The sequence below is a fragment of the Crystallibacter permensis genome, assembly GCF_025960875.1.
Taxonomy (GTDB): Bacteria; Actinomycetota; Actinomycetes; order Actinomycetales; family Micrococcaceae; genus Crystallibacter; species Crystallibacter permensis.
This window is the reverse complement of sequence record NZ_JAODLR010000016.1, coordinates 57672-110995: the sequence shown is the minus strand read 5'-3', so window position 1 is coordinate 110995 and position 53324 is coordinate 57672. Positions and strand designations below refer to the sequence as shown.

Genomic DNA, 53324 nt, shown 5'->3' with positions numbered 1-53324 from the left:
TTTGTTCTGTGGTAAGTCAAATTTTCCCTGAAACGACGGACATTTCGTGTTTAAAACGCCGAAGACGACCCGAAACTCATCGGTGGATCAAGGCTTAGCCAAGAGGCGCCGGTGCCGTTCGAGGTCGCCGCTGCCCTTCATTTCACGGATCAGGCGCACTTCCACCCTGGGCGCTACCTTGCCGGAATCGCTGAAGCATTCGTCCATGAGGGCGGCAACATCATCGAAGGGGTGCGGGCCCGGGAAGTGAGCGAAGAAAGCCACCACTGCACTGTTGGCACTGCGGCGGGAGAACTGACCGCTGCCCACGTCGTCGTCGCGACGCACTATCCGTTTCTGGACCGCGGCGGGCAGTTTAGCAGAATGACGGCCAGACGTTCCTATGGTATAGCTGCGGTGCTGCCCGGAGGGAGCAATGCGGGAATGGCCATCAACGCAGGTTCCCCGACGCGCTCAACCCGGACGGCCATGCTCAACGGCGAGGAGCTGCTCATCGTTGTCGGAGAGGGCCACGGTGTCGGCCATGTTTCGGAGACGGGACAGCGGTGGGCCCGGCTGCAGCAGTGGACGCAGGAGCGTTATAATGTCACCGACTTTCGCTACCACTGGTCAGCAGAGGAGACGAGCACCCTGGACCATGTCCCGTTCGTTGGGTTTGCTGCTCCCGGCTCGAATCGGCTTCTTCTGGCAACAGGTTTTGATGGGTGGGGAATGACGAACGGCACGGCAGCGGCCATGCTCATGCGGGACCTCATCCTTGAACAGGACAACTCGTGGGCGGCTACATTTGCCCGCCGGGCCGAAACCAGTCTGCCGGGCAAGGAATTCGTTAAGCACAACCTCCATATCGGCAAGATGTGGCTGAAAGACCGGGTCGGCGGACCCCCGAAAGGATCGTCTGAAGAGCTGGAGCCCGGCGACGCCGCCGTACTCAAAGTCGACGGTGAGCAGACGGCAGCCTATCGGGACGAGAACGGCGCACTGCATGCAGTGTCGGCGGTATGCACCCACATGGGGTGCACGGTGGGATGGAACGATGGCGAGAAGAGCTGGGATTGTCCCTGCCATGGCTCCCGTTTCAATCCGGACGGTGACGTACTGCATGGTCCGGCAACCGCCCCCTTGCCGAAACAGGGCCTGGGCTAACGCCCGGAGCGGCAGCAACGACCATGGAAGCAGTTCTGTCTACCGGATCAGGAGAATTTCCCGGGACCTTAACCGGGCCGTTGATCGCCGGCTTGGCCAAAGCGCACGGGACCCCTGTTTGGGTGTACGAGGCCGGCAACATCCGCGCGCAGATTGCCCGGCTTCGCCAGTTCGACCTTATCCGTTTTGCCCAGAAGGCAAATTCAAACGTGAACATTCTGGCTTTGATGCGCGGGGAAGGCGTTGCCGTTGATGCAGTTTCCGCCGGTGAGCTTGAACGGGCACTGGCAGCCGGCTATTCAGCTGGAACTCCTGACGAGCAAATTGTGTTCACCTCAGACATACTGGACCGCCAGACCTTGCATCTGGTCGCCGAACTCGGAATTCCAGTCAATGCGGGTTCCCCACAGATGCTGGAGCAGATCGGGCAGGCCGCACCGGGTCATCCCGTATGGCTGAGGATTAACCCAGGATTCGGGCACGGGCACAGCCGCAAGACCAACACCGGCGGCGAACACAGCAAACATGGGATATGGCACGAGCACCTGTCCGAAAGTGTTGCCCTGGTCAACAGGTACCGACTCGACCTCGTCGGTCTGCATATGCACATCGGTTCCGGCGCCGACTACCACCATCTGGAGGCCGTCTGCCATGCGATGGTCGCCCAGGCCAAAAGCATCGGGCAGGATGTAAAGGCCATCTCTGCCGGCGGCGGCTTGCCATTTCCCTATGCACCCGGTCAGGCTGAAGTGGATACCGACCGGTACTTCCGGCTTTGGGATGCAGCGCGCCAGGACCTTGCCGTTGAACTGGGTCACCCGATCCGTCTTGAAATCGAACCCGGCCGTTTCCTTGTCGCCGGAGCAGGCGTTTTGGTGGCCGAAGTTCGGGCACAGAAACCCGTTGGCAGGAACCACTTTGTGCTGGTCGACGCCGGATTCAACGACCTGGTGAGGCCCGCAATGTATGGCAGCAGCCACCGGATCTCGGTGCTAACACGAGAAGGCGAACTCCGCAGCGACGCCGTCCGGGAATCGGTGCTGGCCGGACCGCTGTGCGAGTCGGGAGACGTCTTCACCCAGACTGCCGGCGGCGAGGTTGTCCCAGTGCCGCTGCCGCATGCTGAAGTCGGCGACCTCGTAGTCATCCACGACACAGGAGCTTACGGAGCAAGCATGTCATCAAATTACAACTCGCGACCGCTGGCGCCGGAAGTCCTGGTAGATGCCGGCCGGGCAACCCTGATCCGCCGACGGCAAACCATCGCAGAACTCATCACGCTGGAGGCCGGGCCTCACGGGTAGAATGTCACCCTCGAACTGCCTTCTGCCATCCGGATCTGCTGTGCCGGCTTCCATCCTTTGCCACACGCCCCATCTAAGCAGCTGCCAGCATCTGCAAAGGCGTGCGGAACCCGCAACTCTCCCGGGGCGTTTGGCGCCCTAGTCCCCTTCCGTGGATGCCAGTGTTCAAAGGCAGGATCAGCTAGTGTTTCTGGTCCGTAGTGCCTCATGTCAATATGCTCGCGAAAAGTAACTGCGTGCCTCAGCTATTTTTGCTCACGAAGCTTGATCTCTGAGGGCGAGCGTTTTCGCTTTGGCGGAGTCGATGAGTTCGTTCTGGAGTCTAACGATGTTCCGGGTCAGTTGGGCCGGATTGGTGTCATGGCGCAGCTGTTCGAGTGCGAGTCGTTTCTTCTGGGTGAGGACCCCTGATTCGACCACGCGGTGGAACGGGGTCTGCGGCGCATCGTAGGTGCGGGTGCTGCGCCCGGCTTTGGTGGTGCGCTAGCCGTTGGCCTTCTTGGTCGGCAGGAACAGGTTCTTGCGTAGGTTCACATAGCCCCAGAGCTCATTGAGCAGGGCCAGTTCGGCCGGCGTGTCGTAGCGGTAGCGAAAGGCGCTCTTGCGCACGATGTCGCCGTTCTTCTGCTCGACGTGGGCGTTGTCGTTGGACTTGTGGGGCCGGGACCTGGTCATGAACAGGGTCCTCTCGGCCGCCCAGTTGATCAGGGCGTGGTTGATGAACTCGCCGCCATTATCGCAGTCCAGTCCGGCCATCGGATAGGGCAGCCGCTCGGCGACGGTACCCACGGCCTGCACGACCCATTTGTGCGCCCGGTTCTTGATGGCGATGTTCTCGGTCCAGCCGGTGAACACATCGGTTGCGGTCAGGGTGTAGATGAACTGGCCTTCGAGGGTGTGGCCGCAGTGGGCGACCAGGTCAATCTCGAAGAAGCCGGGCTTTGTCTCCATCTCGTCCATCGCCCGCCGTACGGCAATCTCCGAGCGCAGCGCCGGACCGGGCCGGGTCGCGGAGACCGCTTGGGGGTAGCGGGCGTCCTTGGCCGGTTTGAGCATCCGGTCAATCGTTGCCGGGCTCATCGCCAGCAGTTGCGTGCGCACGTGATCGTTCAGCCGGTGCGCGACCGGCTCGAGCTCGCCGAAGCGCTCCAGCGATGCGAGCGTCTCGGCCATGACCGGTGCCAGGTACTTCCCGCAAGGTTCGCCGGCCAGCGACCAGACCCGCTGCAAGACCTTGAGCGTGTTGTAGCCGTAGGTCGGCGGACGCGGCCTGCGTTTCGTTGCACGGGCGGGTCCTTTGCGCCGGTCGGCGGCCTTGACCTGCCGGCGGGCGTTGGCCCGGGACCAGCCCGTCGTAGCCGTCAGCTCGTCAAGCATCCGGCCCTTGTCAGTCTTCGAAGCACGCCGATACTCCCGAGCGTACTTCTTGGTGATCTCGTTTTTCGTTGCCATTGATAATCGTTGACCCATCCGCCACGGTCTCAGCGGCCCGACGCTGCACCGCGGATTTTCGCGAGCGTTTCGAAAATGAGGCACGCGCCCCGTTTCGCGAGCACTTTAGATGAGTCTCGTCGTGGTCTTGAATTATACCCCAGCAGGGTATAAGATTGAGTGTCTATGGATAGGAGACGCCATGAGTGAGCAGACTGTTATCGACGAGCGAATCGATCACGGATACACCTCGGACAAGGATGCGTACCTACGCAGGCTGAAGCGTATTGAGGGCCAGGTCAGGGGGATCGCCCGCATGGTGGAAGAGGATAAGTACTGCATCGACGTACTGACCCAGGTCTCCGCCATCAACAAGGCCCTGCATGCCGTGAGTCTGGGCTTGCTCGAAGACCACATTGCCCATTGTGTAGTCGGGGCTGCGAACGAATCCAGGGAGACAGGCAATCCGCAGGCTGTCCAGGAGAAAGTTGCCGAGGCTTCCGCGGCTATCGGAAGGCTGCTGCGCTAGGCGCCGGCAACTGTTGAAGCCATCACGATCCAGAAAGAAGAACCTCATGGAAACACGAGTCGGCATTTCAGGCATGACATGCAACCACTGCATCGCCTCAGTTACTGAAGAACTGATGGAACTCGACGGTGTCGAAATCGTCACCATTGACCTCAACAAGGACGGCATCTCCACCGCTTCCATCACCTCCGGGATGGCCCTGGACCCGGACAAGATCAGCGATGCCGTCACCGAGGCCGGCTACCAGGTCGTATCCAACAACGCCTGAACGGCTGACATAAGCCTGGGACCTCTCCCTGGTGAGCGCGCTGACCCAGAGGGGCGGCCGGCGAGCTTCGATGTGCCTGTTCCTGGCTTCGCCTGCAAGCACCTCTCGGATTCCGGTGCCGCCCCGGGGGCGGCAGTACTCGTGACCTCCCGGACCCCGCTATGGCAGCCCCGTCCTTCTTCGTCGTCGCGAACCCGTTTCCGCAGTGCACGTTCCCACGCAGGAAAGCTCCGCCGTCGGCGGGTCGGGGAAGACGCCGATGCCGCCCTACGGCGGCAAGTCACGGAATTGTAACGTCAACCTATTTTATTGTAGATTGGAGGCCGCGCATACCCATCGCGGGTATGGCCCTGGTCTGTCCGCCTAGCCCTGTCAGCAGACCAGTCCGTTCGAAATACCAGACAGGGGCGGAGGAACCACATCCGGTGCCGTGGGCACCTTGGGGTGAAGTCCGGTCAACTGCCTCCTTTTAACAAGGGGTGCTTGCTGCCCGGACCGAGTTGAACTCTCACTCGAATCCGACAGCTAACTTCGCAGGCGTACGGAGAGGACCCCTTGAGCAATCACACAGGTGAGCGCGGACGCAGGCGCGCCCTCGCTCCTTCAGCAAGCACTGCACGAAACCGCAAACCTCAGGCCGGACGTCGGAGAGCGGAGCCGCAGCCCGCTTCAACCCTTCAGGGACTGACACGAAAAGTGGCTCTCGGAGCAGTGGCAACCGGTCTGGTAGCTGTCGTGGCATTGCCAGCGGCCCAGGCTGAGACGAGCCACAACCTTGAGGCCGAGACAGTTTCGAACGTACCGGCCAGCACGGCCGTGGCAGCGGCGGACGTTGTCCTGGACTTCAGCCGTTCCGAAATCTCCAGCAAGGCAGCACCGGTAAAAGCCGAGCCGAGCAGCGACCGAAAAGCCTCTGTGGCCTCCGCGGATGTAGCAGAACCGGAAGCGGCTAAGCCTCGTGCAAAGGAACAACCGGCCGAGAAACCGGAAACGGAAGCACCGGACGAAACCGGACAACCGGTTACCGGACTGGCCGGGCCGTTGGCACAGATGAACATCAGCTCGCCGTTCGGTTACCGCACCAACCCCCTCACGGGCGCAGCAGGCGAGTTCCACAACGGCACGGACTTCTCCAGCGGCTGCGAAACCCCTGTTTTGGCATCAGCTGCCGGAACCGTCGTCGAGGCTTCCTCCAGCGCCGCCGGCTACGGAAACCGCGTGGTAGTCGACCACGGCGGCGGACTGAAGACAACGTACAACCACTTGGGCAGCATCGCTGTGCAGGCGGGACAGGAAGTCGCCGCGGGCGAACGGGTTGCCGGTGTTGGGACGACGGGTAACTCAACGGGCTGCCATCTGCACTTTGAGGTGCTGGTGAACGGCGAAACAGTCGACCCTGCCGGCTGGCTGTAGGCGGATACACGACCTGCGGGGCTGCACACTTCGGTGTGCAGCCCCGCTTTTGTGTGCCGTCCGCCGAGGAAGAAAACGCCCTTTACCCGCGCACCGCTCCCGCCTTGGCTATGAACCGTACCCGTTCCGTACAAGGTGCAAACGAGTAGGGAGGGACCGAAAACAGGTAAGGGCTACTCATGCGGGAGCCTACGAGGACTTCTAGTCTTTTCCTGTCGGTTACTCAGGGATTGCGAGGTTGCCGTCCCAGGTCCCTGACAGCGAGCCGGTTCAACGGCCGTGACAAACGTCGATGGGAAGCATCATGGGTCACAGCAAGTATCGCCGCGGTGACAGCTTCAACGAAGGCAACGCAGCGCCTGAATACTTGCGCGAACGACCCAAACGCTCGCTGCAATGGATCACCGGGATGCTGCTGCTTGCGTTGCCGGCGGCCTTCCTCCTGTTCGGCGGTCAGTTCCTGGAATCGGGTGACAACGGCAGGACTGCAGGCGGTGTTGTAGGGACTGCCTCCGGCGATGCACCGGAGGCCGGGCTCGGGCCCGTTTCCGGGAACCGGGCGGCGGCGGCAGCGATCGATGTGCCCGACTACGAACCCGCAAAACCGATCCCTGAGGTAGAGGGCCGAACGGTGGTGTCCCTGACCTTCGATGACGGGTTCGCCGGCCAGTACCGCGCTGCCGAAATCGTGTCCGAGGCAGGGCTCGAGAGCACCTTTTATGTCAACTCAGGCAATCTGGACAAGCCCGGGTACCTGACCTTGAAGCAGGCTAAGGAGATAGCCCTCGACGGTCACGAAATCGGAGGGCACACGTTGTCCCATACGGACGTCGGCGAGCTGTCGGCCGACGAGGCTGCCAGGCAGATCTGCGTCGACCGTCAAAACCTGGTGGAGTGGGGGTTTTCCGTGACGAACTTCGCTTTCCCTTTTGCGTCCCGAAATCAGCAGGTGGAGAACAGCGCCGGAGACTGCGGCTATAACAGCGCCCGAAGCCTCGGGGACATCCGGACCCGGTTCAGCTGCGAGGAGTGTCCGGCGGCAGAATCGCTGCGTCCGGCCAAACCTTACCGCCTGCAGGCACCAGAGGAAGTTGAAAGCAACTGGACACTTGCAGATATGCAGGAAGCCGTCACCTCCGCTGAACCTGGCGGGGGTTGGGTGATTCTGACGTTCCACGGACTGTGCCCGTATGAATGTACGGAGATCGGTGTCGAAGAGGACACTTTCACCCAGTTCGCTGACTGGCTGGCAGAGCGTGATGCCGGCGGGAATACCGTAACGAGGACTGTTCAGGAGGTAATCGGCGGCCCGAACCGTGAGCCGGTCATCTGGTCCTCTCCGGAGCCGGCGGCCAGCAGCGTCAACGGCGTCCGGAACCCCGGGCTTGAGCAGCGGGGAAGCAGCGGCACGGCGTTGTGCTGGATGGAGGGCGGGTTTGGTCTGAACGAGGCGGTATTCAGTATGGGAGAAGGCCGAAACGGGTCTTCCGGCATGCGGGTGGTTGTCGAAGGCTACGTCGACGGAGATGCGAAGCTGGTACAACAACAGGATCTGGGGGAGTGTGCGCCACCCGTAGTTCCTGGCGAACGCTATTCCCTTCGCGCGTGGTACCGGGCCGACGCCCGGACCCAGTTCAGCGTTTACTACCGCGATGAGATCGGCTTATGGCACTACTGGACTGCCGGCCCGTACTTACCCGCCAGCGACGACTTCACCCAGGCAGAATGGACGACACCACCCGTACCCGACGATGCTGCCGCGCTGAGTTTCGGACTGGCTTTGCTGGGCAACGGCGAGCTGACCACGGACGATTATGCACTCTACGACTCCGAGGGCGCACCCCCGCTTGAAGGGCCAGCACGATGAAACCGGGCACGGCAGCGGTGCTCCTTATCTCTCTGTCGCTTTCGGCCTGCGCGGTGCCTGGCGGGACCGCACTCCGGCAGAGCGGGCCGGTGTCCACGGAACTGGCGGGCGAGGATGATTACCCGTGGCACACGGACATTGTTGCCACTACTTTCTGGGTGGGTGAGATTCTCGATCCCAACACGTCGGACGGAAGCCAGGAACTTTCCACCTATGACATCCATTGGATGGAGAGCTATGGCGGATGCGACGGCGTGGTTATCGACGGGGTCTGCAACACCGAGCGGCGCACGGCAGAGAACGGGTACGCTCCGCTGAACATGGAGCCAAAGGAAAATTACTTCTACCTTGATTTGCCTTTCGATGATCTCAACAACGACCGGGCGTTCGCGATGCGGGCGAAAGTGGTTCCGTGGGCTGACCGGCACGGCTACGAGGGCAAGGCAGCCGATAAGTCTTTCAGCTACATGAAAAACCGGTGGGTACGGCTAAGGAAAGGCGACCGGGTCTGTTATGGGCAAGTGCAGGACGCGGGCCCTAACGTTTACGATGACGCGGCCTACGTTTTCGGAACGGACGACCCTCGACCGGCCAACACAAGATTCAACGGGGCAGGCCTCGACGTTTCCCCGGCGCTGAACGGCTGCCTGAAATTCAGCCAGCTCAACGGATCCCAGGACAGGGTGGACTGGCAGTTCGTCGAAGCGAAAAACGTACCCGAAGGGCCGTGGAAGAAGATCGTTACCACCAGTCCGGTCCAACACCGCTGACACCTGCGGGAAGATCAGATAGCTAGCAAAGACCGTGCCCGCGGCAGGTGCGCGGCACCCGGCACGAGCACCTTCGTTCAGCGCCCATACCGGGTTCCAAGAATAACTGGCACCAGCGGATCCACCATTACAAGTACAGAACCGCGTATTCGGCCGAGCCCGGTCACTCACGTCAGGTCGAAGGCCCGTTACCCGTCTACGCCTCCGGTGCAGGCAGCGCCGGGCTCCGGTGTCTGCTCTCCCTGAACGTACTTCGCCAGGAACGGCGCAAGCCGGCTGTCCGAGGCAGTATCAACAGTCAGCTGGGTTCCCCATGCGCTGGCGGCAACCGGTGTTTCCTGATCCGGGTTTGGGCTCAGCAGGACATAGCTGCGCTCACCCACCAGATCGGTCAGTAGATTGATCTCGCGCTGCGGAAGATCCGGGCGGTATGTGATCCACACGGCCCCGTGTTCCATGGAGTGGATACCCCGGCCTTCATCGACGGGTTCTGTGTAAACTCCACAGTTTGTCCATACGGGCGAATGGTCCCCGCCGACACCTGGGTTCTGGTCGTATTCGACAGCCGTCTCCACATGCCGGTTGGACAGGTCTTCGTAGGTCTGCACTCCGGCTATGGGCTGTGCCGCAGCTTCGGACAATTCCCGGCTCTTGCGGGCTTCCCCGCCGATGACGACGGCTACCCAGACGACGAGGCCCAGAAGTACGAGCCCTGTTCCTCCGTAGATGAGGAAGTTCCGGCGCCGTTCCTGTGTACGTTGTTGTGCTTTGAGTTTTTGTATCTGCTCTCTGCGTGCGTCCCTGTCCTGCTTTTTGGGGTTTGTCACTGGCGGACTCCTTTATCTGTGCGGTGTTAGAGATGGTGCGGTGTTAGGTGTGGTGTTGAAAATGGTGAGTGGACACTGGTTCAGGTGGAACCGGGACGTACGTTTACTTCCGGTCCATATAAGTGCGCCAGCGTTCCTTGACTTCCTCGGGCAGCTCGTCCCATGCGGGTGCCTCCGGCATCCAGAGTCCTCCCAGCATTGCCTGGCGCTCCTCATAGAGCGCTCGGCCAGCGGCGTCGCGGTTTGCGTTGACGCCGCTGGGTCCCGGGGCGGAGTTGTCCTGGCTTTCGGGAGTTGTCATGGCGCGCTCTCCTTCTTTTTGGTTGGTTCGGTGCTGGCGGTCGAAGCGGAACGTTTTTCGGGCGGGAGGATATTTGCGCGGGGGAGCCTGCGCAGCATCAGGAAGGCCGCCAGGCCGCCGAGGAACAGCAGGCCGGAGACCCAGGTGTTGACCCGGAGGCCCAGGATCGTGTTCGCGTAGTCGGAGCGCATGAGTTCGAACCCGAACCGGCCGGCTGTGTAAAGGGTGACGTACAGGGCAAAGACGGAGCCGGCACCCGGTTTGAACCTGCGGTCGATGGCCAGCAGCACCAGCCCGGCAGCAAGGCACCAGAGCGATTCATAGAGAAAGGTTGGGTGGAAGTAGCCCAATACGACCGGGGTCCCGTCGGCGTTCAGCACGGCGCGGCCCTGGGCCAGATCCATCTCGTGGATCTGGAGTTTCCATGGCAGGTCGGTGGGCCCGCCGTAGAGTTCGTTGTTGAACCAGTTTCCCCAGCGCCCGACGCCTTGGGCCAGGAGCAGCCCCGGTGCGGCGGCGTCCAAGAATGCGGGCAGGGGAACGTTGTGCCGGCGGCACCCGATCCAGGCACCCACGATGCCAAGGGCGACAGCACCCCAGATGCCGAGCCCGCCGTCCCAGATCCTCAGGGCGTTCCACGGGTTTCGGCCGGGACCAAAGTACAGCTGGTTGTCGGTAATGACGTGGTAGAGGCGGCCGCCCACAATGCCGAAGGGGACGGCCCAAAGGATGACGTCCAGGGTCTTTCCCGGATCGCCGCCACGGGAGGTAAGACGCCGGTCGGTGAGCCAGGTGGCCAGGACTATTCCGGCGAGGATGGCCAGGGCGTAAAAGTGGATGGTCAGCGGGCCGACCTGGATGGCGCTGATCGTTGGGGACGGAATAAACAATTCCGCCGGGAGGGACGTTGTCATGGTGCTCCGATGCATCGGCGCTTGCCCGTTCCGTGGAAGCAGGCAAGCGGAAGGATTACTGCAGGTAGGAGAAGACGCCCATCATGCCGCGTTCGGCGTGGTAGGCGTTGTGGCAGTGGGTGAGCCACTGGCCGGGGTTGTCGGCATCGAATTCGAAGACCACCGTCTGCTTGGGTTTGACGATGACGGTGTCTTTGCGGGCACCGTTGTCGGCAAGCTGGAAGGTGTGCCCGTGCAAGTGCATGGGGTGCCACATATCGGTGTCGTTGACGATTTTGACCTGTACGCGTTCGTTCAGCCGCAGGTCGAAGGCCCCGTCGAACGGATTGGCCATGTCAAAACGTCGCCCGTTGATGCCCCAGTCGTATTTCTCCATGGATCCGGTCAGCCGCATCTCGTGGACCCGGTCAGGCGGCTTGGGCGCGAACAGGACTGATGCGTCTGCTTTCAGGCGGCTGCCATCCGTAACGGTTCCGTCCAGCATCTTGGGCATGCGCCCTGCCGGGGGAGGTGTTCCGATTCCGGTGCTGATCAAACCGTAGGCGTTGCCGTCTTTGCCTTCCGGCAGTGCAAGGACGGGCGTGTAGCCGTCGCGCACGGTGATGAGGGCGTCGATGCGTTCGCCCATGCCCAGGACGACTGCGTCAATGTCGTGGTGCTGTACGGGGAAGCCGTCCGTGTGGGTGAGGGTGAGCTTCTGGCCCGGCACGCCGACCCGGTAGGCGGTGTCTCCGGCGGCGTTGATGATCCGCAGCCGGATCCGGCTGCCGGGCTTGCTCTCCAGGATTTCAGCTTCCTGGGCAGGTTTTCCGTTGAACAAGTGGACGGGAATCTTCACATCGCCGGCGTCACCGCCGAGATACTTGCTGGTGGCGCCCATCAGCATGTGCTTCATGCCCATGTCCATGCCGCCCCCGCCTCCGTGGTCCATGCCCTCCATGTTGCCGCCGGACATGTCCATGCCCATGGACAGTTCCTCCACGACCTCCTCCGGGGTGCCGGTGACGCCGTCAAGCCAGTCATCGAGGATGATGACCCACTCCTGGTCGTAGGAGAGGGCCTCGTTCGGGTCCTCGATGATCAGGGCCCCGTAAAGGGCGCGTTCGCGCTGCATGTCGAAGTGGGAGTGGTACCAGTAGGTGCCCGGGTGGGCCAGCCGGAACCGGTAGCCGTAATCGGTGCCGGCGGCGATGGCCTCCTGGGTGAGGCCCTGGACGCCGTCGGCGTCGTTGCGGAGGGCCAGCCCGTGCCAGTGGACACTGGTGCCTTCCGCGAGTTTGTTCGTCACGGGAACATCGAGCAGGTCGCCCGTTTTAGCCCTGATCAACGGGCCGTTCAGGGATTCGTTGTAGCCCCAGGTGGATACCGGCTTTCCGGCGATGTTCGTGTTGAACGGTGCGGCGGTGAGTTGCTGTGTGACTGTCGTTCCGTCGGCGATGCGGCGGGCTTCGAAATCCGCGATCAGCGGATCGGTCGGCAGGATTCGGGCCGCCGCTGCGGCCGGGGCCGCAGGACTGGAACAGGCGGCCAGGGCGGCCGCCGCTGCGCTGGCCACGGAGACGGAGAGTATCGAGCGGCGGGTAATGAGACGGTTCATGGGGGGCTTTCTTTCCAAGAGGGACCACAAAGGTCACCGATGCTGAAGCTGGCAGGAAGGGAAGCGTTCGGCATGCTTGCCCTGGGAGGGCATGTACGGAACGCATGTCCGGCTCTACGTTCGGCTGATGGAAAGCTGTATGAGTGACGGCGGCCGCTGCAGCCGCGTGATAAGTCCAGGGGCACGGGGCAGCACATCGACACGGTAGCCAGACGTTGCCCCGTGCAGGTCCGGTGCCGGGACCCCTCCCGGTGCAGCAGTTGCGGGGGCGAGGACGCAGTCGGCCAGGAACATGTGTCCGCTGTCGCTGCAAGTGCCTTCGGCGGGCATGGCGGTGGTTTCGACCGCTGTTTTGTGGGCAGACGAGAACGGGCTGTCCTTCTCAGGCGCAGGGTGCTGTTGCTGGCCGGCAGCAGCAGCGGCGCCGGTGCCAGCGTGGGTTGCCGTAGTGCCGGAAATATTGTGGCCGGACGAGGAGGCAGGTGCGCCCAGCATGCAGGAGACGACGAACAGCAGCCCTGCCAGCAAGGGGAGGAGCCTGCGCAAGGAGAACGCAGTAGATGGCACCGGTGTGGCGGCGATGATGCTCTCCTCTCGTCGTTGTTGGTATTTTCCGCCGGCAGCAGTCGGGGGCTTTGGCTGCCGCCGGCGGCGTGGCCGGCCCTGGTATTTAGAGGCCGGAGTAGGAGTGCAGGCCGGGGAAGTAGACGTTGACCACGGCGAAGTTGAAGATGACGCAAAGGTAGCCAATAATCGAGAGCCAGGCCGCCCGGGTGCCGTCCCAGCCGCGGGTGGCGCGGGCGTGGAGGTAACCGGCGTAGACGACCCAGATCACGAAGGTCCACACTTCCTTGGTGTCCCAGCCCCAGTAGCGGCCCCAGGCAGCCTCGGCCCAGATTGCGCCCGCCATGAGGGTGAAAGTCCAGAGGATGAATCCGACGGCGTTGAGCCTGTAGGCCAGCTGCTCCAGGCTGACGGGGCTGGGCACCAGCCGCAGCAGCCCGGCCGTGCGGGGTTTGCCGCGTTTTTCCTGGCGGGTTTTTGCCAGTTGCAGGACGGAGAGCGCGAACGTCAGGGTGAAGATCGCCGCGGACAGGACCGCGACGGAGACGTGGATGATGAGCCAGTAACTCTGCAGGGCCGGGATGAGCTGCGCAACGGGGGTGGGGAACGCGATCGCTCCGGCCATGAGCATGACCAGGACCAGGCCGGTGATGAAGGTTCCGAGGAAACGCAGGTCACGGAACAGCAGCGTTGTGAGGAACACAGCCATGACCAGCATCGCGCCGGTTGTGGTGAATTCATACATGTTGCCCCACGGAACGCGGTGGGCTGCCATGCCGCGGGTGACCACGCCGGCGGCATGGACAACAAGGCCCAGGATACCGACGGCGACGCCGATCCGTGCCGCCGGCCGCCGCAGCGCCTTGTAGCCCATGGCGTCGTCCACCACGGCGTTATGGTGGTCGTTCGCCTTGCCGACCGCTCCGGCACCATGCGTCCATTCCACAGTACCCGGGGCGCCGGTCGTGGCAAGCGCCGGCTCTTGCGCAGGTTCCGCCGGCGCTGTCGTGATCTTTTGCGCGCGGACCAGATCGGCGGCGAACGCGATGAATGAAACCGTGTAGGTCAGGGCGGCCAGCAGCATGAACAGCTCGCTGTACTGGCCCAGGGTCTCGTTGACCGTAATCATGGTGTTGCCTGCCTGTTCTGATCGTGCGCTTTGTTCCAGTGTGTGGTCAGGGCCGATCCGATCCGGATGGCTTCCTTGGCCAGGGAATGGTCCTCTCCGCGGGCCAGAAGCCCGTATTCGACCATGGTGCGTCCGTCTTCGTGCTTGCCGGCGCGGATCCAGACCCTGCGCCTTGCGGTCGTGAGCGTGATGATCAGTCCGAGCAGCGCCAGCGTGGTGAAGACCAGTGCCCCCGCCTTGCCGGGGTCGTACACGATGTCCAGGGCGACGTAGCGTTTCAGCCCGTCGAAGGTGATGGATCCCTTGCCGTCCGGGAGTTCGTACGTCTGGTAGGCGCCGAGCACGATGCCGCCGTCGGGCAGGTCCCTGCCGTTAAGCTGTGTCAGTTCGGTGGTATCCAGCTGGTAGACCGAAACCGGGTTGCCGTCGTCGAGCCCGAGATCCCCGGTGTAGGAGTTCAGGTTCAGCTGCGGGTTGTACGGGTCCGGATCAGAGCCGAAGGCCACCCCGTTCTCGTCCACCATGGCCGTGGGCAGGAAGAAACCAACGAAACCCAGCTGGTCGGGCCGGGCGTCCGGTGCCTTGATGACGATCGTCGAGTTGTAGGTTGCGTCAGTGGGAAGTGCAGGGACCGGTCCCTGCAGCGCGATGTTGCCCTCCCCGTCGCGGACCGTTATCTCCGGAGCGTAGCCGTTGCCGATCAGGTAGACGTTCGTGCCGCCGAATCCGATGGGTTCATTGACCCGCAGGGTTTCCTGCCGCGGTGCGTCCGAGGGACTGTCCTGGACTGTCATATCCGCCGTGAAGTCGATGGGATTGCCGTAGCTGGCCGGTTTGCGGTCGAAGGTGACGTCAAAATTGTTCAGAGTCAGCGAGAACGGGACGAGGGCCCCGGGGTTGAAGCTGGTACCGGGGAAAAAGGAATCGTAGCCGGGTTCGGAGTTTGTGAACCCCTCGCCTTCGATGATGAGTTTCTGTCCCCGGTAGCCGAACATGCCGCCGACGGCGATGGACACCAGCACGCCGATCATCGCGGTGTGGAAGACAAGGTTGCCGGCTTCTTTCAGGTATCCGCGTTCGGCTGCCACCGAGGGCAGGTCCGTGCCGGTATCGCGCAGCTGCACCCGGTAGCCGCGCTGGCGGAGGATCCTGGCAGCGTCCTCGATGGCCCGGTCCGGGGTCAGGGCCGTGCCCGCGGCGACGGTCATCGTCCCGTATTCAGGGAGCCTGGACAGGCGCCGGGGCGTCCGTGGCGGCTGGGAGCGCAGGGCCTTCCAATGCTGCATGGCCCGCGGGATGACGCACCCGATCAGGGAGATGAACAGCAACAGGTAAATCGCGGAGAACCAGACCGAGGAGTAAACATCGAACAGCTGGAAGCGGTCCAGCCAAGGTCCTGTCCCGGGGTTGTCCTGAATGTACTGGGTCACCACGGCGGGGTTCGCCGGACGCTGGGGAAACAGCGACCCGGGCACGGCCGCCACTGCTAGCAGCAAGAGCAGCTGCAAGGCGGTTTTCATGCTCGTCAGCTGGCGCCAAGCCCAGCGCAACATGCCGGCTGGCCCGAGTCGTGGCAGGGCGACATCCTCGCGCGGATTCTGCGGCGGGAGATTGGTCGTCGTCATGGCTTCTCAGTGCCAGGTGCCGCCAGAGCGTCCTCGATAATCGCCGTGAGGGTGCTCTTTTCGGCGATGCCCAGGATCCGGGCAGCGACGCGGCCGTCCTTGTCCAAGACCAGGGTTGTCGGTACGGCCTGGGGAGGCACATAGTCGGTCAGCGCAAGCAGGATTTGTCCGTTTTTGTCCTTGAAACTCGGATACTCGATGCCGAAGGATCGTTCGAATGCGGATGCGGTGGCTGCCTCGTCCCGGGTGTTGATCCCGTAGAATTGCACCCCCTGCGGTTCGAACTCGGCGTGCAGGGCGGACAGGTCAGGCGCTTCAACCCGGCAGGGCGCGCAGGCCGCGTACCAGACATTCAGCACGGTGACCTGGCCTGCCCAATCAGCATTGCTCACCGTGGTTCCGTCGAAAAGCTCCCCGCTGAGCTGGACGGCAGGGCCGCGGATTTCTGCCGCATACTCTGCGACAGAACCGTCGCCGGCTATGTAGCTGTTGGTTCCGGCGTTGACCTTTTCCGCTAACGGATCTTGGGCCGTACAGCCGGAAAGCAGCAGTGAGGCGGTGATGGCAGCCGCAGCGGCCTGTCGGCGGCTAAGCAGGGAGAGTTTCATCAGTCGTTCTTTCCACGGTTTGGGTTTCATCAGCAGGACTGGAGCCGGTTAGACGGGGGTGAGGTAGGTGCCGGCGAGGTTCTGGAGCTGGTAAATCCAGAGCATCCAGATGCCGGAGACCATCAGGACGCCGACAAGGATCAGCAGGCCGCCGCCGATGAGGTTGAAGGTCCTGATGTGGCGGCGGATAAAGGCCAGCGTGGTACTTACCCAGTTCAGCCCCATGGCGACCATGACGAAGGGGATGCCCAGGCCCAGGCAGTAAACGAAGCCGAGCAATGCGCCGCGCCAGGCGCCGCCGGTTGTCGTGCTCAATGCCAGTACCGCGCTGAGGGTCGGCCCCATGCAGGGTGTCCAGCCGAGGCCGAAGACGATGCCAAGCATCGGCGCTCCGGCTACACCGGTTTTCGGTTTGAACGGCAGCCGCATGGTCCGCTGCATCAGGGAGAGCTTTCCGATCAGTACCAGGCCCATGAGGATGACGAAGATGCCGAGGACGCGGATGAGGAGGTCCTGCCAGCGCAGGAGCCAGCCGCCGATTGCACCGAATGCAGCGCCATAGAGCGTGAACACGGCGGCGAATCCCAGGATGAACAGGCCGACACCGGTCATCACCCGGCGCCGGTTATCCGGAGCGGCAGGATCGGCCAGACCGGAGACATACCCGAGATAGCCCGGGACCAGAGGCAGGATGCAGGGGGAGATAAAAGAAACGATTCCTGCGGTCATCGCCAGGGGAACAGCTATCAGCAGCGCACCCGACTGCACCATCTCCGCGAAATACACTCCTATGGTCAACGGTTTGCCCCCGTACCCCTGTGTTCCGCAGTCATTCGCCTGTCCCTGTATCTAACTCGTAGCGGTAGGTTCTGGTCAGTGAACCGTCCCTGGAGAGATGTTCCTCGACCACTGACCAGCCCAGCCGCGCATAAAACCCATCAGCGCTGCCGGTTCCGGCGATGACGGCGAGTTCGGCACGGACGGCGCCTTTTGCCCGTGCCTGCGTCAGGAAATGCGTGACCAGTTCCTTGCCGGCTCCGCTGCCTCGGGCCTCCGGAATGACCGCCACGGCGGTGATGACGGCGGTGCGGGTGGGTGCACCGCTTGCCGGGGCGCTGGGCGGCACGGCGCCGGCAGGAACACGCTGCTGAGGCCGTTTCAGTAACCTGCGGAGATACGCCCTGGCCCGGGTGCGCAGGAAATGCGCGGCCAGGCGGGGGCGTAGGGCCAGAGCGCCGGCACCTGCTGTACCCAGCCGCACCCGGTGCCTTCCGAGGACGTCGTCGACGTGCCGGACCTGGTCGGTGGCGCCGACGAGGAAACCCACGGGTTGCCGGTTCCCGTCCGGAGCCACGAGTTCGGCCATCAGCGCAGTTCCGTGCGGAGCGTTCAGATACGTTGCATGCCAGCGGCGGACAAACTTCTCGCCCAGCCGGGGGAACAAGCCATGGGGCAGGAAGGCGCATTGCAAGGAGGCGGTCAGCGCGAGGTCATCACCGGTTGCAGGGCGTATGACCACCCGGGGAAGAATCGGGGCTGTCATGGCCACTTTCTGGGGGAGCGGTACGGGCGGCAGCGAGGTGGCATGCCGGCAGGCCACGGGAACAATTGACACGACCGGATCAGCTTTCAAGCACGCTGAAAGTCGCCCCGCTGTCTGCCGAGCGCTCGACGCCGGCGGCCGTAGCTACCCAGATCTGCAGCTGGCCCTTATCTCCTGGGGCGGCGGCGATCGCTGCAGGCTGGCCGGAAACGGCACCGCCGGACGCCTGCCACGTTTTTCCGGCGTCGCGGCTGACTTGGACTGATCCGTCGGGGGCGACGCCGACGGCCGTCGCCTCGTCGGCGAACGTCGTCAAGAGCATTACCGGCGCATTCGCCGGCAGTTCCCAGGTTTCACCGCCGTCGTCCGAGCGATGGACGCCTTCCTCCGTTGTAGCCAGGACAACCGGGCTCAGCGACGTGCCGGCCAAACTGTACGGGCGGATGCCTGTTTCCGAAGTCGTCCAGGTCTCCAGATCGCCGGTGAGCCTCAGTTCGCCGTCGAATCCGACGATCCCGTTACGTGTCACGGTCAGGGCGTGGAAATCGGATTCACCCTGGCGGGAAAGCGGTTCCCAGGTTTTCCCGCCGTCGGTCGAGTGGATCAGGCCCGCCGGGTTCGGTAGATCCGACCCGGGGCCGGGATGGCCGGAGGCGTAGAAATGGTCGTTTCCGGCGGGTGAGAAGCCCATCAGGTCGATGGTTGGCCCGATCTTTTCGGGTTTCTCCGCCGTAACGTTGAAGAGACCATCGTGCGTGGCCAGCAGAACCTGGCCGGATGCCGGGTCGACGCTCATGCCGTGTACGTGGCCGTAGGGGGAGGCACCGGTATCAGCGGCAGGATCAGGGGTTTCCGCGGGTTGGGCGCAGCCTGCGGCGAGCAACGCTACGGACATGGCAGCAGAGGTAAGGGCTCCCCGCTTCCAGATGCGGATCCGGGAGGACTTAAGGGACATGGGTGAACGGTTCATCAGGGAAAGAGTCTCCAATAAGGGGACGGCAGCCGCGTACGCGGGCCTGGGGGAGGGATAGCACGTTGTCCGGGCACAGGAACGGTTCTGTGCCCGGTTGCGTGAAAGAAGATGTCAGAGACCGGCGAGAAGTTCTTTCATCTTCTCGATTTCTGCACTCTGGTCAGCGACAACCGCCTCGGCGAGGGCGACGGCGTCAGGGTCCTGCCCGTTGGCGATTTCTTCTTCAGCCATTGCCACGGCACCTTCGTGGTGGGCGATCATCTGGGTCAGGAACATCCGGGCTGCCTCATCGCCCTGGGCTGCCTCAAGCTGGGCAAGGTCGTCCGGGCTCATCATGCCTTCCATGGCGTGATCGCCGGACATTTCCATCGGCTCGCCCCAAGCTTGCAGCCAGCCGGTCATTTTCTCGATTTCCGGACCTTGGGCGGCCTTGATGTCTTCGGCTAATTGCATGATCTGCGGATCGAGGTTGTCCTTGGCGAGCATGATGTCGCTCATTTCCACGGCCTGCTCGTGGTGGGGGAGCATCATCTGCGCGAACATGGCGTCCGCGCTGTTATTGTCGGCGGCGACCCCGGAAGAGGCAGCCGAGGGGGATGCAGACATGCTGCCGTGGTCCATGCCCGGCATGGTTCCTTCGGCGGTGTCCGATCCTGTGTCCGAGCCGCAGCCGGCCAGAAAGAGGGCGGCGGCAACGGCGGTTGCTGAAATGGCGCTAAAGCGCTTCATGGTGGATTCCTTCAAAAAATGTTCTCAAATACTGCTGGCTATCAGTGAGCATGCCCTCTACACGCTGCAGGGCATGCGGAAACACGCCTCGCCCATAGGGGAGAAGGCGCAGGGATTCTAGGTGCGGCTGATAGAGAGCTGAACGAGCGAAGGAGGCCGGAGCATGGACGTGGACCAGGGCACAGGGTGGGGCGGTGCCCGCAAACCGTGCCGGCTTTCGGTCCGCAGCCGGTTTGGCTTGAAAAACAGGGCGAAGCTGGCCACCACCATCATCAGCACGCAGGCGGCGGCCATCAAATCATGCTCGCCTCCACAGGGCCCGGTGCAACCGGCTGAGTCTGGGGGCGTGGCGTGGCTGGGTACGGCGGCTTCCGCATCAGACGAATGACTCGCGGTATGGGCGGCAGCTGTCGTGACGGTTACGTCGAGGCTGCCGGATCCGGGGCCGTGGGAGATGTTCAGGATGTGCATCCCGAGGATCCCGGTGATAACCGCTGCTAGGCCCAAAAGCAGTGTCAGTGAGTGGCGGATGGGCAGGGAGAGGCCTGACATGATGCGGTGGTTCATCAGTCCTGCCTTCCAGTCGATCCTGATCGGTCCCATGTCAAGGGTACCGAAGCTGTACAGGCCCTGCCGAATCCGGCAGGGCCTGTGTTCTGCGCCACGGCTACGGCTTATTGCACCGCGGCCGCATCGAGCTTGATCCGGCCGCAGCAGCTGGGCGTTCAGGTCCACGACGATGGTGGACACCGGCATCAGTACGCCTGCTACTGCAGGGGAGATTGCGACGCTGGCAAAGACCCGCACAGCCCGCAGTCAGGGAACGGCGATGACCTTGTAGCCCTTGGCCCAGATGAGGTTCAGGATCATCTTGCCGTAGCTGGCGGAGGCACCGACGTCGGCTTCGACCCCACGGCCGATCGAGGCGAAGCTGCTGGCGGTCGGTTGGCGGTTGTGCTGCGCTTTCGCTTTACGGTGCAGTTCGGCTTTTGGGGTAGCCGGACCTGAGGCGCATCGGTAGTGTGGGCCAGACATGTTCGTCCCTATGGAAGGATCATGATCCGGCTTACGAGACGTCCTGCAGCGATGCTTCACCGGGTGGGGGCCTGGCGAAGCATCATTGCCGGTGTGGCCATCACGCTCCTCGTTGCGAGCGTGATGGCCGTGTGCGTCACCGGGCAGCCGGAAGCAGGTGGCCGGATTTCTGCGGAGCCAGCAGCGGCCGGGCATGCCCACCACGTAAAGCCTCCAGTGGGTCCGGGGATAGGACCAGCGCTGGACACGGCGCCTCATGCGGAAGGCCACCGCCATGACTGCTGTGGAGACTACGCGGCACCGGACACCTATGCAGCCGTCCAGCGCCCCGAAGGGCAAGCCGTTTTGGTCCTGCCCGAGCACGCACTGACTGATCCGCTCGTGGCGGCACCGTCGCCGACGGGCATGGATCCGGGGCCGCCTCCGCCGTCACCATCCCTCGTCGAGATGTCGATCAGCCGGACATAAACCTGGCCCCGTGTCTGCCGGGTGCCGGCCGCCTGGCGGATGCGCTCGTTGAGCGGCCCTGCCCGCATGCCTTCCCCTCGCCGGCGACCGTTCCGGCGTTTTCAACGGGGAGGCAGACAGGATCCAGCAGCAAGACAGGCACAACGCACCGTACCGAAACCATGGTGGCCGCAACCGCCACCGGTGACACCAAGAACGAATCGGAGAAGAACAATGACACACGTACAGACAATGCTGGACACTTACCCCAAGGACCTGGGGAACGTCGACAAGGCGAAACTTATCGAGTGCATCCGGGCCTGTTTCGAATGCGCGCAGACCTGCACGGCCTGCGCGGATGCGTGCCTCAGCGAAGACATGGTCGCCGAGCTGACCAAGTGCATCCGCACCAACCTCGACTGCGCCGACATCTGCGTGACGACGGGCAACATCCTCTCGCGGCACACCGGGTACGACGCAAACGTTACCCGCGCCGTCCTGGAAGCCTGCCGGACCGTCTGCAAGGCCTGCGCCGACGAATGCGAACAACACGCCTCCATGCACGACCACTGCCGCGTCTGCGCAGAGGCCTGTCGCCGCTGCGAACAGGCCTGCGCCGACCTGCTGGGCTCTCTGGGCTAGCCGGTCGCGCAAGTCCCACCGGGTGCCCGGATTTCCCTAGAGGACAGTCCCGGCACCCGGTGGCCGGAACCGAAGCACGAACGTGAACGAAAGACGTAAGACGATGCAAACAAATCACGCCCTCCGCGGCCGCGCCGCGGCTGCAGTTTCCGCCGCCATGCTGGCGGCCATGCTGGGCAGCACGCCAGTAGCAACTGCCGCAACGGAAGTACCGGCAACAGTACTGACACAGGCACGTACGGCTGAATCGGGGGAGCAGCCGGAACCAACCTCTCCCACTGTTTATGAGTTCGGCGAAACCCTGCCAATCTGGAAGGCAAAGAGCTCGAAGTAACCTTCATGGCGGCGATCATTCCGCACCACCGTGCAGCCATTGAAATGGCGGAGCTCGAACTTGAGCGGGGCGAGCGCCCGGACATCCGTACCCACGCCGAGAACATCATCGCCAACCAGCAGCACCAGATCGACCAGTTCACCCGGTGGCTGGATGAATGGTACGGCCTGACACCCGAGGAGGCGAAGGAGGAAGCTCCCCGTGAAGCCCGTCGGGAAATGGCAAAGATGGACCGTGAAACAGAACAAATGAATTAGGTATCTGCTTAGCTGAAGTCCTTCTCGCTTTCCGGGATAACGAGCGTTTTCAGTGGATGAGGACCGGTGTTCAGTGGATGAGGACCGGTGTTCACGGCCTGGTCCAGCAGACGGTAGAAGAGCAATCCACGGCTCTTGGACGTGCGCCGGTTGAACCGGAAGGTGAACTCGTCGAGGCACGGGATTAGAGCCAGTGCCCGGGAATGGGGAGACAGGAGGTGTCAGAGAGCGGCGATAAGATCCTTCATCTTCTCGATCTCCGCTTCCTGGTCTTCCACGACCTGCTTGGCCAGGGCAACTGCCTCCGGATTGGAGCCGTTGGCCACTTCCTCTTCGGCCATCGCGACGGCGCCTTCCTGGTGCTCGATCATCTGGTCCAGAAACATCCGGGCTGCGTCATCGCTCTGGGCGGCTTCGAGCTTCCCGAGATCATCCGGGCTCATCATGCCTTCCATGGCATGGCCGCCGGACGTTTCCGTCGGCTCGCCCCAGGCCTCGAGCCAGCCGGTCACTTTCTCGATTTCGGGCCCCTGGGCGGCCTTGATTTCTTCGGCCAGCTGCGTGATCTGCGCGTCCAAGCCGTCTTTAGCCAGCATGATCTCGCTCATCTGCACGGCCTGCTCGTGGTGCGGAGTCGTCATCTGCGCGAACATCACATCAGCACTGTTGTGGTCACCGGCAACCCCGGAAGAGGCAGCGGAAGGGGACTGGGACATGGTTTCCACGCCCTGCGTGGTCTCCGCGGCAGTGTCCGATCCGGTGTCGGAGGCGCAGCCTGCCAGGAAAAGGGCGGCTGTGACGGCCGTTGCAGAGAGGGCAGTAAAGCGTTTCATGGTGGTTTCCTTCGAAACGTGGTGCCCGCTTTGTAGCCGGTGCTGGTTTCGAATGCGAACGGACCTGGAGCAAGGCCGTCCCGGTTTCGCGGCGGGGTCGCAGAGCCAAGGGTTGCAATGATGACCACGGTCGAAGCCCGCTGGCGGGTCAGCGGGCTTGGACGGTGGCCATCATACCTTGGTCTTCGTGGTCCAGGATGTGGCAGTGGATCACGGTGCGGCCGGCGAAGTCGTCGAAGGCCACCCGGACTTTCACCTTGCTGCGGGCCGGGACGTTGACGACGTCCTGCCATTTAGGCTCGGTCACGTCGCGGTCGCCGTCCTGGACGATCTGCATGGGCCACACGTGCAAATGGATGGGGTGGTCCATGGGGCTGGAGTTGGTCAGGATCCACTCCTCCACGGTCCCGGCTGCTACCGACTCGTCGAGCCGTTCGGGGTCGAACTCCCGTCCGTTGATGGTGAAGGCCATCCTGGCACCCTGTCCGTTGCCCATTCCCCTGCCCATGTTTCCATTCATGCCCATGGCGAAGTCCAAGGTGCGTGCGGCGATGACCGGCTCGTTCCGCAGATCGCGCAGGGGCCGGCCTTCGGGCACGGGCCCGGGGTCTGCGTCCGCGCTTCCCGAGACGGCCAGGGTGAGCAGTTCGACCGGATCGCCACCGGGTACGTTGGCACCCCTCATGGCCCCGCCCATCATGCCGTTCATGTTGCCGCGGTCCACGGGGGCAGCCGTGAGGGCGGAGGCTCCTTGGCGCGTTTCCACGAGCAGCTCAATGCGGTTGCCGGGGGCGAGAACCACTTCGGTGACGTCCTCGGGGATCGGCAGGCGCCCGAGGTCCCGGCTGAGCAGCCGGACCCCTTGGCCCTCCAGTCCCAGGCGCAGGTACCGGGAGGGGCAGGCATTGATGAGCCGCCACCGCTCCCGCTCCCCGGGGGCGGCGCGCAGTTGCGGGCGGAGCTGCCCGTTGACCAGGACGAGCTCTCCCTCACGTCCCATCATCTGCTGCATCTGGTCCACCTCGGCGAGATTCCCGGAAGCGTCCAGGGACAGGTCGGAGACCACCAGCACCCGGTCCCGGGTGACCGGAACCGGGTCGGAGTCCTCCACCACGATGGCACCGTAGAGGCCGGCGGCGACCTGGCCGGCGACGTGCCCGTGGCGGTGGGGATGGTACCAGTAGGTACCCGGCGGGTGGTCCCCGGGCAGGGCGAACTCGTAGTCGAAGGACCCGCCCGGATCAATGCTTACGAAGGGGTTGTCGCTGTTGCCCTGTGGGGAGACGTGCAGTCCGTGCACGTGCAGGTTCGTGGGAGCCTGCAGCCCGTTGCGCATTGTGACCCGGATTGTGTCGCCCGCGCGTGCCCGCAGGGTTGGACCGGGCAGGGAGCCATTGAACGCCTGAACGGAGGCCTCCCGCTCGCCGACGCGGACCCGTGCCGGCGCGGCGGTCAGGTCCAGCTCAAGTACCCCGTCGCGGCTGGCTAGCACCTGCGGTTCTGCCAGGTCCTTACCCCCGGTGTATCCCGGTCCGTTGCCGGTGGTCAGCCACAGCCCGGCACCGCCGGCAGCCGTAGCACCGGCCCCGACCGCACCCAGTGCCAGCAACTGGCGGCGTGTCAGCGGCCTCACCTGCCCTCCTCATCCAGTATCCGTCGCCGTTCCTGGTATTCCTCCGTGCTGATCTCCCCGCGGGCGTAACGCTCCTCAAGGATCTCCCGGGCGCGGGCATGGCCCGCACCCGTGCGCGGTAATCCCTGCCCATCGGCGGGCGCGTTTCCGCCGGCGTTGCGGGTGAAGGCTTTGACCAGCACCACGGCGAGCGTGACCAGGCCCGCGATCAGCAGAAGCCAGAAGATCCACGCAAGCCCCATCCCGTCCATACCAAAGCCGTTCATCATGAAGGGATTCCTTATCTCTTTTCGTACACGGCCAGGCCGTTCCTGACAGCGGGTTCTTCGAGCCGTGCGGTGCCGGTGGTTCTATGCTTTGATTAACCGGCCGGAGTTCTGCCAGGTTTGCTAGCCGGCGTAGCTGCCGTCGAGCTCGACGACGTCGTTCCCGATCTAACAAGGATACGGTTACCGCCAGCGCCCGCGGTTTGGTTTCGTCGAGAATGCTGCTCTGTTGTTCAAAGGACCCACTGGTGGTGCGGTCTCTAAAATAGCCAAGGGGTAGTGCCGTGAGCTTGGGGTATGTCGAATCCTGCTCCCGCTAGGGCGACGGTGTAGTCGACGCAGTCGACGACGTCGCCTTCAGCCCAAAGGCTCGCGAATTCGTCACTCTTCATCGTGTGTTCGCCGATAAGCTGGGCGAGTCGTGCGTCGGTTGGATAGCGCCCGGAGGTGAGTCGGAGATACGGACGTGTGTGCGTGCCAACTCCTCCCAATTGCTGTGTAAGTCTCGTCTAAGCGGGTCTTAGAAGAACGCACGGGGGGACTGACGATCGGTGATGCACATCCAATGGTGCTTCAAACGGGGGTGTGCTCTGAAAGCAACTCGTGACCCGAGCGTTCCAGGGCTCCTGCATTGTTGAGCCTCATCCTCGTGGTGCTGCGGTGGGTTGATTCTTTCGGATTGATCTGTAGAGCAGTTTGCGGAGTTCGTCGAACCACAACACCGCGGATGCCATGCCGATGCAGACTGCCCAGTGCGCCGCGTCCAGGGACGCGGTCCCAAAGGCCTGTTGCAGCAGCGGCAGTTCCACCACGGCCAGCTGAAGGGCAACCGCGAGCACGGCGGCGCCCCACAGCCACTTGTTGACGAAAAGCCGGTGGAACGCGCTGGTTGTGTCCGAACGGGAGTTGAAGGCGTTGAACAGCTGCGCGAGGACCAGCGTGGTGAACCCGGCGGTCCGGGCCACGTCCAGGGAGTCGCTGCCATCGACGAGACCGCCGGGCAGGAAGATGTCGATGGTCAGCAGCGAGGCAATGCCCATGACGAGGCCGACGGCCAATATACCGAGCCACATCCGCCGCCCAAGGACGCGGTCGGTTATCTTCCGCGGCGGGCGGGACATTACGTCGTCTATTTCCGGGTCAAATCCCATGGCCAGCGCGGGCCCGGAGTCGGTGACGAGGTTGATCCACAGGATCTGGGTGGCCAGCAGAGGCAGTGCTACTGCCTCGCCGCCTGCACCTGCCAAACCCAGGGTGCCGGCGAAGACCACGCCGAGGAAAACAGTGAAGACTTCCCCCATATTGGAGGAAAGAAGATAGCGCAGGAATTTTTCGATGTTATCGAAGATGACCCGGCCCTGGCGCACCGCTGAGACAATGGTGGCGAAGTTGTCGTCGCCGAGAATCATTTTCGAAGCTTCCTTGGTCACCTCGGTTCCCGTAATGCCCATGGCAATGCCGATGTCTGCTGACTTCAGGGCCGGGGCGTCATTGACCCCGTCTCCGGTCATGGCAACGACATTGCCCTGTGCCTGCATCGCGTCGATGATCTGAAGCTTGTTGTGAGGGGACACCCGCGCGTAGACGGACGCGGAACCGGCGACGGCCCGCAGACCCGCGTCGTCGAGTTCATCGAGCCGGGCTCCGGTCACTGCTTTCTCCCCCGGTTGGGAAATACCCAGATCACTGGCAATCCGGGCGGCGGTTACGGGGTGGTCACCGGTGATCATCACCACCCGGATGCCTGCGCGTCGGGCCTCCGCCACGGCAACTGCCGCTTCGGCACGGGGTGGGTCAATAATGCCGGCAACGCCGAGATAGACGAGGGCGTTTTCATCAGCCTCGTCGATCACCTCCGCTTCGTGACGGTCCTGCTCTCCATATCGCCGGTAGGCCACCGCCAGGGTGCGGAAGGCCTGGGCCGACAGGGCCTCGACATCGGCCAGAGCTTTGCGGCGCAGCGTACCGTCCAGCGGGATAATGTCCGTGCCCACCTGCATCCGGGTGCAGCGCCCCAGGAGGACATCGGGGGCGCCCTTGGTGACAAGGGTGAGCTCGCCGAACTCCTTGTGGCGCGCCAGCGCTGACATCAGCTTCCGCTCGGAGGTGAACGGGACTTCGCCCTGCCGTTCGTGCTCTCCGACCCGCTCGGTAACTCCGACCAGCTTCCGGGCAGCAACCAGGAACGCAGCTTCGGTAGGGTCGCCCTGGATTTGCCACTCGCCGCCGTGTTCTGTCAGCTGTGCATTATTGGCGAATGAGCCGCCGGCCAGGACCATGCTGGCCTCTTGCAGCACGATCGGATCGCTGGCCTCATGGTTTCCTTGAAGAACCTGGCCTTCGGGTCGATAGCCGGTGCCGGTGAGCTCGATCTGCCCCGATGCGGTGACGATCCGGCCGATCGTCATCTCGTTCCTGGTCAGCGTTCCGGTCTTGTCAGAGGCAATGACAGAGGCGGAGCCAAGGGTTTCCACCGAGTGGAGGTCCTTCACGACCGCGTTGCGTCTGGCCATCCGCTGGACCCCGATGGCCAGTACGACGGACAGGATGGCAGGGAGCCCCTCGGGCACCGCGGCCACAGCCAGCGAGACTCCCAGCAGCAGCACGGTGACCAGATCCGCCAGCGAGGACACTTCGTTGACCAGCACGATGGTTACCATCACCACAATGGCGATGACTATCACCGTGATACCCAGCAGTTTGCTGACCCCCGCGATTTCCTTCTGAAGGGGAGTCGGTTCGGACTCGGTCCGTTCGAGCATGCCCGCGATGGCACCCACTTCGGTTTCCATGGCCGTCCCGGTGACAACCGCGAGCCCGCGCCCCTGCACGACGGCCGTGCCCTTAAAGACCATGTTCAGGCGGTCCCCCAGCGGCACGTCCCCGCCCAAGGTAGCGGGATCCTTGAAGACCGCTTCGCTCTCACCGGTCAGCGAGGCTTCCGATACGCGCAATGCGGTGGCCGTGATCAGCCGGGCATCAGCCCGACGGCGTCACCCTCGCCCAGCACCAGGATGTCACCGAGGACCAGTTCCGCGGCGGGAACCGTCTTGAGCTCACCATCGCGCCACACTGTGGAGGTTGCGGCTGTCATCGATTTCAGGGCGGCCACGGCGTTCTCCGCCTTGTTCTCCTGAACAAGGCCGAGCAGGGCGTTGAGCAAGACCACCGCTGCGATGACCACCGCATCGATGGGCGCACCGGTCGCGCCTTCAACCGCCCAGGCGCCCAGGGAGATGGCGATAGCGACCAGCAGCAGATAGATCAGCGGATCCTGAAACTGGGCCAGGATCTTCCGCCATCTCGGCACCCGCGCGGAAGTGCGGAGCTCGTTGGGTCCGTCCGTCTGCAGCCTGCGTTCTGCTTCAGCTGAATCCAAGCCCGCTGCCGGATCCACCCGGAAGGCAACCAAAGCGTCCGAGGCCGCCCGTAAGTGCCAGGCAGTGGGTTCAACAGGTGCGCGAACGGCATCGAAAAAAACCACGAAGAACTCCTCGAAGAAAGGACGGCCAAGGGACGTCTCTTCGGCTCAGGCTATCAGCCGGCCTGGGCCGTAAGGCCGGACCGCCGGGGGTACACGTGCTGTATGTACGGGTGCAGCGCGGCGGACCCTCCTCGCCGTCAGGGACATTGCCGCCGAGTAATCCGGGTAGGCAAGTTAGGTTCGGTTAACACGTCGGTCTTCGCCTGTCCCTACTCTTCCGTTTTCGTGCTGGTTGAAGCAACTCGACGTGCGCGGGCTGCAAGGGGACTCCCCTGCCTAAATGTGCCTTAGCCGTCGTCTACGGTGATCATGCCGCCCGCGGTTCTGGCTTTGGCCGCGGGTTACCGGCCAGCGGCGCGCAACGATTTAGCTTTTCCGTGCACGGAACCGCATTACCTGGCGCATAAGGCCGGTGCGTACCGATATATCGAGACTTGCCAGCCGCGCTGTGGCTGTCAGTTCTGCAGGCTGCACGAGCCGGTGCGGCGATCGGTCGACGAGGTGAATCAGCTTGGCTGCCGGCGAGGCCGTCAGGTCATAACCGATCAGCATACCGCCAGGTCTTAGTACCCGGGCCGCTTCCGCTATGGCGGCCTGCCAGTTCAGGACGTGATGCAGCATCAAGAAACTAAGCACAAAATCGAACGACGCGCTTTGAAAGGGAAGCGCCGTTGCGTCCGCTTGTTGCACTTTGGGACCCGGTCGCGGAAGGCGACCGCGGGCTTTGGCGAGCATGCCCTCATCGAGGTCTGTGACCGTCAGGCGAATTCCAGGTGTCTGCTGCAACAGCGCCGCAGCCATCGCGCCGCTGCCGGCACCTAGTTCCAGCACATCACCGCTGATGCCGCGGCCTTGAAGTGCCCAGGGCAGGACGACAGATCCCGTGAAGTGCCGCCAGGCGGCGCTACGGCAAAACGCCGTTTCAATTCGGGACATCTTCGGCATAAAGCCTCCGGTCTAGAGAGCTGCAGCATGGTTCTGAGAGGGCGAGCGAGGGCGGCACCACGTCACACATTGCAGGGGTGGTTGAAACAGCCCGCCTATCGAGGATGGGGCCCTGACCATTTGCGACCATGCCTCCATCGGTTCCCAGACAATTTAAGCATCAGGACAACTTATGACCAAGACAAGGGACGAGGGCATCCGGTGCTCTTGGATCACGGCCATGAACCGGTTGGAATAGAGTGGGAAAGGATTCACAAGTGCCTGTCCGGGTCTCCTCGGATTCATCGACCGTCGGCATACCCTGGAGGCTGTAATGGAATCTTCGACCGGAAGATACTTTGTCTTGGCTGGTCAATTCCCGTGCCTTCAAGGAGACATAGATTGTTCATCGAACATCCTCGGCCCGATCTGTTCGGTGCATCACCTCCACGCCCAAGAACCGCGACCGGCAATACGCCGCGAATCAAGAGGTACCGTGCATAGGGCTGGGTTTACGCGGCCGTAAGCCTGGGCTTACCCTCTGGCCTGCGTCATGCCCGTGTCCATCCAGCACGGGAGCTATGCGTCAAATCCCGCTCCGCCGTGATGATCATACGGATGGGACGGTTGCCTGACGCCTCTATGCCATCACCTGTGGCCCTGATACCGGCCTCCTCATCCGCTTCCTGACCTGTTGCAGGACCCGGGCCGCAGCTCTTGGGTGCGCTTACGCTGCGGATCCTTGCCGGGGCCTGACGACCAATACGGGGCAGACTGCGTGATGGATGAGGTGCGTGGACACGGAGCCGAGCAGCAGGCCGCTAAACCCGCCGAGTCCTCGTGAACCGACGACGAGCAGGTCCGCGTCCTTAGAAGCGTCGAGGAGGGCGGCCGCCGGTGATCCCTGGACCAGCAGCCTGCTGATGGGGACGTCCTCGGCCGGTACGCGTTTCAACGCCCGTGTTTGTTCGTTCTTTGCCGCGGCCTCAAACGATGCCGGATCCCAAATCAGGCCCTCCATCCCCGCCGTTACCGCAGGAGGCTGCCACGCGGTCACGGCCCGGACCTTTCCCCTGCGCAGACGCGCCTCGGACACGGCCCAGTCGAGGGCGGCCCGTGAGCCGTCCGATCCGTCCAAGCCGACCACGACCTGAAAACTCTCCCCGTTGTCCACGGACCTGTCCTCCTTTAGCGCCGGCACCTGCCTGACCACAGTGTGGCAGATATGGGCCGGGCCTGCCATGGTTGTTCAACCAAACGAGAGGACTGCAACTAAGCATCAGGGCGCGATCGCGGGGGGCTGCAGGACCGGAAGCGTGCCTGTCGCGGGCTTCTGGCTTTGGCAGAATGGATGCCGGTCAGGCTTCAGCAAGGCGAATGCGGAGCCTGACCGGACCCACCCGATCCCAGGAGGCAGACCGATGCTCGTCCTCGTACTCAACTCCGGCTCCTCATCGCTGAAGTACTCGGTGCGCCGACTCGACTCCGGCAACCCGGGAATGGGCGGACAGGAGATCGCCCGGGGCGCCATAGAGCGGATCGGCGAGGACGAGGTCGCCGATCACACCGTGGCCCTCGAACTGGTCGCCGAAGAGCTCGCCGGTTCGCTGGGCAACCGGCAACCGGCAACTCGGCGCCGTCGGGCACCGGGTGGTCCACGGGGGCGGCCGCTTCACCGGTCCCGTCCTGATCGACATCGAGATTACCCGCGCCCTCGAGCTGCTCAACCCGCTGGCCCCGCTGCATAACCCGCCGGCCGTGCTCTGCATCCGCGCGGCCACCCGGGCCTGGCCGAATGTGCCGCAGGTTGCCGTCTTCGACACTTCCTTCCACCGCACGCTGCCCGAACACACCTGGCGCTACGCCCTGCCGGACGGGCTCTACCGGCGGCATGGCATCCGCCGGTACGGTTTCCACGGCATCAGCGTCGAGTATGTGGGCCGGCGTGCCGCCGGGCTGCTGGGCGTGCCGTGGGCGAACTTCGACGGAGTCATCGCCCACCTGGGTAACGGCGCCTCGGCCACTGCAGTGCGCGGCGGTCGAAGCGTGGACACCTCCATGGGCTTCACACCGCTGGAGGGCCTGATGATGGGCACCCGGTCCGGCGACGTGGATCAGGGCGTACTGGTCTTCCTGCTCCGACAGGCCTATTCCGCCGACGAACTGGACAACCTGCTCAACCGGGATTCCGGGCTCAAGGCAGTCGCCGGACACAACGACATGCGCGCCATCACCGACGCCGCAGCCGCCGGGGACGAGGAAGCGGAGCTGGCGCTGGAAATGGCAGCTCACCGGCTGGCCAGGTACATCGGCGGCTACCACGTGGCCTGCGGCGGGGCAAAGGCGGTGGTGCTGACCGGCGGCATAGGGGAGAACTCGGCGCCGTTCCGCGCCAAGGTGCTGGGCAAGCTCGAGCCACTGGGCATCAGAGCCGACCCGGACGCCAATGAAGCCGCTGGCGGAACGGAGGAGGCCCGGTCGGTTTCCGCCCCGGACTCGGCCATCCCGGTGCTGGTGGTGCCCACAGACGAACAGGCGGCGATCGCCGAGGCGACCGCCGCCGTCGTCCGGGCACGTTAAACTTGGCCAGAGGCGGGCAGGACGGACCGCCTGCCTGCGCTCGTTTCAGAAGACGCGCCGTGCCCGGCCAGAGAGTTGCTTCCGGATCAGTGTTTCCCCTCCGGTCCAGGTCCTGCCCGGGCCGGGCCCTGGTCACGATGGGGTGTTGAAGCGGTCTTTGGCATGGACCGTCCTGCCCGGTTCCCGAAGAACGAGGAGAGTGTGCGGTGGGATCTCCAGGATCTGCCCCGGGGTCAGGCCTGATCGGGCTGCCTCCCGGGAGCTGTCCAGGACGAGTTCCCAGCCAGGCGCGTACTGGGCCGGCGGCAGGGTGAACTTCCTCGCCTCGGCACCGGCGTTGAAGTAGAGCAGGAAGTCGGCGTCGGTCATCATGCTGCCGGTGAGGTCGGAGCAGCGGATGCCGCTGCCGTTCAGATACATTCCCAGCGAAAGGTCGGTACCCCGGGTCCAGTCCGAGGGTGCCATCGGGCTGCCGTCCGGTCTTAGCCACACGACGTCGGGCAAATGCCCGCCGTCCGGTTGGATGACGGGTTCTCCGCTGAAGAACCGGCGCCGGTGGAATGTGGGATGTGCCGCGCGCAGCCGGCTGACGGCGATGGTGAATTCCAGCAGGTCCTCGTCCGCGCTGTCCCAGTTGATCCAGGCCAGTGCGCAGTCCTGGGCGTAAGCATTGTTGTTGCCGTGCTGGGTCCGTCCTACTTCATCGCCGTGCAGGATCATCGGGACCCCTTGGGAGAGCAGCAGCGTAGCCATGAGGCTGCGTTGGCGCCTGGAGCGCAGCCGCAGGACGGCCGGGTCCTGGGTGGGTCCTTCGATGCCGCCGTTCCAGGACCGGTTATGGGTTTCGCCGTCCCTGTTGTCTTCCCCGTTGGCCTCGTTGTGTTTGTCGTTGTAGGACACGAGGTCTGCCAACGTGAAGCCGTCATGGGCGGTGACGAAGTTGACGGAGGCCCGGGGGCGCCGCCCGGAGTGTTCGTAGAGGTCCGAGGAGCCGGTCAGGCGGGAGGCGAATTCGCCGAGAGTTGACGGTTCGCCGCGCCAGAAATCCCGGATGGTGTCCCGGTATTTTCCGTTCCATTCACTCCAGTTCGGTGGGAAGTTTCCCACCTGGTAGCCGCCGGGTCCCAGGTCCCAGGGTTCGGCAATCAGCTTGACCTGGGAGACGACCGGGTCCTGCTGGACGAGGTCGAAAAAGCTGGAGAGCCGGTCGACGTCGTAGAACTCCCGGGCCAGGGCAGCTGCCAGATCGAAGCGGAAGCCGTCCACGTGCATCTCGGTCACCCAGTACCGCAGGGAATCCATGATGAGCTGCAGGGTATGCGGGGTGCGGACATTGAGCGAGTTTCCGGTTCCCGTGTAGTCCGTATAGAACTCCCGCCGGGCCTCGTCGAGCCGGTAGTAGGAGGCGTTGTCGATGCCCCGGAAGGAGAGGGTGGGACCGAGATGGTTGCCTTCGCCGGTGTGGTTGTAGACGACGTCGAGGATGACCTCGATCCCGGCCTGGTGGAGGGTGCGGACCATCGTCTTGAATTCCGTGACCGCGCTGAGCGCGTCGGCCGCCGAGGCGTAGCCGCTATGCGGGGCGAGGAACCCGATGGTGTTGTATCCCCAGTAATTCGACAGCCCCCGGTCGATCAGGAACCGGTCATGGATGAATTGCTGGACCGGCATCAGTTCGATGGCCGTGATCCCGAGCTTTTGCAGATGGGCCACGATTGCCGGATGGGCCACGGCCGCGTAGGTGCCGCGCAGCGGTTCAGGTACCTCGGGGTGAAGCCGGGTCAGGCCCTTCACATGGGCCTCATAGATCACCGTCTCGTGGTAGGGGGTTTTCGGGGCCGTGTCGGCCTGCCAGTCGAATGTGGGGTCAATGACCACGCCGAGCATCATGTGCGGGAGGGAGTCGGAGTCTTCGCGCCATTGGGGATCCGCCTGGCCGTATGAAAAAAGCGCGGGATCCCAGTGCAGGGCACCTTCGATGGCCTTGGCGTAGGGATCGAGCAGGAACTTGCTGGGGTTGAAGCGGTGGCCGGCGGATGGCTCGTAAGGGCCGTCCACGCGGTATCCGTAACGCTGTCCCGGTCCTATCCCCGGCAGGTAGCCGTGCCAGATGTATCCATCGGTTTCGGTCAGCGGCACCCGGGTTTCGGAACCGGACCCGTCCACCAGGCACAGCGTTACAGCGGTACCGAACCGGGTGAACAGGGAGAAATTGGTGCCGCGTCCGTCAAACGTGGCCCCCAGCGGATACGCCGTTCCCGGCCAGACACGCACTTCTACCATCCTCTTGAGCATCCGGCGGGGGATTCATGCCCGTGCGCCGTTGTCAGCCCTCCGATACTGAGGGCGCTGACGGTGGGCGACGGCAGGAAGAGTTCCGCGGCGTGGGAAGGGTGCATAACATGATCCTGGGGTAGGGGCGGGCCGCCGGCGGGCAGGCGCATCGCCGGCGGCCCCGGACGGTCACTTGAGGTAGGAGAAGACGCCCATCATGCCGGCTTCGGCGTGGTAGGCGTTGTGGCAGTGGGTCAGCCACTGGCCGGGGTTGTCGGCATCGAATTCGAAGACCACCGTCTGCTTGGGTTTGACGATGACGGTGTCCTTGCGGGCACCGTTGCCGGCCAGCTGGAAGGTGTGTCCGTGCAGGTGCATGGGGTGCCACATGTCGGTGTCGTTGACGATCTTGACCTGTACGCGCTCGTCCAGGCGGAGGTCGAAGGCCCCGTCGAGAGGCGCGGCCATGTCAAAGCGTCGCCCGTTGATGCCCCAGTCGTATTTCTCCATGGACCCGGTCAGCCGCATCTCGTGGACCCGGTCCGGCGGCTTGGGCGCGAACAGGACGGACTCGTCCGCTTTCAGGCGGCTGCCGTCCGTGACGGTTCCGTCCAGTGCCTTCGGCAGACGGTTGCTTGACGGTGCCGTGCCGATGCCCGTGCTGATCAGCCCGTAGGCGTTGCCGTCCTTGCCCTCCGGCAGCGCCAGGGCGGGCGTGTAGCCGTCACGCACGGTGATGAGGGCGTCGATACGCTCGCCCATGCCGAGCACGACGGCGTCCACGTCCTGCTGCTGCACGGGGAAGCCGTCCGTGTGGGTCAGGGTAATCTTCTGCCCGGGCACGCCGACCCGGTAGGCCGTGTCGCCGGCGGCGTTGATGATCCGCAGCCGGACCCTGTTTCCGGGCCTGCTGTCCAGGATCTCGGGATCCTGGGGTGCTTTTCCGTTGAACAGGTGGACCGGGATCTTCACGTCCCCGGCGTCACCGCCCAGATAGTCGCTGGTGGCGCCCATCAGCATGTGCTTCATGCCCATGTCCATGCCGCCCCCGCCGCCGTGGTCCATGCCCTCCATGTTGCCGCCGGACATGTCCATGCCCATGGACAGTTCCTCCACGACCTCCTCCGGGGTGCCGGTGATGCCATCGAGCCAGTCATCGAGGATGATGACCCACTCCTGGTCGTAGGACAGGGCCTCGTTCGGGTCCTCGATGACCAGGGCCCCGTAAAGGGCACGCTCGCGCTGCATATCGAAGTGGGAGTGGTACCAGTAGGTGCCCGGATGGGCCAGCCGGAACCGGTAGCTGTAATCGGTTCCGGCGGCGATGGCTTCCTGGGTGAGGCCCTGGACGCCGTCGGCGTCGTTGCGCAGGGCCAGGCCGTGCCAGTGCACGCTGCTGCCTTCCGTGAGTTTATTCGCCACCGGTACGTCGAGCAGGTCTCCTGTTTTCGCCCGGATCAGCGGGCCGTTCAGGGATCCGTTGTAGCCCCAGGTGGTCAGGGACTTCCCGGTGATTTGCGTGTCAAACGGTGCGGCCGTGAGTTGTTGGGTGACGGTCGCCCCGCTGGCGGCGCGGCGGGCTTCGAAGTCTGCGATCAGCGGATCGGTCGGCAGGATCCGGGTGGCTGCTCCGGCCGGGGCCGAAGGATTGGAACAGGCGGCAAGGGCGGCCGCAGTAGCGGTGGCTACGGAGGCGGAGAGGACCGAGCGGCGGGTAAGGAGACGGTTCATGAGGGTTTTCTTTCCACGAGGGACCAAGGTTCAAGAGCTGTTGGCTCGAAGCGCCGGGAGGCGGCGGCGTCGAAGCACGTGCCGGACGCACGTCAACGGACACGGGCTACATATTAAGAGGGCACCGGAGCAAGGCAGCGGCCTGTGACGTATACCAGCCCCGGCCGCCGGGCCCGGGGGTTATGTACGGCTGATGGACAGCTGGACCAAAGAAGGCGGCCGTATCAAGGGAAAATTGCCATGAGGCCCCGGCAGGACGGCGGCCGGGTGCGTTACAGCCAGCCGCCCGAGCGTGGACAGCACCAAGAGGATGGCCATGCCCAACAAGGCCAGGGCCAGAAGGCAGATCGCGGCCATGGCTGGCTCGTTGCCGCCTTCGTCGAGGAATATCGCCGGGAAGGCCGTTTCAGTGGCGCCAACTGCCGCGTCCTCAACGTGCGGGACGGCAATTGCCGCGGGACTCTGCGCTGCGGCGGAGGGAAGTGTGTCCGTCCCGCTTAGCGGCTGCGTTGCAGCGGTGACGTGAGCCGTCGTGGCGCCCGGGACGAGGGATCCATGCGCCCCGGGCATAACGTGCATTCCCAGGATCCCCATGATCACTGCGGCCAGCCCCAGAACGGTCAGCAACATGGCGGACGAGGATCTGGCGGTCCGCCCCGTTATCGTGCTGATCATGGACCCGTTCTTTCCGTCCTGTGGGGCTGGATGTTTACCGGTACTATTCTACAAGGCGTAGCAGTGCTCTCCGGACACGTTAACTACTCGGGGACCGACGTTATTCCGGCCGTCTCCCGGCGATCCGCCCTGCCGGTCCCCGCCCATCCAGCAAGGAGCACCTGTGGTCGTCAGCAGTCACGCCGGGCGGTACCGGGAGATTGCCGAGGTCCTGGCCCGGCATGGACTGGGCTTCCTCGCCGGCATCACCGGGCTCGGGCGGTGGGTCCCGTTCCACCACGGGGTGCTGGGCCATGAGTCCCGCGATCTGCCCTACACGAATCCGGAACACCTTCGGCTGGCCCTTGAACAGCTCGGCCCAACGTTCATTAAGCTCGGCCAGCTGCTCTCCACGCGTTCGGATCTGCTGCCGCCGGAGTATCTGCAGGAGCTGGCCAAGCTCCAGGACGGGACACCACCCGTGCCCGGCGAGACGGTGCGGCGGCTGATACAGCAGGAACTCGGCGCCGGCCCGGAGGAACTCTTCGCCGAGTTCGAGAGCGAGCCGCTGGCCAGTGCCTCGATCGGACAGGCACACGCTGCCCTGCTCGCCGACGGAACCCGCGTCGTCGTCAAGGTCCGCCGCCCCGGCGTTGTTGCACGCGTCCAGGAGGATCTGGAGATCCTGCAGAATCTGGCCGCCCAGGCGGCCCGCCGGTGGGAGGCAGCCGCCGACTACAACCTAGCCGGTTTGGCCGAGGAATTTGCCCGGACCCTGCGCGCCGAACTCGACTATCTGCAGGAAGGGCGTAACGCGGAACGGTTCGCCGGGAATTTCGCCGGGAATCCGGGCGTACACATCCCGCGGGTTTTTTGGGATACCACCACCTCCCGGGTGCTGACCTTGGAGCGGATCAGCGGGGTCAAGGTCGATGACCTCGAAGGCCTGGACCGGGCCGAGATCGACCGCCGCGCGCTGGCCAACCGCGCGGTCGGCGTCATCGCGCAGATGATCTTCGAGGACGGCTTCTTCCACGCCGACCCGCATCCGGGAAATCTTTTCATCGAAACGGGCGGCCGCATCGGGCTGATCGACTTCGGCATGGTCGGTGAGGTGGACCAGAAGCTGCGGGGGCAGCTCGCCGTCCTGCTGGTCGCACTGGCCCGAGGCGACCCGGAGCGGGCCGGCTCGGCCTTGCTGGACCTGTCCGTTGCGAAACGGCTCGTGGACCGTGCACGGCTGCGCGCAGATCTCACCGCGGTCATGGCCCTTTATCAGGACCGCCAGCTGGCCGAGATTGACATCGCGCCGCTGATCGGCCGGCTGCTCGCGCTGTTGCGCGAGCACCACCTGCAGCTGCCCCGTGATGTCGCGCTGATCCTGAAGATGGTTCTCATGGCAGAAGGCATGGGGGTCCGGCTGGATCCGGCATTCAACCTCACCGAGACGCTCAGCCCCTACGCGCAGCGGCTGGCACTGCACAGCATCTCACTATCCGCCTATGCCAGGCGGTTTGGACAGGCAGGGCTGGATGCCGCGGAACTGGGCGTCGAGCTGCCCGGAAAGCTTCGCCGGATCCTGGACCTCATGGATACCGACGGCTTCGAACTGCATCTGCGTGCGGCCGAACTCGAGCCTCTCATGGAGCGGGCCGAGCGCATCGGCAACCGCCTGGTGGCAGGGCTGATCGCCGCCGCATTCATCAGGGGTGTAGGCGAACTGGTTGTTGCCGACAAGGAAGAGTTTCGCCGGTGGGCGCGGCCGCTCATGGGAGCAGGACTCGGCGGGGGCGCTACGTTGGGTTCCTACCTGGCCTGGACCGCGCGCCGGAAGAAGCGCTGACCCGCCACCGTCACTGTGACTGCTTCCAGGATCGGAGGGTCAGTGGTGGTAGGACTGTCCCGGTCCCGGTCCGGGACCGGCCCCGGCCGTCGCAGCGTCCGGTGTCCCGCCCAGGTCGAGCATGCCTCTGAGCAGGTCGAGGATGGTTCCGGTGACGGCTCCAAGCGGGGCAGGCCGGGAACCAACCGGTGTTCCCTGGTCCGCAGCCAGGGCCCGTTCCCCAGGATCTGCGCATGCGCGCCGGCGCAAGGGAATGGTGGTGAGTGTGCTGACTTCGGCCAGGTTGGTCGTGCCGGTGAAGACGGGACCTGCCGACCAGGCGAGTACCGGGGTGAGCAGGAAGCCGCTGTCGGGAAGCGCCAGCGGGGGCAGGGCGCCGAGAATCCGCACGCTGCCCGGGTCCAGTCCGGTTTCCTCGGCGGCCTCGCGCAGCGCTGTGGCGGCCGGCCCGTCGTCGCCGGCTTCGGCGCCGCCGCCGGGAAAGACCAGCTGCCCGGGGTAGTGGGCCAGGTCGGGTGCGCGTTCGGTGAGCAGTACCGCCGGGCCGTGCCGGCTGTCGTCGGTGAGCAGTACCAGCGCCGCCGCGGCCCGCAGGGTGACCTGCGTTGACTGCCACCGGTCCGGTCCGAAGCGGGCCGGCCCGGTCAGCCGGGCCAGCCGGCCGGCCCACACCGGCAGCATCGCGGTTCCGGCGCGGCCCGGGTCAGGCCGCGCGGTACCGGTGTCCAGCCATTGCAGCTGTCCGGTCTGCACGTGCAGCAGCGCCACGCCCGGCTCGGCACCGGGCGGCTGCACGAGCCGGGTCAGCTGCCCGAAGCCGGGGTGGCCGAACAGTGCCCGGGCGGGCCGGCGGGCGGCCGGCTCGGCCGGGCCGGAGAAATCGGCGGGGTTGTTGGCCACCGCCACGAAGGCTTGGCCCGCTCCGACAAGGTTCGCCACCGGGCCGCCGAAGGCGGTCATGGTCTCGCTCATCGCCGGTACCAGCAGGAGGTTGGCGCCGGCCTCGGTCAGGGCATGCACGGCATGCGGGTTGAGCAGGTCCCGGCAGATCGCCAGTACCAGGTGCCATCCGTCGTCGCTGACATGGACGCGTACCTGCGGCCAGCCCTGCGGCTGGATGTCTTCGTTGACCGGACGGTCGGCAGGGGAATGCTTGTCCTGGGTCAGCGGGGACGGGCAGCCGCGCAGATAGGCGACGGCGGTGTTGCGCCGCCGCGGCGGCCCATCGTGTTCGTCGTCGTGATGGTAACTGCCGGCGACCAGCATCCGCGGCCCGTCGGGGCGGCAGGTCAAGCCCTGCAGCCGGGCGGCCAGCGGCTCGGTGACGCACAGTTCGGGAAGCACGACGATGCTCGCGCCGGCGGCAACGGCGGCGCCGATCAACCGGTCAATTTCCCGGTGCTGGCGTTGTTCGTCCGCGGGGCGGACCGGGAAGGTACGGCCCCGGGTGTCGGCAGGGAACCGGAACTCGGCTAACGTCTGGTTCGGATGGCAGGTTGCCACGATGGTGTCCGGACCGATGAGGCCGCTGAGTGCGCCGGCCAGACCGTAGTCGAAGACGACCTGGAACTGCATGACCCACTCGCCGGCCAGCCGGACGTGGCGGGTCTCGTCCAGGCGGTTGGCCAGCCGCCACGGCGGGGACGTCGGCGGAAGCGTGGTGACCTGCCGTAGATCGGGACTGTCCAGCGGGATAGGATCGCCCACCCCCGGCTGGTAGGGGCTGCGGCGGCGAAAGGACTCGATGAAGCTGCGGAAATAGTGTTCGTCGAGCAGTTCGGCCAGGGCGCGCGCCACCACTACAGCCGGCAGGTCCGGATCCGGGGCCAGTGCTGCCGCAAGGGCACCGCGGGCCTGCGGGCCGAACACGGCCACCGGCGCCTGGGCGGGCAGCAGCGGCATCACGCCGGCTGCGATCCGTGCTGCCCGGGCTCGGCAGGCGGGATCCTGTATCCGTTCCTGCAGCACCGGGTGCTCGTCACGGCACAGCTGCAGCAGGTGCGTCAGTGTGACCAGCGGCTCCGGCTCTGCCGCAATGGCCGCCCGGACCGACTCCACGCGTTGGGGCAGCGGCAGCGGCCGGGCCACGCAGGGGGCGCACTCCGTCATCGACGCACTGCCTGGCTGATCATCCGGGACAGCACCGTGGGGTTCGGCGGTGCCACTGCCCACGTTGTCTGCGCCGGGACCGTTTGCTGAGGGCAGCGCGGCGCCGCTTGTGGTCATCGACCCGGCGTCACAGCATGGATCCGGCACGATGCTCAGGGTTCTGCTGATAACTCGGCAGGCGCAGATTCATGGCAGTTGAGGTTCCAATCTCCCGTCACAGTACGTGCCCGGGCAGAGGCGGTACGAGGAGGCGTCGCTTACACCTTCCAGGCCGCTTGTTCCGTTGCAGTGCCTGCGGTCGGGTTGCTTCGGGCTCTCCAGGTGAAGCCGGCTAACGCGTGATGACAACTTTCAAAGCGTTGGTTTCAGATGCCCGGGAGAAGGTGTCGTAGGCGTCCAGGATGTTGTCCAGGGCGAACCGGTGGGTCGCAAATTTCTCCGCGGGGAGCTTCTGCTGGGCCACCAGCTTCAGAAGCATGGGCGTGGTGTTGGCGTTGACGAGCCCCGTGCTGATGTTGATGTTCTGGATCCACAGTTCCTCGAGGTGCAGTTCGACGGGCTTTCCGTGTACGCCGACGTTGGCGACGTTGCCTCCGGGGCGGACGATCCGGGTGGCCATCTCGAACGTCTGGGGGATGCCCACGGCCTCAATGGCAACATCCACGCCCTGGCCATCTGTCAAAGCCAGGACCTGTTCTTTCCAGCCGGAGCCGGAGATGACCGTTTCGGTGGCGCCGAAGGTTCTGGCCTGCTCCAGCCGGTTCTTATCGAGGTCGATGGCGATGATGGCCGCTGCCCCGTAAAGTCCTGCCGTGGCGATTGCTGCCAGTCCTACCGGGCCGGCGCCGATCACCGCGACCGTGTCGCCGGGCTTGACCCGGCCGTACTGGACGCCGATTTCAAAACCTGTGGGCAGGATGTCCGAGAGCATGACGGCCTGCTCGTCGCTGACCCCTTCGGGGAGCCGGTGCAATGAGTTGTCCGCATACGGGACGCGGACATATTCGGCCTGGGTGCCGTCGATGAGGTGGCCGAAAATCCAGCCGATGCCGGACTGTCCTTCATCCCCCAGGCAGTGCGAGTACAGCCCTGTGCGGCAGTTGGCGCAGTGCCCGCACGATTTGATGCAGGAGATGATGACCCGGTCGCCGACCGTGAGATTGCCGACGGATGCGCCGACGTCCGTGATGGTGCCGACTCCTTCATGGCCGAGGATCCGTCCGGGCTGGACGGCGGGGACATCGCCTTTGAGGATGTGCAGGTCGGTACCGCAGATGGTCGTCGTGTCGATCCGCACGATGGCGTCGGTGGGGTTGACGATTCTTGGGTCAGGTACGTCCTGCCAGGATTTCTGTCCCGGGCCGCCGTAAACAAGTGCCTTCACTGTGCCTCCTCGAAGTTGCCACGTGTCAAGCGTTCCGGAAACTAAGCATTTCGCTGACAGGTGGAGCCTACCAAGGCGCAGGGCACCCGGGCCAGTGGATGTTGTGCCGCCTACGGGTCCGGGAGTCATTGGGGCGCTTGGACGCTGCGTTTCCCCGGCGCTGTCAGGAAGACCATGGACAGCACAACCAGGCCCATGCCGGCCATGCTCCAGAAGGTCTGGGGTTCTCCCAGGATGAGTATCGACAGCAGGATGCCGAATACCGGCACCAGGAAGGTCCACGCCGAAAGAGTGTCCAGGCGGCAGTGCTGGACCTCGGTAAACCAGGCGAGGAATGCCGCGGCGGTCCCCACGAGGGACACATACAGGAGAATGGCGACGAACCGTGCACTCCAATTAATGGCCGGGGCGCCCTCGGTCAGCCAGGCTGCCAGCGCCAGTACCAGACCACCGATCACGAAATGCCATCCGATCACAGGCAGGACGTTGGACTTCAGCTGCCGTGAAATAAGTGTTCCGGCGGTGATTGCCAGAGCCGAGGTCAGCGATAGCCATGCCCCGGTGCCCGCGCCACCGGGTGCGGCCACAGCCAGCAGTCCCGCAAAGCCAACACCGACCGCGGCCAGAGTCCTTGGCGAGATCCTTTCTTTGTAGATCCACCAGGCCGGAAGCACGATGAGCAACGGCTGGGCATTGGCCAGGACCGAAGCGGCCCCCGTTGAGAGCCCGACCAGGCCGCCGAACATGGCGCCGAAGGCCACCGACACGTTGACAACGCCCAGCACCGTTATCAGGAGCCAGGTCCGCCGTCCACGCGGCAACGGCGCGCGCCGCAGCCCCGCCACCGCGAGGAGGGCTCCGCCGGCGAGGAGTGCCCGCAATGCGGCGAACCACAGGACCGGCGCGTCCTCCAGTCCTATATTGATGGCCAGGAAACACGATCCCCAGGCAAAGGTGATCCAGAGCATGCGCAACGGCTTCGGTCGCCGTAAGGGGTTTCCGGGTCCGGCCGGGCTCGCGGCTACGCCTTTGTCACGGTTACGCATGGGAGCACCGTGGTTGCCGCCGTTGGAAGGGAGACGGGACGAAGGGCGGTCAGAGAGTTCCATGAACGTTCGTGCTCACCTCCTCCGGTCAGGATCATCAGGATACGCGAAGCGGAGCCAGTGACCCGGCGGGTACCGTCCCGCTGCGGGCCGCCCGTAAGGCCGGCCAAGGGGTGGCCGGGGGCGGCAGTTGTGGCTCCGCCCCCCGGAGCGCCTGCAGCAAGTACAGCAGCCATTTACGAGAACCCGGAGTGGCTGCCGGAGGCTGGCGGCCGCACCGGGCGCTACCGGGTGTCCGGGCCGTGCGGCCGGTTCGGTCCGGGACTGGTTTTGTTCGGCCTCAGCCGCGGTATGAAGGCCGGCACCCGGCGGGCATAGTCGAGGTAATCGTCTCCGAATCCGGCTGTCATGTCCTTTTCTTCGCGTTTGGCCAGCCGGTGGTAGACCACCACGAGGATCGGAAACATGATCAGTGTCAGGATGGTGGGCCACTGCAGCAGGAAGCCGAACATGATGGTCAGGAATCCCAGGTACTGGGGGTGGCGCATACGGGCGTAGATGCCGGTGACCGCCAGCCGGTGTTCCCGCTGGGCTGCATACAGGATCCGCCACGCCTGGTAGAGCAGGATGAAGCCGGCGAAGATGAGCACGTTGCTCAGCAGGTGCAGGGGGTTCAGGTGCGGGTCGCCCTGCCAGCCGAACAGGTCCTGCCACAGGTGACCGGAATTGTGGGTCAGCAGGTTCAGGTCCGGGAACCGGCTGCCCAGCCAGCCGGACAGGAAATAGATGGTCAGCGGGAACCCGTACATCTCGGTAAACAGGGCGATCACGAAGGCGGAGAACCCGCCGAAGGCCCGCCAGTCCGGTTTCGTCCGGGGTTTGACAAAACTGAACGCAAAGATAATGAAGATGGCCGAGTTCAGGATCACCAGGAACCAGAGGTTGTACCCGTAATCATCCGGCATCGTCCGTCCTCCCGGTAGTGTTGCCGTGGCCGCCGTGGCCGCCGTGGCCGAACAGGTGCATCCCCAGCATTCCCACCACGAGGACGTAGGGCAGGGCGTCGAGTACGTGCAGCCAGTGGCTGGTCAGCAGGTAGATCACGGCAATGACAATCAGGAAGGCCAGCCCGGCGCGCACAGACAGGGCCCGCCTGTCCGGACCTGGCTGCTGCGGAGGCGGCGGGCCGGGCCGGTGGCCGGCCGGGTGTTCGTTATGGTTCACCGGTCGCCGCGCAGGGCGGACACGTTTTCGGCGAGGAAGTCCTGCCGCATGCCCAGGGTTGAGTCGGTGATCTTCATGGAGTCCGCCGCGTCGGGCGCGGTTTCGGTCAGGGCGCGGATGGCGTCGATGGTTTCGGGTACGACGATGGCCTCGTTGTAGACCTGGTAGGTCAGGTAGGCCTCGTCGCCCTGGACCGTGACGAGGTCCTCCCAGACGGCGACTTCCCACATGTCCCCGCGGGGCCGGCCGAGGTCCTTCATCAGTTCGATGGTCGAGTTCAGGGCGACGAGTCCGTCGGCCATCCGGATGAACGCGATGCGCGGCGCGGTGCGCAGGGCCGCGAGGACTTCCTCCCTGCTGGCCGGGCGGGTGAGCTGCAGCGTCCAGTAGTGGTTATGGGTCTGGGTGTGGGCGCCTTTGGCCGCGATGGTCACCAGGTCCAGGCCGGGCAGGACGGTCTGGGCGTCAGGCCCCTGATGGGAAGGGATTTTAGATTCCGGGACCATGGTGTTCATGATCCCGCCCAGGTGCGACTCCCAGGGGTCGGTCGCGCGGCGGATCAGAACGCCGCGGGCCTTGGCCAGCAGCCCGGCGTCCTGCAGCGCGCCAAGGACACGGACAATGCTGGTGGTATTGCAGGAGACCACGCGGGTCATGTCCCGTCCCAGCGCGCTCTCATAGTTGGCCTGGGCCACGAACGAGTGCCCCGTGGTCTCGTGGGATTCTCCGCCCTGCAGCACAACTTTCACGCCTGCGGCCCGGTAGCGGGGCAGGTTCTCTGCTGCCACGTGTTTGGGTGTCGTGTCGGCAATGACGTCCACCTGCCCCAGGAGGTCCTCCAGTGAGCCCGCGACGGGAAGCCCGGCCTGAAGCATCGCTTGCCGGGCCTCGTCTGTGGACGCGAACAGCGGGAACCTTCCCGCAGCGGACTGGATCCGCCAGTCGGTGACGATGTCGGCGATGCCGATCAGTTCCATGTCCGGCTGCAGTGCGACTGCGTCCGCTACGCGTTTGCCGATGACGCCGTATCCGTTGACGGCCACTCTGGTCTTGCTCATGGGCTTGTCCTTCCTGATTGTGGTTGCGTTGTTGGTTTTGTGGTTGGTGCCGGCCCGGACAGTCCCGGCGTTGAAGCTACGGGGAAAGTCTTTTCGTCGCCGCCGGCGAGCAGCGCGTAGTTTCCCGCGACGCCGATGCGGACCGGGGGCGCGGTGCAGGGCTGCAGCCGGATCCGGAGGTGTTCCGGGCCCAGGTGCACGTCGATGCGGTGCCCCCGGTACTGGAACTGGAATCCGGTTGTTCCCAGGTGGGCGGGCAGCCGGGGAGCGAAGGTCAGGGCGTCGGCCTCGATTTGTAGGCCGGCAAAGGAGCGGATAACAATGTCGACCGTCCCGGACATCGCGCCCAGGTGGATTCCCTCACGCGTGGTGCCGCCCTGGGTGTCGTCCAGATCGGCGATCAGGGCTTCGCGGAAGACCTGCCAGGCCCGGGATGCGTCAAACCGGGAGAGCACCGAGGCGTGCACTACGCGGCTGAGCGTGGAACCTTCTGCCGTGCGGGAGAGGTAGTAATTTACCGTGCGTTCCAGGTCCTCTTCGGTGACCGGATAGCCGAGCCGGCGCAGCTGGCCGGTCACGCCGGCGGGCCCGAGAAGATAGAGGAGCATCAGCACGTCGGCCTGTTTGGCCAGTTTGTACCGGTTGGTGTCGTCGTTTTCGGCTTCGAGGATCAGATCCAGGCGCCCGATGTTGCCGTACCTGGCGCGGTAACGCGGCCAGTCCAGTTCGAGCAGGTCCTCGTACCCGTCGAACTGGCTGATGACCCCGTCAGCATGGAAAGCGACGGCGAGCCTGGAACCGAGCCGGGACCAGCGGCTGATCTCCTCCGGACTGATGTGCAGCCGGTCGGCGACATCGTCGCCGGGGTGGCCTGCCAGTTCCCGCAGCACGTCGGCCGCGCGGTCGCAGAGCCAGGAGAGCAGGACGTTGGTGTAGGCGTTATCGCGCAGGCCGGTCCCGGGCGCGTCGGGGTAGCCGTCGTGGTACTCGTCCGGTCCCATCACGCCGGCGATGTGGTATCTGTCCCCGGCCGGGTCGAAGGTGGCCAGGGAGGCGAACATCCTGGTCACTTCGATGATCAGTTCCGCCCCGCGGGATGCCAGCCAGTCCCGGTCGCCGGTGGCCTGGAAGTGCTGCCAGGCGTTGTAGGCGACGGCGAGTCCGACGTGGCGCTGGCGGCTGGAGTTATCCGGCATCCACCGGGCCGAGCGGGGGTTGTACAGTTGGCGGGGCGTCTCCTCCCGGCCGTCGCTGCCGCTCTGCCAGGGGAAGAGCGCGCCGTTCAGGCCTTCGGTGCGGGCGGCGGCCCGCGCGGCGTCCAGCCGGCGCCAGCGGTACTCCAGCAACGCCCGGCTGACCTCCGGCAGGCGCAGCCCGATCACGGGCAGGACGAACAGTTCGTCCCAGAACACATGTCCGCGGTAGCCTTCCCCGTGCAGGCCCCGGGCCGGCACCCCGGCGTCCAGGACGGCGCTGTGCCCGGAGATGGCCTGCAGCAGGTGGAACACGTGCAGGTTGAGCACCAGCTGTGACTGCCGGTCCGCGTCAAGGTCAATCCCGAACCGGTCCCATAGCCGCCGCCAGGCCGCCTCATGGTCCTCCAGCAGCACACCGAAGCCGGTATCGTGGCGGGCAAGCTCCGCCAGGGCTCCAGCCGCGGGAGCGGAGATGGCATGATCCCGGGAGGTGGCCAGGGCCACGGTCCTGGTCATGGTGACGGGCTGCCCGTCGGCCAGCCGGAGGTCGAACTGCCGCCGGTACCGTGCGTTACCGTTTTCGGCACCGCGGGAGGTGACCGCTGCAGCGCCGTTGAACCCGGTCCGGACGGCGAGGGCGATCCGTATCCGGCTCTGGGTGGTCTCGACCTCGCACAGGACGGTGCTGCTGTCCGTCTCGGTGAACGTGGCGTCCGCCAGGTGCCCCTGGCCGGTGCCGACGTAGGCGCGGACGTTGGTGTTGGCCACCTGTGCGTCGATGCCCGCCTGGACGCTGAGGGTGCCGGTGAAGCCGCGGGCCGTCAGCGTGGTTTCCAGGGCCGCCAGGTGGTGGCGGTGCATGGAGACCAGCCGCCGCTGCACCACGGACAGCTGCCCGCCTTCGGGGCCGGTGAGGGTGGCGCGGCGGGTGAGCACGCCGCGGCGCAGGTCGAGTTCGCTTCGTTCTTCCGTGACGTCGAGGTCGCCGGTTGACCACCAGGGCCCGTCGCCGATGCGGACGTCGACCGGCAGCCAGTTGGGGACGTTGACCAGGTGTTCTTCTTCCAGTTCGCGGCCGTGGATGATGCCCGCAGTCCGGTTGTAGACCCCGGCCAGGTAGGTCCCGGGATAGTGGGTCCCGTCATCGTTGCGCTCCGGGCGGGCACCGCGCGTGGCCATGTACCCGTTGCCCAGGGCGGTCAGGGCCTCCCGGTGGCCCTCGTGCGCCGGGTCGAATCCTTCGTAGACCAGCGTCCAGGGGTCGGTGCGTGAAGCACCCAGATCCAGCTGGCCGACGTCGCCCAGGACGACGTCGGCCCCCGCCAGTTCCAGCTGCTCCCGGTGACCGGTGCGGTCGATGCCGACCACCAGTCCGAAGCCGCCGCGGCGGCCCGCCTGCACGCCGGAGACGGCATCCTCGATGACCGCGGCACGCTCCGGCGGCACGCCGAGCCGGCGGGCGGCTTCGAGGAACATCGCCGGATCCGGCTTGCCGGGCAAACCCTGATCCTCGGCGGTCTGGCCGTCGATGATCACGTCGAATGCCGGTTCGAGGCCCGCCGCCTTCAGGAGGGCAGCAGCGTTGCGGCTGGCCGTGACCAGGCCCACGGGAATACCCGCCTCGCGGAGCCGTTCCAGCAGCGCGACAGTCCCGGGATAGGCGCTGACCCCGTCCCGGGCCAGTGCCGTGAGGAACAGGTCATTCTTGCGCGACCCCAGTCCGGCAACCGTCCAGGCTTCCGGCCGGTCACCGGGGGAACCTTCGGACAGGTGCAGCCCGCGGGAGGCCAGGAAGGCGCGGATGCCGTCTTCGCGCTTCCGGCCGTCCACATAAAGCCGGTAGTCCGCATCGGCGTCGAACGGTGGGGTGTCCGCTCCTGTGCCGGACCGCGGGTCGGCCAGGACGGAATCGAACAGCTCCTTCCAGGCCGCCGCATGTACGACGGCTGTCCGGGTGACGACTCCGTCCATATCGAAGAGCACAGCATCAAAGGGCAATAGGGTGCGGTGCCCGGAGGCCTGGGACGGGTGTAGTCCGCCGGGATGAACGGGGGACATGCTAAACCGGTTCCTCTCGCGCTTCATCGGCCGGTCGGTTGGCCGGCCCGGGCACGGCGGCCCATTGCCAGTTCCTGATTTCGGGCATGTCCTCGCCGTGGGTCCGGATGTACTGGCGGTGCTCGATCAGCTTGTTTTTCAGCTCCTCGCGCACGTGCGCCGCGATGTCCTTCAGGCGCGGCACCCGGTCGATGACGTCGATGGCCAGGCTGAACCGGTCGATCTGGTTGAGCACGCACATATCGAACGGTGTCGTGGTCGTGCCTTCCTCCTTGTACCCGCGGACGTGGAAGTTGCCGTGGTTGGTGCGCCGGTAGGTGAGCCGGTGGATCAGCCACGGGTAGCCGTGGTAGGCGAAGATGACCGGCTTGTCCGTGGTGAACAGGGCGTCGAACTCACGGTTGGCCAGGCCGTGCGGATTTTCGGCGTCGTCCTGCAGCCGCATCAGGTCCACGACGTTGACCACCCGGATCTTCAGGTCCGGGAAGCGGGAGCGCAGGATGTCCACGGCGGCCAGGGTTTCCATGGTCGGCACGTCCCCGGCGCACCCCATCACCACGTCCGGTTCGGTGCCGGCATCCGTGCTGGCCCAGTCCCAGATGCCGATGCCCTTGGTGCAGTGCACGATGGCGTCGTCCATGTCCAGATACTGCAGCTGCGGCTGCTTGCCGGCCACGATCACGTTGACGTACTGGCGGCTGCGCAGGCAGTGGTCGGCGACGGACAGCAGCGTGTTCGCGTCCGGCGGCAGGTACACGCGGATCACCTCGGACTTCTTGTTGATCACGTGGTCGATGAAGCCCGGATCCTGATGGGAGAAGCCGTTGTGGTCCTGTCGCCAGACGTGGGAGGTCAGCAGATAATTAAGGGAAGCGACCGGCCGGCGCCAGGAGATGCCGTTGGCGGTATCCAGCCACTTGGCGTGCTGGTTGAACATGGAGTCCACGATGTGGATGAAGGCCTCGTAGCAGGAGAAGAGCCCGTGCCGGCCGGTGAGCAGGTAGCCTTCCAGCCAGCCCTGGCAGGTGTGCTCGGAGAGGATCTCCATCACCCGGCCATCACGGGCGAGACGGTCATCCTCCTCGACGGTCCGGGCGTTCCAGGCCCGGTCCGTGGCTTCCAGCACGGCGCCGAGCCGGTTCGAATTGTTCTCATCCGGGGCGAAGACCCTGAAGTTGTCCATGTTGGCGGCCATGACGTCCCGCAGCATTTCACCGAGCACACGGGTGGCCTCCACCGCCCCGGTGCCCGGCTCGGACACCGGCACCGCGTAGTCGCGGAAGTCGGGCATCCGCAGGTCCTTCAGCAGGACACCGCCGTTGGCGTGCGGGCTGGCGCTCATCCGCCGTGCCCCTTCCGGGTGCAGGGCGCGGACCGCTTCGACCGGGGCACCGGAGTCGTCGAAAAGTTCCTCCGGGCGGTAGCTGCGCAGCCAGTCCTCCAGGACCTGCCGGTGGCTCTCGTTTTCCCGTGCGGCGCTGAAGGGCACCTGGTGGGAGCGCCAGGAGCCTTCGACCTTCTGCCCGTCGACTTCGGCCGGTCCCGTCCATCCCTTGGGGGAGCGAAGCACGATCATCGGCCAACGCGGGCGTTCGGTCCGGCCCTCGTCCCGGGCACGGCGGCGGATTTCCCGGATCTCGTCAAGGCAGGCGTCCAGGGTCCGGGCGAAGTCCTGGTGCATCTGGTCCGGGTCTTCGCCCTCAACGTAGTAGGGGGTGTGGCCGTAGCCGCGCAGCAGCCCCTCCAGTTCGTCCCGGTCCATGCGGGCCAGGACCGTGGGATTGGCGATCTTGTAGCCGTTCAGGTGCAGGATCGGCAGCACGGCCCCGTCACGTGCCGGGTTCATGAACTTGTTGGAGTGCCAGCTCGCCGCCAGCGGCCCGGTTTCGGCTTCCCCATCTCCCACAACCGCCGCGACGATCAGGTCCGGGTTGTCGAAGGCCGCCCCGTAGGCGTGGGAGAGGGCATACCCCAGCTCCCCGCCTTCATGGATGGATCCGGGGGTTTCCGGGGCGACGTGGCTGGGAATGCCTCCCGGGAAGGAGAACTGTTTGAACAGCCGTTTCATCCCCGCCAGGTCCTGGGATACATCGGGATAGGTCTCGCTGTAGGTACCTTCAAGCCACCCGGCGGCGACCGGGCCCGGCCCGCCGTGTCCCGGGCCCATGACGTACATCATGTCCAGGTCCCGCTCCATGATGACCCGGTTCAAATGGGCGTAAATGAAGTTCAGTCCCGGAGTGGTGCCCCAATGCCCCAGCAGCCGCGGCTTAACATGCTCCGGCCGCAGCGGTTCCCGCAGCAGCGGGTTGTCCATCAGATAAATCTGCCCCACGGACAGATAGTTTGCCGCCCGCCACCAGGCGTGGATGCGCTGAAGCTGATCGGGCGTCAGTACGCAATCCTTCTCGGACAGTTCCTGAGTGTGGTTCATGGATGTAGCTGCCTTTCGCTTTCGTCATGACGGTCGTAATCTGAACCGCTGTATCTACTTCGCGCCGGTGGGTTGGGGTGCGGGCGCGGCTTCGGCGACCTGGCCCATGGCCTCTCCCGGCTCCGGCAGGTCCAGCCGCTTCAAGAGCAGGGCGTTGACCGCGACGATGACACTGGAACCGGACATCGAAATGGCGGCGATTTCCGGGCTGAGCATGATGCCGAGTGAGGGGTAGAAGACGCCGGCGGCGATCGGCAGAGCGATGACGTTGTAGCCGATGGCCCAGCCCAGGTTCTGGCGCATCTTGCGCACGGTGCCCTTGCCGATGCGCAATGCTGTGGGCACGTCCAGCGGATCAGAGCGCATGAGCACCACGTCTGCGGTTTCGATGGCCACGTCGGTGCCGGCACCGATGGCGATGCCGAGGTCGGCCTGGGCGAGGGCGGGAGCGTCGTTGACGCCGTCGCCGACCATGGCGACCCGTTTACCCGCCTTCTGAAGTTCGGTTACCTTCGCGGATTTATCCTCCGGGAGCACCTCGGCGATGACCGTGTCGATGCCCAGCTGGGCGGCGATGCGCCTGGCGGTGGCCTCGTTGTCGCCGGTGAGCATGACAACCTCGATCCCGGCCTCGTGCAGGGCCGCCACGGCGGGGGCAGCGGTCTCGCGGGCGGCATCGGCCAAGGCGATGACACCGGCGGCCCTGCCGTCCACGGCCACTAACACCGCGGTGCGGCCGGTGGAGGCGAGGGTTTCACGCTGCTCGGCGATGGGGGCAATATCAACGCCTTCGGCAATCATGAGCTTTCGGTTCCCCACCAGGACCCTGCGCCCGTCCACGGTGGCACCGGCACCGTGTCCGGGGACATTCCGGAAGGAACTGGCGTCCAGCGAGGACACGCCCCGAGCCACGGCGTAGTTGACGACGGCGCCGGCCAGGGGGTGCTCGGATTCGCGTTCCACTGCGGCGACGAGGGCCAGAAGTTCATCCTCGCCGATGCCGTGGGCGATGAAATCGGTGACTTCCGGTTCGCCCTTGGTCAGGGTGCCGGTCTTGTCAAGAATTACGGTATCGATGCGGGCGGAGGTTTCCAGTGCCGTGGCATTCTTGAACAGCACGCCGCGTTTGGCGCCCAACCCGGTGCCGACCATGATCGCGGTCGGAGTGGCCAGACCGAGGGCGTCAGGGCAAGTGATGACCACCACGGTGATGGCGAACAGGATGGCCTGGGCCACACTGGCGCCAGCGAGCCACCAGGCCAGGAACGTCGCCGAGCCGCCGATCAGGGCGACGAACACGAGCCAGAACGCGGCCCGGTCCGCCAGCCGCTGCCCGGGTGCCTTGGAGTTCTGGGCCTCCTGCACCAGGGCGACGATCTGTGCCAGGGCGGTGTCGGCGCCGACTTTGGTGGCCCGGACACGGAGCGTACCGGTGGTATTCACCGAAGCGCCGATCACCTCAGAGCCGGCGGATTTGGCGACCGGCAGGCTTTCCCCGGTGACCATGGACTCATCGATCTCGGATTCGCCCTCTTCGACGACACCGTCGGTGGGGATCTTCGATCCCGGACGGACCAGCATCAAATCCCCGGGCATCACCTCGGCGGTCGGGACTTCCACCGGTTCCCCGTCGCGAATGACCAGGGCCATCGAGGGTGCGAGTTCGAGCAGCGTACGGACGGCGTCGTTGGCGCCGCCCCGTGCCCGCATTTCAAACCAGTGGCCCAGCAGCACGAAGGTGGCCAGGACGGTGGCCGCTTCGTAGAACACTTCGCCGCCACCGGTCAGCGTGACGATGAGGCTGTAAAGCCAGCCGGCTCCGACGCCGACGGCGACCAGGACCATCATGTCCAGGGTGCGGGCCTTCAACGCCCGGTAGGCGCCGTCAAAGAAGATCCAAGCCGAGTAAAAGATCACCGGCAGGGACAGGATGAGCGCGAAGACGTCGTCGCGCAGGCCGAACGGGGCCGGGACCGTGAAGCCGAGGACGTCGCGCCCGATAGGCGACCAGAGGGTGATGGGTATTGACAGCAGAGCCGCCAGGAGAAAGCGGTTGCGCATGTCACGGATCATGGACTCCATCGACATGCCGTGCCCGCCATGCCCGCCGTGGCCCATGACTTCCTGCGCGTCCCGGACCGCGGCCTTGCCGTGCCCGGCGTGCTCCCCGTGCTCCCCGTGGGAGACCTGAGCTTCCTGAACCGTGATGTTCTCCGTGCCGCCCGGTGCCGCGGGTTCCTTCAGCGCCGTCGTTCCGTGTCCTGAATGGCTTTCGTGCCCTGCATGGTCTTCGTGCATGGGGTCGCAGATGTGCTCCGGCACGGATTGGCCGGCGCAGTG

Annotated in this window: 47 protein-coding genes, 1 pseudogene and 1 riboswitch (1 of these 49 only partly in view); of the genes and pseudogenes, 13 read left to right on the top strand and 35 right to left on the bottom strand. The window is 64.9% G+C overall.

Features of this window, described 5'->3' with window-relative positions; genetic code table 11:
• Positions 1-111: 111 nt before the first annotated feature.
• Together B0G38_RS16935 and lysA are read left to right on the top strand one after the other, a co-directional pair.
• Positions 112-1146, top strand: coding sequence for an FAD-dependent oxidoreductase (locus B0G38_RS16935; protein ID WP_264670491.1), 1035 nt, complete (start codon positions 112-114; stop codon positions 1144-1146).
• 23 nt (positions 1147-1169) lie between these two features.
• Positions 1170-2450, top strand: a complete 1281-nt coding sequence (gene lysA / locus B0G38_RS16930; protein WP_264670490.1) for a diaminopimelate decarboxylase — start codon at positions 1170-1172, stop codon at positions 2448-2450.
• A 483-nt stretch (positions 2451-2933) separates the two neighbouring features.
• Here the strand turns inward: lysA and B0G38_RS16925 are convergent, their stop codons facing one another.
• Positions 2934-3902 carry an integrase catalytic domain-containing protein gene (locus B0G38_RS16925; RefSeq protein ID WP_264670489.1) on the bottom strand — a complete coding sequence of 323 codons (969 nt, stop codon included), beginning with the start codon at positions 3900-3902 and terminating at the stop codon, positions 2934-2936.
• A 181-nt stretch (positions 3903-4083) separates the two neighbouring features.
• On the opposite strand from B0G38_RS16925, the gene B0G38_RS16920 reads away from it, so the two are divergent.
• From B0G38_RS16920 to B0G38_RS16900, 5 genes are all read left to right on the top strand, one after another.
• A complete protein-coding gene (locus tag B0G38_RS16920; protein ID WP_074701836.1) occupies positions 4084-4410 on the top strand; it encodes a metal-sensitive transcriptional regulator in 327 nt (108 codons plus the stop codon).
• A gap of 46 nt (positions 4411-4456) precedes the next feature.
• Positions 4457-4678, top strand: coding sequence for a heavy-metal-associated domain-containing protein (locus B0G38_RS16915; protein WP_074701838.1), 222 nt, complete (start codon positions 4457-4459; stop codon positions 4676-4678).
• 385 nt (positions 4679-5063) lie between these two features.
• Positions 5064-5232: riboswitch (cyclic di-AMP (ydaO/yuaA leader) on the top strand.
• Positions 5233-5413: 181 nt separating this feature from the next.
• Complete coding sequence (locus B0G38_RS16910; protein WP_264670488.1) at positions 5414-6091, top strand: M23 family metallopeptidase; 678 nt, start codon at positions 5414-5416, stop codon at positions 6089-6091.
• A 304-nt stretch (positions 6092-6395) separates the two neighbouring features.
• Positions 6396-7958: a polysaccharide deacetylase family protein gene (locus tag B0G38_RS16905; RefSeq protein WP_264670487.1), complete on the top strand. Its 1563-nt coding sequence runs from the start codon at positions 6396-6398 to the stop codon at positions 7956-7958.
• Positions 7959-8047: 89 nt separating this feature from the next.
• Entirely contained in the window at positions 8048-8728 is a 681-nt protein-coding gene (locus B0G38_RS16900) for a hypothetical protein (protein ID WP_264670486.1), read from the top strand.
• A gap of 188 nt (positions 8729-8916) precedes the next feature.
• Here the strand turns inward: B0G38_RS16900 and B0G38_RS16895 are convergent, their stop codons facing one another.
• The 14 genes from B0G38_RS16895 to B0G38_RS16830 form a co-directional block, all read right to left on the bottom strand.
• A complete protein-coding gene (locus B0G38_RS16895; protein ID WP_264670485.1) occupies positions 8917-9555 on the bottom strand; it encodes a DUF3105 domain-containing protein in 639 nt (212 codons plus the stop codon).
• A 103-nt stretch (positions 9556-9658) separates the two neighbouring features.
• On the bottom strand, positions 9659-9856 hold the full coding sequence (locus tag B0G38_RS16890) for a hypothetical protein (RefSeq protein WP_264670484.1): 198 nt from the start codon (positions 9854-9856) through the stop codon (positions 9659-9661).
• Entirely contained in the window at positions 9853-10770 is a 918-nt protein-coding gene (lgt, locus tag B0G38_RS16885; protein ID WP_264670483.1) for a prolipoprotein diacylglyceryl transferase, read from the bottom strand. The genes B0G38_RS16890 and lgt overlap by 4 nt, the downstream gene beginning before the upstream one ends.
• Positions 10771-10825: 55 nt before the next feature.
• On the bottom strand, positions 10826-12367 hold the full coding sequence (locus tag B0G38_RS16880) for a multicopper oxidase family protein (protein ID WP_264670482.1): 1542 nt from the start codon (positions 12365-12367) through the stop codon (positions 10826-10828).
• A gap of 114 nt (positions 12368-12481) precedes the next feature.
• Positions 12482-12895: a hypothetical protein gene (locus B0G38_RS16875; protein ID WP_264670481.1), complete on the bottom strand. Its 414-nt coding sequence runs from the start codon at positions 12893-12895 to the stop codon at positions 12482-12484.
• Positions 12896-13037: 142 nt separating this feature from the next.
• Positions 13038-14060 (bottom strand): c-type cytochrome biogenesis protein CcsB, encoded by a 1023-nt coding sequence (gene ccsB, locus B0G38_RS16870; protein WP_264670480.1) that lies wholly within the window; start codon positions 14058-14060, stop codon positions 13038-13040.
• Entirely contained in the window at positions 14057-15685 is a 1629-nt protein-coding gene (gene resB / locus B0G38_RS16865; protein WP_264670479.1) for a cytochrome c biogenesis protein ResB, read from the bottom strand. Before resB ends, ccsB begins: the two co-directional genes overlap by 4 nt.
• The gene (locus tag B0G38_RS16860) at positions 15682-16293 is read right to left on the bottom strand and encodes a TlpA family protein disulfide reductase (protein WP_264670478.1); all 612 of its coding nucleotides are present in this window, start codon (positions 16291-16293) and stop codon (positions 15682-15684) included. The genes resB and B0G38_RS16860 overlap by 4 nt, the downstream gene beginning before the upstream one ends.
• A gap of 48 nt (positions 16294-16341) precedes the next feature.
• Positions 16342-17064 (bottom strand): cytochrome c biogenesis CcdA family protein, encoded by a 723-nt coding sequence (locus B0G38_RS16855; protein WP_264670477.1) that lies wholly within the window; start codon positions 17062-17064, stop codon positions 16342-16344.
• Positions 17065-17122: 58 nt separating this feature from the next.
• Positions 17123-17836, bottom strand: a complete 714-nt coding sequence (locus B0G38_RS16850) for a GNAT family N-acetyltransferase (protein WP_264670476.1) — start codon at positions 17834-17836, stop codon at positions 17123-17125.
• A gap of 79 nt (positions 17837-17915) precedes the next feature.
• On the bottom strand, positions 17916-18806 hold the full coding sequence (locus B0G38_RS16845) for a F510_1955 family glycosylhydrolase (protein ID WP_264670475.1): 891 nt from the start codon (positions 18804-18806) through the stop codon (positions 17916-17918).
• A 114-nt stretch (positions 18807-18920) separates the two neighbouring features.
• A complete protein-coding gene (locus B0G38_RS16840) occupies positions 18921-19538 on the bottom strand; it encodes a DUF305 domain-containing protein (RefSeq protein WP_074701857.1) in 618 nt (205 codons plus the stop codon).
• Positions 19539-19655: 117 nt separating this feature from the next.
• Positions 19656-20105, bottom strand: a complete 450-nt coding sequence (locus tag B0G38_RS16835) for a DUF6153 family protein (RefSeq protein ID WP_264670474.1) — start codon at positions 20103-20105, stop codon at positions 19656-19658.
• 249 nt (positions 20106-20354) lie between these two features.
• Positions 20355-20573, bottom strand: coding sequence for a hypothetical protein (locus B0G38_RS16830; RefSeq protein ID WP_264670473.1), 219 nt, complete (start codon positions 20571-20573; stop codon positions 20355-20357).
• 21 nt (positions 20574-20594) lie between these two features.
• Here B0G38_RS16830 and B0G38_RS16825 point away from each other — a divergent pair, with 21 nt between their 5' ends.
• The 4 genes from B0G38_RS16825 (at position 20595) to B0G38_RS16810 (ending at position 22253) form a co-directional block, all read left to right on the top strand.
• Positions 20595-21041: a hypothetical protein gene (locus B0G38_RS16825; RefSeq protein WP_264670472.1), complete on the top strand. Its 447-nt coding sequence runs from the start codon at positions 20595-20597 to the stop codon at positions 21039-21041.
• Between the two features lie 213 nt (positions 21042-21254).
• The gene (locus B0G38_RS16820; protein ID WP_264670471.1) at positions 21255-21662 is read left to right on the top strand and encodes a four-helix bundle copper-binding protein; all 408 of its coding nucleotides are present in this window, start codon (positions 21255-21257) and stop codon (positions 21660-21662) included.
• A 103-nt stretch (positions 21663-21765) separates the two neighbouring features.
• The gene (locus tag B0G38_RS16815) at positions 21766-21996 is read left to right on the top strand and encodes a hypothetical protein (RefSeq protein WP_264670470.1); all 231 of its coding nucleotides are present in this window, start codon (positions 21766-21768) and stop codon (positions 21994-21996) included.
• Positions 21997-22001: 5 nt separating this feature from the next.
• A complete protein-coding gene (locus tag B0G38_RS16810; RefSeq protein ID WP_264670469.1) occupies positions 22002-22253 on the top strand; it encodes a DUF305 domain-containing protein in 252 nt (83 codons plus the stop codon).
• A gap of 221 nt (positions 22254-22474) precedes the next feature.
• On the opposite strand, the gene B0G38_RS16805 is transcribed toward B0G38_RS16810, so the two are convergent.
• The 8 genes from B0G38_RS16805 to B0G38_RS16775 all read right to left on the bottom strand — a co-directional run bounded on the left by B0G38_RS16805 (position 22475) and on the right by B0G38_RS16775 (position 30567).
• Positions 22475-23086, bottom strand: a complete 612-nt coding sequence (locus B0G38_RS16805; protein WP_090584252.1) for a DUF305 domain-containing protein — start codon at positions 23084-23086, stop codon at positions 22475-22477.
• Between the two features lie 148 nt (positions 23087-23234).
• Positions 23235-24719, bottom strand: a complete 1485-nt coding sequence (locus B0G38_RS16800) for a multicopper oxidase family protein (RefSeq protein ID WP_264670468.1) — start codon at positions 24717-24719, stop codon at positions 23235-23237.
• Entirely contained in the window at positions 24716-24988 is a 273-nt protein-coding gene (locus tag B0G38_RS16795; RefSeq protein ID WP_071416358.1) for an SHOCT domain-containing protein, read from the bottom strand. Before B0G38_RS16795 ends, B0G38_RS16800 begins: the two co-directional genes overlap by 4 nt.
• Positions 24989-25245: 257 nt before the next feature.
• Positions 25246-25476 (bottom strand): MmyB family transcriptional regulator, encoded by a 231-nt coding sequence (locus B0G38_RS23350; protein ID WP_217636714.1) that lies wholly within the window; start codon positions 25474-25476, stop codon positions 25246-25248.
• A gap of 150 nt (positions 25477-25626) precedes the next feature.
• Positions 25627-27939, bottom strand: a complete 2313-nt coding sequence (locus B0G38_RS16790; RefSeq protein ID WP_264670467.1) for a cation-translocating P-type ATPase — start codon at positions 27937-27939, stop codon at positions 25627-25629.
• Between the two features lie 14 nt (positions 27940-27953).
• Positions 27954-28469 carry a cation-transporting P-type ATPase gene (locus tag B0G38_RS16785; RefSeq protein WP_264670466.1) on the bottom strand — a complete coding sequence of 172 codons (516 nt, stop codon included), beginning with the start codon at positions 28467-28469 and terminating at the stop codon, positions 27954-27956.
• Positions 28470-28835: 366 nt separating this feature from the next.
• On the bottom strand, positions 28836-29414 hold the full coding sequence (locus B0G38_RS16780; protein WP_264670465.1) for a class I SAM-dependent methyltransferase: 579 nt from the start codon (positions 29412-29414) through the stop codon (positions 28836-28838).
• Between the two features lie 706 nt (positions 29415-30120).
• Positions 30121-30567 (bottom strand): universal stress protein, encoded by a 447-nt coding sequence (locus B0G38_RS16775; RefSeq protein ID WP_071416734.1) that lies wholly within the window; start codon positions 30565-30567, stop codon positions 30121-30123.
• A gap of 247 nt (positions 30568-30814) precedes the next feature.
• Here B0G38_RS16775 and B0G38_RS16770 point away from each other — a divergent pair.
• A pseudogene (locus B0G38_RS16770) lies at positions 30815-31973 on the top strand (acetate/propionate family kinase).
• Between the two features lie 132 nt (positions 31974-32105).
• Here B0G38_RS16770 and glgX read toward each other — a convergent pair.
• From glgX to B0G38_RS16755, 3 genes are all read right to left on the bottom strand, one after another.
• Positions 32106-34247, bottom strand: coding sequence for a glycogen debranching protein GlgX (glgX, locus tag B0G38_RS16765; protein ID WP_264670464.1), 2142 nt, complete (start codon positions 34245-34247; stop codon positions 32106-32108).
• Between the two features lie 189 nt (positions 34248-34436).
• Complete coding sequence (locus tag B0G38_RS16760; RefSeq protein ID WP_264670463.1) at positions 34437-35978, bottom strand: multicopper oxidase family protein; 1542 nt, start codon at positions 35976-35978, stop codon at positions 34437-34439.
• Between the two features lie 180 nt (positions 35979-36158).
• Positions 36159-36653 (bottom strand): hypothetical protein, encoded by a 495-nt coding sequence (locus tag B0G38_RS16755; protein ID WP_264670462.1) that lies wholly within the window; start codon positions 36651-36653, stop codon positions 36159-36161.
• Positions 36654-36816: 163 nt separating this feature from the next.
• Between B0G38_RS16755 and B0G38_RS16750 the strand changes: the two genes are divergently transcribed.
• Complete coding sequence (locus tag B0G38_RS16750) at positions 36817-38475, top strand: ABC1 kinase family protein (protein WP_264670461.1); 1659 nt, start codon at positions 36817-36819, stop codon at positions 38473-38475.
• Positions 38476-38514: 39 nt separating this feature from the next.
• On the opposite strand, the gene B0G38_RS23260 is transcribed toward B0G38_RS16750, so the two are convergent.
• From B0G38_RS23260 to B0G38_RS16705, 9 genes are all read right to left on the bottom strand, one after another.
• Positions 38515-40701 carry an NUDIX domain-containing protein gene (locus tag B0G38_RS23260; protein WP_319801262.1) on the bottom strand — a complete coding sequence of 729 codons (2187 nt, stop codon included), beginning with the start codon at positions 40699-40701 and terminating at the stop codon, positions 38515-38517.
• A gap of 214 nt (positions 40702-40915) precedes the next feature.
• On the bottom strand, positions 40916-41968 hold the full coding sequence (locus tag B0G38_RS16740; RefSeq protein WP_264670460.1) for a zinc-dependent alcohol dehydrogenase family protein: 1053 nt from the start codon (positions 41966-41968) through the stop codon (positions 40916-40918).
• A 125-nt stretch (positions 41969-42093) separates the two neighbouring features.
• The gene (locus B0G38_RS16735; RefSeq protein ID WP_264670459.1) at positions 42094-42936 is read right to left on the bottom strand and encodes a DMT family transporter; all 843 of its coding nucleotides are present in this window, start codon (positions 42934-42936) and stop codon (positions 42094-42096) included.
• Positions 42937-43298: 362 nt separating this feature from the next.
• Entirely contained in the window at positions 43299-43979 is a 681-nt protein-coding gene (locus B0G38_RS16730) for a methyltransferase family protein (protein ID WP_264670458.1), read from the bottom strand.
• Positions 43969-44238 carry a DUF2933 domain-containing protein gene (locus tag B0G38_RS16725; protein WP_264670457.1) on the bottom strand — a complete coding sequence of 90 codons (270 nt, stop codon included), beginning with the start codon at positions 44236-44238 and terminating at the stop codon, positions 43969-43971. The genes B0G38_RS16730 and B0G38_RS16725 overlap by 11 nt, the downstream gene beginning before the upstream one ends.
• Positions 44235-45296: a type II glyceraldehyde-3-phosphate dehydrogenase gene (locus B0G38_RS16720; RefSeq protein ID WP_071416369.1), complete on the bottom strand. Its 1062-nt coding sequence runs from the start codon at positions 45294-45296 to the stop codon at positions 44235-44237. Before B0G38_RS16720 ends, B0G38_RS16725 begins: the two co-directional genes overlap by 4 nt.
• Positions 45293-48550, bottom strand: a complete 3258-nt coding sequence (locus B0G38_RS16715; RefSeq protein ID WP_264670456.1) for a beta-phosphoglucomutase family hydrolase — start codon at positions 48548-48550, stop codon at positions 45293-45295. Before B0G38_RS16715 ends, B0G38_RS16720 begins: the two co-directional genes overlap by 4 nt.
• A 1-nt stretch (position 48551) precedes the next feature.
• Complete coding sequence (locus B0G38_RS16710; protein ID WP_264670455.1) at positions 48552-50984, bottom strand: phosphoketolase family protein; 2433 nt, start codon at positions 50982-50984, stop codon at positions 48552-48554.
• A gap of 54 nt (positions 50985-51038) precedes the next feature.
• On the bottom strand, positions 51039-53324 hold the 3' portion of the coding sequence (locus tag B0G38_RS16705) for a heavy metal translocating P-type ATPase (RefSeq protein ID WP_264670454.1). It continues 207 nt past the right edge of the window; 2286 of the gene's 2493 nt are visible here — the last part of the coding sequence; its start codon lies beyond the right edge, outside the window; the stop codon is at positions 51039-51041.

What these genes read in the sequence shown, in the direction of transcription:
- B0G38_RS16780 (WP_264670465.1), bottom strand. Translation starts at nt 29,414, where the DNA reads ATGCCGAAGATGTCCCGAATTGAAACGGCGTTTTGCCGTAGCGCCGCC.
- B0G38_RS16760 (WP_264670463.1), bottom strand. Translation starts at nt 35,978, where the DNA reads ATGAACCGTCTCCTTACCCGCCGCTCGGTCCTCTCCGCCTCCGTAGCC.
- B0G38_RS23260 (WP_319801262.1), bottom strand. Translation starts at nt 40,701, where the DNA reads ATGACCACAAGCGGCGCCGCGCTGCCCTCAGCAAACGGTCCCGGCGCA.
- B0G38_RS16795 (WP_071416358.1), bottom strand. Translation starts at nt 24,988, where the DNA reads ATGATGAACGGCTTTGGTATGGACGGGATGGGGCTTGCGTGGATCTTC.
- B0G38_RS16880 (WP_264670482.1), bottom strand. Translation starts at nt 12,367, where the DNA reads ATGAACCGTCTCATTACCCGCCGCTCGATACTCTCCGTCTCCGTGGCC.
- B0G38_RS16730 (WP_264670458.1), bottom strand. Translation starts at nt 43,979, where the DNA reads ATGCCGGATGATTACGGGTACAACCTCTGGTTCCTGGTGATCCTGAAC.
- B0G38_RS16855 (WP_264670477.1), bottom strand. Translation starts at nt 17,064, where the DNA reads ATGGTGCAGTCGGGTGCGCTGCTGATAGCTGTTCCCCTGGCGATGACC.
- B0G38_RS16825 (WP_264670472.1), top strand. Translation starts at nt 20,595, where the DNA reads ATGATCCGGCTTACGAGACGTCCTGCAGCGATGCTTCACCGGGTGGGG.
- B0G38_RS16890 (WP_264670484.1), bottom strand. Translation starts at nt 9,856, where the DNA reads ATGACAACTCCCGAAAGCCAGGACAACTCCGCCCCGGGACCCAGCGGC.
- B0G38_RS16840 (WP_074701857.1), bottom strand. Translation starts at nt 19,538, where the DNA reads ATGAAGCGCTTTAGCGCCATTTCAGCAACCGCCGTTGCCGCCGCCCTC.
- B0G38_RS16710 (WP_264670455.1), bottom strand. Translation starts at nt 50,984, where the DNA reads ATGAACCACACTCAGGAACTGTCCGAGAAGGATTGCGTACTGACGCCC.
- B0G38_RS16805 (WP_090584252.1), bottom strand. Translation starts at nt 23,086, where the DNA reads ATGAAACGCTTTACTGCCCTCTCTGCAACGGCCGTCACAGCCGCCCTT.
- B0G38_RS16835 (WP_264670474.1), bottom strand. Translation starts at nt 20,105, where the DNA reads ATGAACCACCGCATCATGTCAGGCCTCTCCCTGCCCATCCGCCACTCA.
- B0G38_RS16845 (WP_264670475.1), bottom strand. Translation starts at nt 18,806, where the DNA reads ATGAACCGTTCACCCATGTCCCTTAAGTCCTCCCGGATCCGCATCTGG.
- B0G38_RS16735 (WP_264670459.1), bottom strand. Translation starts at nt 42,936, where the DNA reads ATGCTCTGGATCACCTTTGCCTGGGGATCGTGTTTCCTGGCCATCAAT.
- B0G38_RS16915 (WP_074701838.1), top strand. Translation starts at nt 4,457, where the DNA reads ATGGAAACACGAGTCGGCATTTCAGGCATGACATGCAACCACTGCATC.
- B0G38_RS16720 (WP_071416369.1), bottom strand. Translation starts at nt 45,296, where the DNA reads ATGAGCAAGACCAGAGTGGCCGTCAACGGATACGGCGTCATCGGCAAA.
- B0G38_RS16920 (WP_074701836.1), top strand. Translation starts at nt 4,084, where the DNA reads ATGAGTGAGCAGACTGTTATCGACGAGCGAATCGATCACGGATACACC.
- ccsB (WP_264670480.1), bottom strand. Translation starts at nt 14,060, where the DNA reads ATGATTACGGTCAACGAGACCCTGGGCCAGTACAGCGAGCTGTTCATG.
- B0G38_RS16820 (WP_264670471.1), top strand. Translation starts at nt 21,255, where the DNA reads ATGACACACGTACAGACAATGCTGGACACTTACCCCAAGGACCTGGGG.
- B0G38_RS16925 (WP_264670489.1), bottom strand. Translation starts at nt 3,902, where the DNA reads ATGGCAACGAAAAACGAGATCACCAAGAAGTACGCTCGGGAGTATCGG.
- B0G38_RS16860 (WP_264670478.1), bottom strand. Translation starts at nt 16,293, where the DNA reads ATGAAACTCTCCCTGCTTAGCCGCCGACAGGCCGCTGCGGCTGCCATC.
- B0G38_RS16905 (WP_264670487.1), top strand. Translation starts at nt 6,396, where the DNA reads ATGGGTCACAGCAAGTATCGCCGCGGTGACAGCTTCAACGAAGGCAAC.
- B0G38_RS16715 (WP_264670456.1), bottom strand. Translation starts at nt 48,550, where the DNA reads ATGTCCCCCGTTCATCCCGGCGGACTACACCCGTCCCAGGCCTCCGGG.
- B0G38_RS16830 (WP_264670473.1), bottom strand. Translation starts at nt 20,573, where the DNA reads ATGTCTGGCCCACACTACCGATGCGCCTCAGGTCCGGCTACCCCAAAA.
- resB (WP_264670479.1), bottom strand. Translation starts at nt 15,685, where the DNA reads ATGACGACGACCAATCTCCCGCCGCAGAATCCGCGCGAGGATGTCGCC.
- B0G38_RS16815 (WP_264670470.1), top strand. Translation starts at nt 21,766, where the DNA reads ATGCAAACAAATCACGCCCTCCGCGGCCGCGCCGCGGCTGCAGTTTCC.
- lgt (WP_264670483.1), bottom strand. Translation starts at nt 10,770, where the DNA reads ATGACAACGTCCCTCCCGGCGGAATTGTTTATTCCGTCCCCAACGATC.
- B0G38_RS16810 (WP_264670469.1), top strand. Translation starts at nt 22,002, where the DNA reads ATGGCGGCGATCATTCCGCACCACCGTGCAGCCATTGAAATGGCGGAG.
- B0G38_RS16755 (WP_264670462.1), bottom strand. Translation starts at nt 36,653, where the DNA reads ATGATCAGCACGATAACGGGGCGGACCGCCAGATCCTCGTCCGCCATG.
- B0G38_RS16850 (WP_264670476.1), bottom strand. Translation starts at nt 17,836, where the DNA reads ATGACAGCCCCGATTCTTCCCCGGGTGGTCATACGCCCTGCAACCGGT.
- lysA (WP_264670490.1), top strand. Translation starts at nt 1,170, where the DNA reads ATGGAAGCAGTTCTGTCTACCGGATCAGGAGAATTTCCCGGGACCTTA.